The sequence below is a fragment of the Leptospira alstonii serovar Sichuan str. 79601 genome (assembly GCF_000347175.1).
In the GTDB taxonomy this organism is placed as follows: Bacteria; Spirochaetota; Leptospiria; order Leptospirales; family Leptospiraceae; genus Leptospira; species Leptospira alstonii.
Window position 1 is genome coordinate 1 of the sequence record NZ_ANIK01000070.1, and the last position, 57,671, is coordinate 57,671.

Consider the following 57,671-nt stretch of genomic DNA (forward strand, 5'->3'; position numbering starts at 1 on the left):
TAGGAAAAAAGGAAAGGAGGCGAGGGAAGCAACAATCGAACTTCGATTTGAAAAGCTAACGATAAAACCTCCTCAATACAAGAAATTAGAAAATATTGATATGTATGCGTTAACCGCAACCGAGGTAGGCGGACCTCCGGAAGAATCTATCGATTGGAAATTTCTAACCACAATTCCTATTCACAATTCGGACGATGCAAAAAGTATGATCGCCTATTACAAAAGCCGCTGGGGTATTGAAGTTTTCTTCAAGGTTTTAAAGTCTGGATGTAATATTGAATCTACTCAATTTAAATTTGGGAATCGATTCAAAGCTTGTATTGCTGTCTGCGCTATTGTTGCTTGGAGAGTTATGATGTTAACATTCTTAGGTAGAAATATTCCAGGTTTAAAAGCATCCATCCTATTCGAGTCTTTTGAATGGAAAGGCATTTATTGTCGACTTTTTGAAACTCCGAAACCTCCTAAGGAAGAACCCGAGTTAGGAACCGTCTTACTGTGGATTGCTAAATTAGGCGGGCACTTGGCTCGCAATTCCGATGCTCCTCCGGGCCCCCTTACCATTTTTAAAGGCCTTATGAGAGCTATGGAAATCGGGTTTATGTTTAAATTACTCACGAAAACCTAACTTGTGGGTAAGGTTATGATAGAGAGCGAGATAGCCAAAAGCCGCGAAGCGAGAAACTCAATGTTTCTCCCTATGGGTCGAAACATAATGTTGGCTCTTAGCGAAGCTAAGATGAGCGATCCGTAATAAAAACGCTTCTTTTTTTGGAGACTATATCTTCTTTGGAATTCGATGCTTCACCTCCCTTTTTTACAAAACGAGAATATGGATTTTCATTCTCCCCAATCGATCTTATTTCATCTGGGGAGAATCGCAATTCGGAGCTCTTTACCCGCAGCAGCCGTACGTAAGTTTCTTCTGGAACAAAAACTTTCGGGGAGAATCCTTCTCCTTTCCATCGGAAAGGCCGCGGAAGAGATGGGAAGCGCTGCCTATGAAATCTTACAATCCCGGATTTTCGGAGGAATGATTCTCACCAAATACGGACACAGTTCCGGAAAAAAATTTCCACCCCTGGAAATCTTAGAAGCGGGTCATCCTATCCCCGACACAAACAGCATTTTAGGTGGAATGAAAATTTTCGAACTCTGCTCTCGTTTAGAATCCGAGGATACCGTTTTGGTTCTTCTTTCGGGAGGCGGTTCCGCATTGATGGAGGTCCCCGCCCCCGGTTTGGACCTGGAAGATTTGATCGTATGGAATTCCAAACTCCTCGCAAGCGGCGCCGATATTCAGGACGTCAACACGATCCGAATCCTTTTGTCGGAGATCAAAGGCGGCGGTTTACTTTCGAAAATTCTTCCTTCCAAATCGATCACTTTAATTCTCTCGGACGTAATCGGAGACGATCTTTCCAAAGTAGCCTCGGGACCTACGATTTCATCCACAATCGACAAGGATATAATTTTTAGAATATTCAAACAATATGATTTAGATCCGGATCCCAAGATCAAAACGATTTTACGGGAAAAAACGGAACTCGCTTCAAAATCCGTAAAACTTGAAACCAAGAACGTCCTACAAAATAAAACTCAGCTCGTCGAACCCTTAAACCAATCCTTACTACAAGGTAAAACTCAACCCGTCAAACCTCGGAAACACGAGGCGGACTCACAAGAAAAAATCGATCCTAAAAGAAACGCGGTTTATTGTATCGGAAACATAACATTAGCCCTGGAATCCGTGCAAGAAGAATGCAAAAATCTGAATATTCCGGTTTTGTTTTTGACTTCTTCCTTAAATTGCGAGGCGAGGGAAGCGGGTTTCTTTTTGGGATCGATCGCAAAGGAAAAAATAGGAACGACGAAGTCCCCTCTTCTCATTTTATGCGGCGGGGAAACGACGGTGACGCACGACGGTTCCGGAAAAGGCGGCAGAAACCAAGAACTCGCACTCGCCTTCGCCAAACAAATCTCGGGGTGTAAGGGGATTACGTTATTGTCCCTGGCAACGGATGGAAACGACGGACCGACCGACGCGGCCGGTGCGATCGTGGACGGAACCACTTGGGGAAAAATTTCAAAAACGACCGATGCGGAAACGGCCCTCAAAACCCATCATTCGTACGATGTTTTAAAACAAGTCGACTCCTTGATTTTTACCGGACCGACGGGAACGAACGTAAATGATATTCAGTTTTTATGGATTACTTCGAGTTGACTTTTCAGGGATTCGCGAATGATGGGATTGATATCAGGAGTTACAGATAGAAGTCCGATTTCAATTTTTAAAAGCTACGGAATGTTTCAGTCGCCTTGAGGATAAAATCGAAGACAATTTCTTCCTTCTTCCTTAGCCAAATAGAGGGCTTTGTCCGCCCTTTCGATCAATTCAGGGATGGAATTTTCCGGATTCGGGCTGAGAGTCGCCATACCGATACTGACCGTTACGATCGGGGCCGTCTTGGAAGCGGAGTGAGGAATCGCCAACCTTTCCAGATTCTCCAAAATATTCCGACTCACGACAACCGCAGTGGACTCGTTCGTATCGGGAAGAATCACCGCAAATTCTTCTCCACCGTATCTAGCGGCTACGTCACCCGCCCTTCTGGCACAATCCCGAATCGCCGTAGCCACTTGTTTTAGACACTGATCTCCGCCTTGATGACCGTAGGTATCGTTATAGAGTTTAAAATGATCGATGTCCAACATGATCAGAGCGATACCCGCCCCGGTTCTCCAACAACGTTTCCATTCCGTCGCCAAAATTTCGTCGAAGTATCGTCGATTATAAAGTCCCGTAAGAGAATCCGTTCTTGAAATCGCAACGAGATAGGCGTTCACTTCCTGAAGCTGATCGGTCAACTTTTCCAGCTCCTTCTCTCGTTCCTTTCTTCGAGTCATCTCTTCAAAAAGACGAAGAGCGGAACGAACCCTCGCCAAAAGTTCCGTCGCATCAAAGGGTTTTACGACGTAATCGATCGCACCCGAATCAAACGCTTTTTGTAAGACATTCGATTCTTTCAGCGCGGTGATCATGATGACCGGTATATCCTTTAAAGCTTCCTTTTCACGGATCAATTCGAGAATTTCAAGTCCCGTAATTCCGGGAAGAAGAATGTCCAAAAGAATCAAAGAACATTCTTTTTGAGGGGGATCTTGGCTTTTTAAACTCAGCCAACCGATGACTTCGTCCGGAGATTGGCTCGTATAAGTATTCTTGTATCCCGACTTTCTCAGGATACCTTGCATCAACATACAATTCTCCTGAGCGTCGTCTAAAATAAGAATGGAATTCATCACGGATTTTCTCCTCGGTTTTTCAAAAGCGGCGAGCCCGCGAGCCGACCTAGGAAGGAATACAAAACTTCCTTTAATTATCAATGAAATCAAACGATTTTTTAAAAACTTCTTGCCTGATCCCTTGATTTCCGAAGTCTAAGGGACAAGATGAGCCAAAAGACAAAACGTTGCGCGGCTTTTTTAGGGACGATCGGTTTGACCGTGGCTCTTCTTTGTTTTACCGTAATGCTTTCCGGAAATCATTGTCCGGCGTTTGAAGTATACGATCAAACGGCAAAAAAAGATTTTTCTCACTGTCATCAAACCGAAAAGACAAACGATACGCTTCCTACCTGCTCATCCTGCAACTTACTTTTTTCTCCCGAATCCGTTCATCCTAAAACCCCCGAATTGGATAGAAATTATTTTTCGATTCTTACCGTTTTTCACGATACTTTCCATTTCGCACCGGGAATTCTTTTCTTCCCAAGAAACGCCAAGGATCGCAATCCGAATTTCAACGTTCACAAATTCGTCGTTTTGTCCATCTCTTCCGTCAGACTGCTGATCTGATTCGATTTTCCTCCGCGTTTCACCTCCCATTAAGATTGTTTTAAACTTTAGAATTAAGGAATATTGTATGTTAACTAGAAAAGAATTAATCACTCAATCGGCGGCTCTGCTCGCATTCGCATCCACCGGCTCGCTTTTAGCGAAAGGACCCGAGCATAAATCTTCGAAAAAGCCCGAGAAAAACCCTTCTCAAAAAATGGATCGAAAAATCCTCGATGCTGCGTCCAAGTGCGCCTTAAACGCGGAGATTTGTGTCGCACACTGCGATGAAAATCTTTCCTCGGGGGACACGATGCTCGCGGACTGTCTAAAAACGTCAAAAGATACTCTGGCTCTCTGCAAAGCTTTTGTAAGTCTGGGATCTTCCAATTCCCCTTATGCCAAAGAAGTCGCAGCGACTTGTATCAAGGCATGTGAGGTCTGCGAAAAGGAATGTAGAATTCACGAATCCCACCATGAAATCTGCAAAAACTGCGCGGATAGTTGTAAAGATTGTATCGCCGAACTAAAAAAAGTCGTTTAAACGGAGAAATCAAATGAAACAGAAAATGATAATATTCACTTTTTTTGGTTTGGTTCTGGCCGGTTTTTTGGAGGCAAAGTCGATTCTTCCCACAAGACCTACGATTTTGTCCGAATTGAATCGGATCCACCAATCTTTTTTAAACGGAAAAGAAGCGGTTGTGGAGCCCTTGATCGCTTCCTTACAACAGGAAACGGCCCGCGACCCTTCCCTTGCACCCGCTCTAAAAGCGGCTGAGAAACTCAAAAACGCAGCCGATGAAAAAGCGAAACTGGAAGCTTACGCGGAACTTTCGGAAGCCTTAACGGAGTATATTCAAAAAGACAAATCTACCGGGCTTCACGTTTTTTACTGTCCGATGGTAAAAAAGAAATGGATCGCTTCCGGAGATAAGGTCCAAAATCCGTACGACCCTTCCATGAAAGGTTGTGGAAAAAAAATATAAGAACCTAAGTTCGTAGCAGATTTCACTTTTGTTCCGGGAACCGGACTTCGAACCTGGTTCCCGGATTTAAAGCCTCCAATTTCAACTTTCCTTGGATTTGTTTGGTCAGAATGGTAACAAGCTGCAATCCAAGAGTATCGTGACTCATATTCGCAAATTCTTTCGGGATTCCCTTTCCATTGTCTTCGATCGTTACGATCACGGTCTCCGATTCGCAGCGAGCAAGGATGCGTAACGTGCCTTTGTTCCCGTTCGGAAACGCGTGTTTGATCGCGTTTGTAACGAGTTCGCATACGATAAGACCAAGTGAGATTGCGGTATTCATACTTAAAATTAAACCTCGGGCTTCGACTGAATGTTTGATTCTTCGACCCACTCCGTATAAATTCCAGAGATTATCCAATAACATGTTGAGGTAACTATGGAAGTCCACATGCGAAAGGTCGCCGGACTTATAAAGTTCGTTATGAACCAAAGACATGGAAAACACTCTGCTCTCCGTATCCTTTAACAAACCGTAAAGTTCCTTTGGTGTGAGATTTCTGGACATCGCGTTGTCCGCTTGCAGATTCAAAAGAGAAACCATAATCTGCATGTTGTTTTTGACCCTATGATGAATTTCCTGAATCAAAGTGTCCTTTTCCGCCAACGTAGCGAGAATCGATTCCCGATTACGAACCATTTCGGTAACGTCGGTAACGACCGCCAAATCCAGAACTTGATTTCGATAACGGAACTTGTAGACGGTGGTGTCCGCGATCAATTCTTCCCCCTGCCTTTTTTTGTGGACAAAAGAGGAAGCCCGGTTAACGCCGAACGTAAAGGAAATAATTTCTTGTCTTACTTTTTCAAAATCGGCCGGCTCGAAAATCTGTAAAATCGTCTTTCCGATCAAATCTTCCTCATTGTATCCGTATTTTTCAAGAACGGCCCGGTTCACTTCCAAAATCTCTAAAGAATCGTGTTCGAATAAAAAAGCGGGGTGCGGATTGTATTGGAAAAACAAACGATATCTTTCCTCGTTTTCCTGTTCGAAAACGTTTTTCTTTTCGAGTTCCAAAGCGAGACGGTTTCTTTCGTAAGCGAAAACGAGAGAGCGACTCAAGGAATAAGAATCGAACTTGCCTTTATAAACGTAATCCTGCGCTCCGATTTGAAGGGCGTTCACCGTAATCTCTTTGTCTTCCGCGCCGCTACAGATGATCACAGGAATCTGCGGAAATTTTCTTTTGATTTCGGATAACGCGTCCAAACCGGCCCGATCGGGAAGTGAAAGATCCAACATCACTAAATCGGGTCTTTCGTTGGAGATGATATTTAATCCCGCCGAGAAATCTGCGCTACGACTGATCCGAAAGGAAGGGCTCTGAGATTCGCCCAGATACTCCTGAATCAATCGATAGTCCGCGTTCGAATCCTCAATCAGAAGGACTGAAAAAGTATCTTTAAACATAAGAAGGAAACTCTCTATTTATTTATAATTATTCTAATTTAAACTTACGAGGAAAACGGACGATCACTCCGAAACCGGAAGTTCGATCGGTTTCTATTTCCAGACTTCCTCCGTGAAGTTCCGCAATCCTTTTACAAAAAAACAAACCGGTTCCCGGGCCGGACGATAAATGATATTTTTTGAATAGATCTATAAAATAATTTTTTTCCGAATGGTCGACGCCGATCCCGTTGTCTTTAACGAGAATTAGGTGAAAATTGGATTCTTCAAAATAGGAAACGAAAAGTTTGCAGGCGACGTTTGTGTTTCTGAATTGGATCGAATTTGTAACGAGATTCGAAAAAAGTTCCTTTAAAAGAAAAGGATTTCCCATGATTTTCGGAAACTCCCCTTCGACCCTCACCGTTATCCCAGCCTTTACCAGTTTTTCTTCGAGAGATATAAGACTTTCTTCTAAAATTTCTTTGAGAGAAAGAATTTTAAAGACGTTCCTTTCCTTTTCGATCCTCAAAAATAAAAGTAAACCGTTGATTCGGTCCCAAAGACGCTCGGCGCCATCTAGACTGATCCGCAAAAATTCTTTTCCTTTTTCGTTTAGCCCGTTCGAATATTTATCGGATAACAATTTCAGGAACTTGGTCTGATTTCGAATCGGTTCTTGCAGTTCGTGATGGATTTTAGAAATAACCGCCGCGATTTCCTTTTCCTTTGTTTTTAAATTTAAATCCGAAGACGAATCTGAAATTTCTAAAAAAAGAAATTCCTTTTCTCCCGAATTTTGCCGGGTTAAAGATCCCTTGAGATCGACTTCTTCTCGCAAAGCATTCAGAAACCGTTCTCGGAACAGAATCGTTTTTTTTAAGGTACAATTTTTGAATTCCCTTAAAAGAGAAGAATTTTGAAACGGCAGTATCTCGCTCAGCTCTCGGTTCTTGAGCTCCTCCCAATGAGAACAAGAGCAGAGTTCTACAAAAGAAGAATTGCATATTATAATACGCAAATCCTTGTCCAAAACGCCGATGGGAGTCCTTAAATGAGACAAAAGCTGGAATTCGGATTCAGTCATTTCGGATAAAACCTAAAATCCTCGACGTACCCGTAATAAAAATTTATGCACGTTCAAAAATCAAATCCTTAATTTATGACAAAATTCATCCAGTGAAATTCCGTTTCCCTACTTTTTACCTATCGGCGTTAAAAAGTAGATATCTTTATAAAAATGTCAATTCTGGCTTTTACTTTTTCTCCTTTTTTACGAATTTCAGAATATTCTTTTTTTCGAATTTATGTTCCTCTAATTCTTTCTATTCGGGTTTAGGCGCCAGTAGGTTCTAAGGATCAAGGATTAGGAGCCAGTGAAATAGGGTTTAGGACTTTACATTACAATAAAACGTAAGTGTTCCGACAAGAATGAAGCTTTTTACTTGCAAAAAGTATGATTTTCTGGTAAAGAAAATCCTCCCGAGTCTTTCCGCCCCACCACCCAAACACGGGGAAACTCAGTGAAACGCTCACTGAACTCAATCTCACTCCCTGAATGCCGCCCCCATAGGAAGGCATTCACTGAGTTTCCACGGGTCGTTCGATAGATGGGGTTTTAGGGTTAACTTGGGTTCGGCGTAAAGAAATTGGAAAAAATTTTAACCCTGACATCTGATTTCTAACCACTGACCCCTAGTACGCTCCCACGTTTTATTTGTTTCCGAAGAGATATACTTTCCGGAAACAAAAGTTTCTTCACGAATTCACGTTAAATACGTGTTAGCGAAAGAACGGCGCAAAACCGATCGAACGTTCGATCGATTTGCGGTAAAACGACGAAATCTACCGGAAAATGTAAAAACTTTCCGATAAAAGAAAAAATCCGCCGACCCATTCGTTCGCTCGTGCGGATATACTTTTAATGTTTTTTATAAGATTCGTTCATTCGGAAACGGAGATCGTTTCGATAATAACGGTCTTTGTGGGCTTATCTTGAAAACCGGTCTCGGTTTCTGAAATCGTCTCTACAATGTCCATTCCATCCGTGACTTTTCCAAAAACCGCGTGTCGATTGTCCAAGTAAAAATTATCCCGCACGTTGATAAAAAACTGAGATCCGCCCGTATTCGGTCCCGCATTTGCCATCGAAAGTGTGTATTTTTCGTTCTTCAGATCCTTATGAAACTCATCTTGGATTTTATAACCGGGCCCACCCGTTCCGTTTCCGGTGGGACAACCACCCTGAATCATAAAGTTTTTGATTATCCGGTGAAACGTAAGACCGTTGTAAAATCCCTCTTTAGCCAGTTTGATAAAATTTCCGGCCGTGATCGGGGCCTTTTCCGCATCCAAATAGACCGAAAAATTTCCAAAATTTGTCTTAAATACCGCAGTCGGCATGAACATTCACCTCTATTTTAAGAATTTATTTCCATATTCCGATACTATTGAATGACAGAAAGCGATTTCTAGCGAAAAACAAACAAAAACGCTGAATTAAGCAATTATACTATATAAGCGAAAAAACCCAGAAGCAAAATAGAATATTCCTTCTGGCGAAATTATTTTTTCTGGATAAGAGAGCCATGTTAGAAATTCATCGTCGTTATCTCCCATTCGGAACTTCCGGAGTTCTCATTTTTATTTCGGGTTCGCAATCGAACTCGCGGACCGATATGTCCGTTCTCTCGGAGGAAATTACCAAAAAAGAAATCGGAACGGTTTGCTTTATCTCAAGCAATCTTTCGATCGACACCGATACTGTTGATTCCATCGATCCGTCCGTTACCGTTCTTTCAATTCTCATCCCCCCGGATCCGGAAGCGAACGATTCCGTATACGACGCTTTTTTGAAAATTCAAAAATTCTTAAAAAGAGGAAATCTTCTTTTTTTAATCGCATCCGATTGCGAAGCCAGATTTCCTTTTTTTCTTTCCAAACTTTTGCTCGCCGCTTCCCCATCTCTGAGCGACTCCGAACTGCAGGATCAAATTTCTCACTTCGGTTATTCCACTTCGGAGCAAACGGCATTTCGAAAATATCTTGTTAGACGAAAAGAACACGCATCTTTTCAGGAAGTCCCTCCGGGAGAATCCTCCGTATCGGTTCATCTCGTTCGAGAAAGCAAACGTAACTCCACTTTGAAATACAAAATCGAGTACGAACCCGGCGTGGAAAATCTTACCCAAATCAAAGCAATTCCTTATTCGGAAGAAGAACGGAAAAATTTGATTTCTTCCTTTCGATCTTCCCCGATTCAAGCAATCGAAATCGATCATTTTGACGAGACTCAAAAGTTGAAAGAGATTCCCGTTTTGGCTTCTGCGGAGCGGTCACAAATCGGCAAAGAAGAAACGCAAGCGCCGTCCGTTCCAACTCAAAATTCTCCAGAACCGTTACAAGTTGAAGAAAGCCCGGTTACTTCCATTCAACCCGCTCAAACAACCGTCCTCGGCGAACCTGACATATCCGCAAAATCGACCTCGTCGGAGATCGACAAAAAGAACTTAGACGCGGCTCAAGAATCTTCGAAACAAGTCGTCGCTGCGGAAGTGGAAAAAAACAAAAACGTTTCCACCGTAAAGTCCAAATTTCCGCTTCAAATCAAATTGATGGCGGTGATTTCCATTTTGATGACATTCACAGTCTCCACGATCATTTTCTTTGCTTCTTCCGCATTCAGAGACGATTCCGAAGTCCGAGTTCTGCAAAACAATTTAAATTTAGTGAATATTCTCGGATTAAAAATCAAAACCGACATCAAGGAAATCCTTTCCAACGGAAAACAAATCGTAGGAGCTTTGGTTCAAGGAAAGGAAGGAATTTCGTTCGCGGATATTTTCTTTCAGAACGATCCGGATTTTATCTACGCCGGTCTTTATGAAATCGAGGGAAACGTTCCTTCCGCAGTCAACGAGTTCTACAACGATCCTTACTTAAGCGAGCTCAAAGTTTCTCCGAAAGAAATTTCCGATCTTGTGCAAAGCAGGCCGGGGCTCATTCAAAAATCCGTTCTCACCGGCGGTAGAATGGAAAATCTAAGCGCGGAGTTTAAGGAACCTATCTTTGCAATCGCAATTCCGTCCTCCGGCTCCAATTCGAAAGTTTTGGTTTTAATCCTTCGTCTGGAAAAATTTCTAAACGCATTCCAAAAACAGGATATTTCCGAAATATTCCTGGTCAACGGAGAAGGAGATCTGATCGCTCATTCGGATCCGAAACTTCTTCAATCGAATACGAATTTTATGAATCTTCCGATCGTGGAATCCATGGTTAAAAGTTCGGAGAATACGAAACAAATCGAATATAAGAACAAAGAAGGACAGGTTTGGTTCGGTTCGTATCAAAAACTGGGTTTCGGCGGAGCCGCCGTGGTCTCGATCGTTCCGGAAGATAAGGCGTTCGAAACGGTTTATAAGATTCAAAGAACGAATCTTCTGATCATGGGAATCGCACTTTGTTTGGCTCTGATCATCGTCTTCTTTTTCGCAAAAACGATCACCAAACCGGTGTTACATTTATTGCAGGCTACGACGGAAATCGCGCAAGGTAATTTTAAGATCAAGATCCGTTCCACCACAAAAGACGAAGTCGGCCTCCTTACCGACTACTTTGTGGACATGGGTAAGGGTCTCGAAGAAAGAGAAAAGGTCAAGGACGCTCTCGGCAGATTCGTGAACAAAGAAATCGCCGAGATGGTCTTAAAACACGAACTCACTCTCGGAGGGGAAAGAAAGATGTGCGCGATTTTCTTTTCCGATATCCGCAGTTTTACTTCGATCTCCGAAAAACTGCAACCGGAAGAAGTCGTGGAATTCCTAAACGAGTACATGACCGAGATGATTCATTGTGTTAATGAAACACACGGGATCGTGGACAAGTTCATCGGAGACGCGATCATGGCCACCTGGGGAGCCGCTAAAACATCCGATAAAGACGCCGAGAACTCGGTCAACGGAGCCTTGATGATGAGAGCGGCGCTCTTGAAATTCAATCAAGGCAGAGGCGGAGACAAAAAGCCCATCATTAAAATCGGTTGCGGCTTGAATTACGGTCCCGTGATTGCGGGACAAATCGGTTCCGAACAAAGATTGGAATATACCGTAATCGGCGACGCCGTAAACCTCGCGTCCAGGGTCGAAGCCCTGAACAAACCTTTCGGAACCGACATCCTGATCACACAGGACCTTTTGGATCACGTTCCGGGTATCTTTAACGTGGAAAAAATGCAATCGATCAAAGTAAAGGGAAAGGAAGAACCGCAGGTGATCTACGCGGTTTTGGGAAGAATCGACGATCCTACCTGCCCCAAAAATATCGAAGAACTACGGGCGAAGATCGGAATCGTTTGGGAACCGCCTAAGAAAGATAAGACGAAAGATTCCGAACCCGGAGAAGAAGTTAAGTATGAAATACTTGACTGAAGGAAAATACGTAGTCACTTTTCTTACGGGGCTCATTCTCCTTTTCAGTATATTACTGTACCTTCATGTAACTTCGGGTCATAAAAAAGGAAACAACCCGGAAATCGGAAAGATCATTTTTAAAAATAAAAAGGCGCAGAGAAAATTCGATTCCGAAGTTGTCTGGGAAGAAATCGAAACCGAAATGAAAGTCAGGAACAAGGATACGGTCCGCACTGCGGAAGAAGCCGAAGCCGTTTTGGTTCTAAACGACGGAACCGAAATCAAACTCGATCAGAACAGTATGATTTTTCTGGACTTTTCGGATAAGAACCTTTCCATCGACTTCGCATACGGTTCGGTTTCCGCCAATAAAGACAGCGGCACGGAGTTGATGATCAAAAGCGGCGAGACCACCGTCGAAGTTGGAAAGGGAGATCTGAAACTTTCCAAGTCAGAGGATCAGGCCCTCAATCTTGAAGTTTCGAAAGGAAACGCAAAGGTAAAATCCGGAAATCAGGAATCCAACATAACCAACAACCAAGCGATCGAATTGAAAAACGGGAAATCCGAAATTCGCTCGTTGTCGATTTCCCTCAATTCTCCCGCAGAAAGAAAATTCTTTCAAACTTCTACGAATTCTTTTCCGATATCGTTTAGCTGGAACAAATCCGAAGCCGCAAAAGAATATACATTAGAAATTTCGAATCATCCCGGCTTTTCGAAGAACGTGATCCGAACCAAATCAAACGGGGCTTTTCTGAACAAATCCTTGGAAAAAGGATCGTATTTCTGGAGAGTCACCGCTATCAACCCCGGAACGGGCGCGCCCGAGTACAGCGAAACTCGATCCCTGACCGTATTAGGAGATTTGAAATCGTCTCTTTTTACTCCGGGAAAATCGGAAGAATTCAAATTCACATCCAATCCTCCGAGTATAGTCTTTCAGTGGACTTCGGTAGATTTTACGAATATTTATGCGTTCGAACTGGCGCAGGATAAGGATTTTAAGGAGATACTTATCAAACAGGACATCCAAGGTACTCTTTTTCGTTGGGATAAAACCAAGGAAGGAAAATATTTCGCAAGAGTCACTCCGAAGCCGTCCTTGTCCGATTTAAAAACCTCTTCCTCGGAACCGGTTTCGTTTACCGTGAAAAAGTTGGAAAAACCGGAACCTCCCGTTTTGAAAAAACCTTCCGATCAGGAAGAAATTTCCCTTCGTAAATTTTCCAAGGACGGAAATCTATTCGTATGGTCCGGTTCCGTTGACTTCGCGGAATACACTCTTGAAATCGCAAACGATTCGGAATTTAAGAATGTCGTATTCAGCAAAAAAACCGCCTCTTCCTCCATAACCTCCTCTCCGATCGCAAACGCGGGCGTCTATTTTTGGAGAGTCAAAGCCTCCCCCAAAGAAGGCGATTCGATTTTTTCAGTCAGCAGGCAATTTAAGGTTCAATCCTTGGAAAATCTGGAACTTTTATTTCCGGCAAACGAGCAGGAATTAGGGCATCCGAGCAACCATAAATTGACTTTTCGCTGGCAGAGACCCGAACCTTCCGGAGTATATAAATTGGAAGTTTCGAAAAACTCGGGATTTGGAGGGGACGTGATTCGGGAAAACTTTCGTTCCTCTTCCGGAACCGTAAATATTCCTTCCGTCGGAGAATACTTTTGGAAGGTTTCTCTTCTCGGTTCGAACGGAGAAAATTTATTAACGAGTAAAACTCAAAGTTTCAAAACGTCCGACAGCGCGCCGTTTTTGAGTCAGAGTAGTCCCGCAACCGAAGAGAAAGTCGATATCTCCAATCGGGAAAGTATCGACTTCCGTTGGGAAACCGAAGGAAACACGGAGTCGGTAACCTTGGAAATTTTAGAGATAAAATCCGGAAAGAACAAATCGATTTTAAAAAAAGAACTCCGGGGAGATTCTTATTCGTTTAAGGATTTTGGAATATTAGAAGAAGGTAAATTTCAATGGAGAATTTCCGCCAAATACAGGGACAAAACCGGCGCGCAAAAATTTACGATTCCGGTTTCCAGAAATTTCGAAATTAAACTGAGTAAAACGATTCGGCCTCCGGAAATTCTTTCACCGAAGGAAATTTATGTGGAATAAAATTCTTTTATCTTTCGTTCTCGTTTCGATTTCTTTTTCCGTTTTCGGAGAAGAGGAAGGTCGATATTTGGAATGGAAACCGATTCCCGAAGCCGGCGGCTACATGGTGGAAATCAAGGACCCCGGCGGAAGAATCACCAGGGAAAAAACGAAGTCTACCCGTTTTGAAGTCAATCTACCTCCGGGCGTCTACGAACATCGTATCGGAGTAATCAATAAATTCGGAAGGGTTTCCGTGTTCTCCGATTGGATTTCCTTCGAGGTAATTCTTTCCCGAGCTCCTGTCATAAATCCCGATTCCAACGTGAAACTTTTAAAGGAAAAGTTGGGCCCCGTTTTAACCGTTAAGGGAGAGAACTTTACGGAAGCAATGAACGTTACTCTCCTTCTCCCATCGGGTGAAACGATTAAACCCGAATTCGAATTCATCAATTCGAAAGAGGTCAAAATCAAGGTCGAAAATCTGAATCTTAAAAACGGAAGTTATACCCTCTCCCTCGAAAATCCGAGAAACAAAAAAACGGCCAAAAGAGGATTTTTGATCGTCGCCGATTCGGAAGAGGAACTCGCGGAAATCGTTAAACGAAGCGATCGGGACAATCGGAACCTATCGCCCGGAATCCAATGGGGTCCCGCACTTCAATCCGCGGTTTTACCGGGTTGGGGACAATCCAATCAGGACAAAAAATATAGACGTTGGATTTTTCCGATTTTAATCGTGGGAGCGATCGCTTATTCGGCCGACCGGTTTTCGGCATATAACTCCAGTTTGGCGGCTCTGGATCAGAGTAAAAATCTGAATCTTAACCTCTTTTTGCTGAACGACCCGGCTCTGCTTCCCTTTGCAACCTACAATTATTTGCAGGGGCAATCCGATTATTCCAACGCCTCCTCCCATTATAATCAGTTTAATGTTTCACTGGAAATTATCGCCGTTCTCTATTTGTTAAACGTGCTCGATGCCGCATGGACGGGTTCCAGCGCTTCTTCGGATACCGCCGCTTACGAATCGGGCCGGAAGATTGTTCCCATCTTCAAAACCAGAAGAATCGAAACGACCCATGGCGATCGCGCCTCCGGCAATTTTTTTCCAAATTCATTCGAGATAGGGATGAAAATTTTTCTGTAGTTTTTAAAGTAGATTCTGAAGTTCCTCCCAGCGCTCCAACTTCAAAGGTAAAACGGAATGAATCTCCGTAAGCCTGTTTCCGACGGAGGCCAATTCTTCCGGTTTTCCGTTTCCCGATTGAAGAACTTCGGTGAGTTTGCGCTCTTCTTCTTCCAGGGCGGAGATCTCCGTTTCCAGAACTTCCAATTCCTTTTTCTGATTGAAGTTTAAGCCCTTTTTATTTTTAGAAAGGTCGGCTTCCTTAGGTTTAATTTCGGGTTCCCTTTTTTCCTTCTGTTTATTTAGATAATTCTTATATTCCAAATATTCGGAATAGTTTCCCGGAAATTTTTCAACGATCCCTTCTCCCTGGAAAATAAAAAGGTAATCCACGGTTCGATCCATAAAGTATCGATCGTGGGAAACGACAAGAACACATCCTCCGAACTCCGTCAAAAACTCCTCCAAAACCGAAAGGGTTCTGATGTCCAAATCGTTCGTAGGTTCGTCCAAAATCAAAAAGTTCGGATTGGTCATCAGAATGGAAACGAGATAAAGTCTTCTTTTTTCCCCACCGGACAGATTTTTGATATAACCAGCCTGAAGTCTCGTATCGAAAAGAAAAAGTTCGAGCATGTCGGCCGCGCTCAAAATACGATCGTCGCTCATTTTGACCGAAACGCCGCATTCTTTTTTGATATACTCGATCACTCTCATATCACCCGAAAGTTCCTTGGAAACCTGATCGAAATAACCGAAACTCGTGTTCATTCCGACGCTTACGTCTCCGGAATCCGGTTTTTCCCGGCCCACGATCATATCGAGAAGTGTGGACTTTCCGATTCCGTTGGGACCCACGATCCCGATCCGTTCCCCGTTCTTAAACGTATAAGAAAAATCGGATATAATGGATTTATGATACGCTTTACGCAGATTTTTCAGTTCGAGGATTTTTTTCCCGAGTTTTTTGCCGGAAACGGAAAAATCCAAAACGATTTCCTTTCCGGACTTCTTTCGATTTAGAACTTCAAGGGCGCGATCGGTTCTTCCCTTTTGTTTGGTTCCCCTCGCCTTCGGCTGTCTACGAAGCCATTCCAATTCTTTTTTAAGAAATTGTTTTTCTTTCTGTTCCGTTTTTTCACGGATCACTTCTGCTTCCGCTTTTTTCTCGAGGTAAAATCCGAAATTTCCCGGAAAGGAAAGCAGATTTCCGTTTTCCAATTCGAGAATTCGATCCGTAACCTCCTCCAAAAAGTAACGATCGTGAGTTACGAGCAGAACGGCTTTTTTGGTTTCGATCAGATAATCCTGAAGCCAGAGAATCGTATCCACGTCCAGATGATTGGTCGGTTCGTCGAGGACGAGAAGATTGGATTCTTCGATTAAGATTTGAACCAAGGCTACTTTTTTGAGCATTCCACCGGACAAAGAACCCATTCGAATCGAAAGATCCGGAAGATCCAATTCTTTCAAAAGGGACCGAAACCAAGACTCAAGCTCCCAAGCTCCAAGCCGATCCATCTCCATTAGCAAACGGTTATATTCCTCCTCAACGCCTGCGTCGCCCGAGTCCAAACGTTCACAAGCCGTTTCGTAAGACCGAACCGTTTCCAGGATCGGACTGGAACCGGAAAAGATATGTTCCAAGATGGTATGATTTGAATCAAAAGAAGGAGACTGGGACAAAACGGCAATTTGAAGGATTTTATTGCGCATGATTTGTCCGTTATCTGGAACTTCCAAATCCGCGAGCATTTTCAAAAGAGTCGTTTTACCGGAACCGTTAATTCCAAGAATTCCGATTTTCTCCCCTTCGTTGATTCCGAAACTGATTTGATCGAATAAAACTTTGGAACCGATCTCTTTGGAGATCTTATCTACGGATATTAAGTTCATAGGATGAATACTTGCAGAGTCCCGAGCACAACGACTGAGGACAAGTGTTTTTAGGCTTTAAACCGAACTTGAAATTTCGTTCCCCTTTCCTCTTCGGGAGGAAGCAGAAGAAACTTGCCCCGGAGTTGTTTGGAAAGAATTCCCACGAGCCTCAGGCCCAAGGATTCCGATTTGTCAAGATCGAATGTTTCAGGCATACCGACTCCGTTGTCGCAGACTTCCAAAACGGATTCCAATACGTCCAACCTGAGTTTCACGGAAATTTTCCCTCCGCCCTCGTCCGAAAACGCGTACTTCAAAGAATTGGTTACGAGTTCGTTGACGATAAGCCCCAATGGAATCGCGGTTTCTATCGAAACAAAATTCGGTTTGGACGAAATCCTGAATTCCACCTTTTTTTCCTTACCGAAAGAATGAAGAAGACTGACCAAAAGAGTGTCGAGATAATCATAAAAATCGATTTTTGTAATATTCTCGGATTGATATAGTTCCTTATGAATCAATGCCATGGATTGAATTCTACGTTCGCATTCTTTGAGAATCCGGGAGATTTTTTCGTTTTCGGAATGTTCCGCCTGTAATCCCAAAAGACTTGCGACGACCTGGAGATTGTTCTTAACCCGATGATGTATCTCTTTCAACATCACTTCCTTTTCTTCCAGGGTTTTTTTCAGTCTTTCCTCGCCGTGTTTTCTTTCGGTAATATCCCGAATGATCTGAGTCGCACCGATCAGGTTATGGGAGGAATCCCGAATCGAACTGTAGCTGATTTCAAACACCACGACATCCTGCACTAAACCGTGCATCGTTCTTTCGGTCGTATATACTTCGCCCCGAAGTGCACGACTCCAGTTTTCGATCACCACACTTCGTTCGATAGGATCGGAAATGAGTTCCGGAAGAAGATTTCCTTCCTCGATTTTTTTACCGTAGAGTTTCCAAAAGCTGAGTTCAAAAGAGGAATTAAAAGCGATCACTCGAAAATTGATATCCACGGCGCAAATGGCGTCCCTCGTTCCTTCGATCACTCCGAGAAGTCTCTCCTGTGTGATTTTGAGTTTGGAACGAAGCCTTTCCAATTCAAGCTCGGCGCGTTTTCTAGAATGGATATTTCTTACGATTACCTGGAAATACTGACGATCGTTTTCATAAAAAACGGTCGCGACCACTTCCACGAATAAGGTAGAGCCGTCCTTTCGGATGAATTCCTCTTCAATCGCTTCGACCCCGGCGCCTTCTTGGCTCATTTTTTGAATTCTTTGTTTAACGGCAGCTTGAGATCGTTGATGAACGAATTCGAGAACGGGTTTTCCGATCACTTCCTCAATCGAGTCGTAACCGAGCATTCGGATCAATGCCTCGTTCGCTTTTACAATCTTACCTTCGGAGTGAATCGCCAAACCGTCCTGGGAAAGATCAAAAAGGAGCTGGCAACGCTTTTCTGTGATTGAGATCGGTTCCATTCTATTTACAGTTTATTCTGAAACTCAAATTTTCCACACAGAACTAAAGCCGTCACGACATCTTAAGGAGCCGGAATGGTAGAGTCAATCAAACCCGATTTATATCCTCACCCGATTTATCAAAAGAAAAGGATTTAAGTTTCTCTTTGATTCCTAAAAAAACGACGTGTATAAAAAAAGTCCGATCAAGATCGAAATTTTTTATTTTGGTTAGCATTCTACCAAAAAGAGGGAATTTTTTGACCAGCATTCCATCCCTTGAGAATACTCTTGAATCATTTTTATTTTGCTTGTTTGAGATTTTAATTTTGTTTTGGTTATGAAAAGAAATGACATCCTTGCGATCTGACTCCAATTTTTTAATTCTAAACCCCGCAGGAGAAGTGGTAACCTGGAGTTTTTACCGGCCGCTTCAGGAATTGGGAAGGAATTTAGAAAATCAAATCCACCCTTCGCTTTGGAGTTGGGTCGAACCGGGCTCCTGGACGTCAATCTTGCAAGAAACCCGGTCCTCGTCCTCAAAGAAAAAAAAACCTTTCCTCAAAATCGGCTATCAAACTCAAAAAAAAGAATTCTTTGAGTTGGAAATTCGGATATCACCTTTGGGACAGGATCATATTCTGCTTTTATTTTTTACGGATTCTGAATCTTCTTTCTCCGAAATTCCGAGTATCTTTCTACAAGACGCGGAACTTCGTTCTACGATCTTTCAGAAATCGGCCAACGCAAAATTACTGCTCGATCCGGAAAAGGATCTGATCCTCGAAATCAACCAAACCGCAAGCCGGTATTTTGAAACCCAAAATACATTCGATATTCTGAATATTCCGTTTTCAAACTTACTCGCCGAAGGTTTTTCCCCTTCCGAATACAACTCCAGAAAGAAAAAAATTTTATCCGGAGAAACACCGTCCTGGGACGTGGAATTCAAAACGTTTCGAGGTCGAAAATTTTGGGGTAATATTTCCTTTCGAATGATTTCCACCCGCTTAAACCAAATCGTTCTGGTTCAGATCAAAGATATCACGGAAAAAATCAAAACCCAAAAATCGCTATTGGAACAAGCGAGAACCATCGCCGAACACGAGGCCAACCTGAATGCGATCATTGAAAACTCGGAGGCGATGATATGGTCCGTCGATAAAAATTATAAATTACTCATATTCAACTCTCAATTTAAAAAAGTGATGCAGGACTTTTATCACTCGAAAATTTCCGCCGGTTTTAACGTATTCCAAAAAGAACTTCCTCCCGAGGTCGCAAAATATTGGAAAGAATTTTACGATAAGGCGTTGTCGGGAGAAAAAATCAGCGTCGCCAGAAAAAGGCCGAATCAAAACGGAACCTTCGTTTTCAGCGAACTTTCTTTTCATCCGATCAGAAACGCGGACTATGAAATCACCGGAGTCAGCGCCATTTCAGTGGACATTACGGATAAACAATTGGCCGAGGAAAAATTCAAACTACTGTTTGAACGTTCGAGCGAACCTCACGTTTTATACGACGACTCCGGAATTTTCGAATGTAATCCCGCAACCCTAAAGATGCTCCGATGTCCGGATAAAAAACTCGTCTTAGGAAAACATCCGGCTCATTTCTCAGCCGAAATTCAAACCGACGGAATAACGGAAAAAGAGAAAAAGATCGAACTCGAATCGATCGCTTTGAAAAAAGGTTCTTATACCTTCGAATGGATTTACAAACGTTTTAACGGAGAGAAATTTTCGGCGGAAATCACGCTGATTCCGATCGTCATCAACCAGAAACGCGTTTTTCTTTCCGTCTGGCACGAAATTACGGAACGAAAAGTATATGAGGATTCTCTAAAGCGTGCCAAGGAAAGCGCGGAGGCGGCGTCCAAGGCAAAGACCGATTTTTTAGCGATGATGAGCCACGAAATCAGGACTCCTCTCAACGGTGTAATCGGAACCGTAAGTCTTTTGGAAGGAACTCCTCTCGGAGCGGAACAAAGGGAATATTTGGATATTATCAAATCGAGCGGACAGAATTTGCTTATTTTGTTAAACGACATTCTTGATCTTTCCAGAATCGAATCCGGACAACTCAAACTGGAAATGCAACCGGTATCGCCGGAAAAACTTACGAGCGAAGTGATCAGCTTATTTCGGTCTATGGCCGAAGAAAAAGGTCTTATGATCGAATCCGAATTATCCCCCCAGGTGCCACACTGGATTATCTCCGATCCGTACAGACTGAGACAGATTTTGACCAACCTTCTTGGAAACTCCATTAAGTTCACTGAAAAAGGAAAAATCATTTTGAACGTGGAAGCCGAAAGATTTCCGAACGAAAAACTTAGGCTCATCTTTCAAGTAAAGGATACGGGAATCGGCATCGCCGAAGAAAAGTTAGAACTTCTTTTTAAAGCTTTCAGTCAGGTGGATTCTTCCACAACTCGAAAATACGGAGGCTCGGGACTCGGTCTTACGATCAGCAAAAGATTAGCCGAGTTGATGAAAGGTGAAATCATCGTAAAAAGTCAAATAGATCAGGGCTCCGAATTCTCTCTTTCCATTCTGACGGAAAAATTGGAATACGAAATCCCTGTCGGAGTTCAGGAACTGCATTCCAAAAACTTGGCGACCACGGCAATCCTCTCGCTCCAAGAATTCGGCTTCCGGGAAGAAATCAAAAAGTTCTGCGAACGAAACGGATTTTCCGTTAAGACGGCGAGAACCGCAAAAGAAACGATCCGAATGATCGTCGAAGAGGAAAGAATCGGAGTTTTTCTCACGGATCTGAACTTTCCGGATATGAATTTATCCGAGGTGTTGGACGAACTCAAAAGTCGGAACCCTTCCTTAAAACTTACCATCATTCTTTTTATGGAAAACGAACTGAAAGATTCGTATTATCGAATTACGGACGGGCTTTTCAACCGTCCCGGATTCAGGATCTTTATGATGTTCAAGCCGATACTTTTGGAAGAACTCAGTAAAAATTTCGAAAAGGCATTTCCTACCAAAAAAGAAAAACAAGGTGAGAATAAAAAACCCCTCTCGGAAAGGATTCCTCTCAAAATTCTTTTGGTCGAAGACAACGTGATCAATCAAAAGATCGCGTTACGTCTTCTTGCGAAACTAGGTTACGCGGCGGAAACCGCGTTAAACGGCATTGAAGCAATCGACATCCTAAAAGAACGGAATTACGACCTGGTCTTCATGGACATTCAAATGCCCGAGATGGACGGATACGAAACTACGTTTCATATCCGAAAGGATTTCGGTAAATCAAAACCTGTGATCGTAGCGATGACGGCTAACGCGATGGAAGGAGACAAGGAAAAATGTCTGGAAGCGGGTATGAACGCTTACATCGCAAAACCGATCCAAATTCAGGATATCGAGTCCACGATTATCCTTCTTTTTCAGTCTGAGTGAACGTAAGCGCGTATCATAAAACTCAAAGTGCGAAAGTTACTCGGAAAGGACGAGCGGGAGTTTGAACTTCATTCTTCAAACTCCTTTTTCGTAAGGGAAAAAACAGAATCGGTTTTATGAAATCAGGTTTTTAGAAATCAAATCGTGTATCTCTTTCTGAGTTCTCTCGCGTAAGCCAAATCGTGCGTCAACATTCTCAAACGTTTCGCTAAAAAATGGGAAATTTCCTGATAGAATTTCAAAGATGCCTTGGAATCCCTTTCAAAAACCGCCTTTAAATGATCGTAAGGAATTCTTAAAAGTTCGGATCTTTCCATAGCCTCGACCGAAGCGGAACGTTTGCCCGGATCTAAAAACGGCAATTCGCCGAAATGATCGCCGGTGGCGATCGTAGTTACGTTCACATCGTCCCCTTTTTCGGTGGAAGTAAGCACTTTCAAAGTTCCGTAAATAACCACGAAAAACGCTTTCGCCTCGTTACCCTCGTGAAAGATCGTATCGCCTTGTTCGTAAACTTTATATTCCGTCTTTTCCGCAATGGCGCTTAATTCGTCTTCCGTAAAATTGGAGAAAAGATATATCTCTTTTAAAATTTCTTCTTTCGTATGTTGCATAATATTTCCCGAAATGCGAATGTAAATCCCAGTTTAAATAATGCAAGCAGGTTCCGTGACACGATGTAAAGATACTCAAAAATGTCTCTGCAAGGGAAACGGATCCTCCTATAAAATTCGTTTTTAGTTTTGAGAGATTGTTTCGAAACAAAGACGGTCCGAGCGGATGTTCTTTCGGATCGTTAAAGTAAAAAAATTTATCTTCCCGCGGTCCTTAAATTTCTATTTTAAAAAACGTGAATTCGTGGGGAAAGTTTGGGCGAATAAGAAACTCGAGTGCCACGAATCCCTGCCGAATGATTCACAACCGAGCGACCGCAGGAGCAAGGTTTGAGTTTCCGTATAACCGATTGAATTTTAAAATTATAGCGGTCGATACAAGAAACTTGATGAAAAGATTCGAAACTGAAATAACGGACGTATGAAGAATTCCGCTTCTCTTTCGAATCGAAAATCGATTTCAAAATCAATTCAAATTCCAATCGAAAATTCTCAGAACATTGCGGCCGAAGTTTACGGAGAGTTTCCGCTTTCCAAACAATCCGCTCCGCCCCTGGTCTGTATTCACGGTCTTACCGGTAATCTTAAAAACTTTGCTCCTCTCGCGAGAGATTTGGTCAAACAAAATCTTACGGTGATCGCCTACGATCTGCGGGGAAGAGGACGATCTTCCAAGCCGAAGATTTCCTATTCCCACGATCTGCATGCAAAAGATCTAAAGTCTATTTTGGATTTTTTAAAAATCGAAAAAGCGAATCTTCTCGCACATTCTCTGGGTTGTTGGATTTCGCTCGCCTTTGCGAAAAATTATCCGGAAAAAATCGCCAAACTCTGCCTGATCGACGGAGGCGGACAACTTTCCCTGAAGAGAAAACTTTCCAATTTGCTCATGATCCAAAATTCCTTACAACGTTTAAGTAGATCGTTTTCGTCCCGAGAAACGTATCTCGAACTTGCAAAAAAATCCCCGATCTTTAGTTCCTGGAACAAGGACGTCGAAGATTTTCTAAAATACGAATTGGAAGAAATTCATACAAACGGTTCCGGGTCAATCGAATACGGATGTAACATTCCGATTCCTGTGATCGATTCCGAACTGAAAAGTATGGGCGGAGCGTTCAAACCTTGGCGAATTCCCTTACGATTTTTACGAAATCCAATTGCAAGTTTTAGAATATTAAAGAAAAATAAAATTCTTCCCTATTCCGATATTCTTTCTCCGGTTTTAGTGATTCGCGCGGGAAAACCGAATTTTCAAAAAGGAGACGAGTTACTTCCGGATTCTGCGATCGATATTTTCCGGAAAAAACTCAAACGATCCGTTTTTCTCACCTTGCCGGATAAAAATCACTACGAAACCATCCTTCTTCCGGATTTAAAAAGGGATGAAACCATCGCTTGGTTCTTTTCGAAATTTCACTGAGTTTTCCCGAACGACCTTACGTTCCGTTTCATAACAAAATCGAATCCTCTTCTTTTATATCGGAAAGTGAAATCCAAGGAGATAATATCCAAACGAGCGCGGATAATAAAATGAAAAAAACTCCCGCGAGCCAACGATTGTATTTTGTGGTAAAGATAAGATCCGACGTTCCCGGTTCGGAAATACTTCCGGATGTGTATCTCATTTTCGATTCGTTCGCAATCGTTTCAATTCCGCTTACGTGAAGCACCGGAATTTTCAACTCAAGATACGTTTTTAAAATCGAATCCGGCAGATCCGCATATTCCCCTTCGGATAAAACAATCCCCTTTGGAATTCTTTTTTTTCCAAGGCTGGTTCCGGAAGAAACCGTTCCTCCTCCGATATTGACATATAAAGAAATCGGTTCTCTCCTATAAACGTTCATCCTTTTTTCCAGAGAATCCTCGAAGGAATCCGAAGACAAATATTCGTAACCGTTCTTGCGAATGGACCTTAGAATCAAATCTCGCCCTTCCTTTCCGATTCCGATCCCAAGATCCGAAACTCCGCCGGTCGACATAAAAACAGATTTTTGGAATATTATTTTTTCTTGATATATAAAATTCTCCAGATCCGGCCATAAAAAATCGGGTTCGTTGGCTCCGTATTGCGAGGACGCCACACTCGCAATCGAAATCACCCGTAGTCGAGCCGTATCCGCTGCGATCCAAAAGGCGATATTCAAAGCGGGAAAGGAACCTGAAATTCCCGCCGCAATCGTATCTCCTTCCTTCAAACCTGCTTTTTGAAACTGATCCACAAACCAGGCCGCAAAGTCCGGATGAATCGACTTCTGTTTGGCGGAAAGTTTTCCCGCGGAACTTGTGACCGGTGAAATCTCCGATCCGATCAGGCCCGATTGATAAGGATCTAATTTCGGTTCGACGGAAACGTTTTCGGATAGTTTGAACTCTTTGATTTTTTGAAATGCTTTGTAAGTCTTTTCGCTGGCTTCGTATTTTTTCTCGAAGTTTGGAAGAGGGTTTGTGAGCGGAAAAAACTCGAGAACCGATAAAAATCCGACACTCGCCAAACCCAAAAAAAGAATCGAAATCGAAGAAGTATTTTTGAAAAACTTCTTCATAAAACCAAAACTTCCCCAAGCGCAAAGATCAAAAAAAATCGAACTAGAATCGAACAAACGAGAATTGCCGAAAAGGTTTTAACCATTCCTTGTCTTTCGGCGGAAAGAACTACGAGCCCTGGTACGATATGTCCGATCGTTTTATATTCAAAATCACTCATATTTCCGAAAGATATTTCCGCAAGACGATTGATCATCAGGGAAATTAATATGGAAAGAATAAAAACGAAAGCTGTCTTTCTTTGACCGAAGCTCAAAAACCGGGATTCGGAAACCCGATAGATCAGAAGAGTAAGAACGGAACTGAGAACCAAAGCGGCAAGGAGCCAGGGCTTCCGCAAAAAAAGAGCCGCATAACCGGGAACGACCCAACCGCCCGGTTGTAATCCCGTTTTTTCCCAAAGAAAAAAACCCAATAGAATTCCGACCCCGATCGACAATGTCAGTGTTTCCATTCTTTCTCCTCGTTCGCCGCAAAGAAAGCCGCTAAATTCTCCAACCAGATTCTTCCCGGACCTTGATAGTTCCCCGCCCCGATCCAAAGATTGGATTTCGAAAAGATCAGCTTCCGGTCGGGCGTAAAATTCTCCTTACAAAAGATCAATTCCGCATTTCCCGCATACGCGGATCGAAAAAGTTTTCGCCAAGGACCGAAGAAATAAATTTTTGAAAGTTCGGAAACGTTCGTCAAAAATTTCGCAAACTCTAAGGTTCGAATCGGTCTTTCCCGTTTGGAATTAAAAACGACGATCTCGAACTCCTTCTTTTCTTTCACTTCTTCCCGATTGGATTTTAGAATTTGATCCCAAGAAACGACGTCGTTGGCCGCAAACGCAAACACAAATCTCTGAAGTTTTCCGTCCTTTTCTTTTTCAAAAATCGTAAGCGCACCCGGATCGGGAACCGCATTTGTAATTCCGTGCAGAATGGACTTAGGTGTAACGCCTAACGTTTCACAGACTCGGATCGCAATTTCAACGTTCTCATAGTGTTCCGCGTAACGTATGGATTGAAACGCGGTTTTGATTCGATCCCGTGAAAGTTTCGGTTCCGCCACAAACGTTTCGGTTTTGTTTTTAAGGGCGATTTCTTGAAAAAACGGACCTGAATTCGTTTTAGAGTTTTGTTCCAGAGTTTTTTCCGGACTCTCGTTACAAAGCGATGTTCCGTAAACAAGAACTCCGTTTTTGGGAATCGTTTTTGCAAAACCTTCCCGGATTTTTTCCAACGTTGCAGCCCATTCCCCGTGATCGGGACGAACGTTTGTAATTACGGCGTGTGTGGCGCCGATCAATAATTCTTCGGAATCTTTCTGATAATGAGTTTGGACCGCCATACATTCCAAAACGATCGCCTGAGCGTTTCTCTTTGCCGCAAAACGAAAAAAGGATTTTTGTTCTCCGATAGAAATCTTATTCCGAAAGATTCTTTTTTCACTCCGATCCGGAAATAACAATCTAGGCATCGACCCGGTCGTCTTACCGAAAACGTTCCAACCCTCTTCCGCCAAAATGGAATGGATCAGCCGAGTAACGGAGGACTTTCCCCTGGTTCCGTTGACGTGAATTCGAATCGGAATTTTTTTTTGCATTTGAACGTGATTCTTTTTTTCAAAAAAAAGAAACGCGCAAAAAATCAAAAATAAAAAACTCAAAATAAAAATTGAATATAACATTTCAAAGATCGGAAGAATCCAAGGCTATCAAAATCGCGGTAATGTCGTCTTGTATTTTTTGCGGTCCTAAATGATCTATCAGACTTTGCAGAATTGCCGGAATCGTTTCTTCCATAGGCTCCGAAAATTTTTTTGCGAGAATATCCTGAACCGCAAGTTCGCCAAACTGCTGTTTGTCGGAATTAAACTCCTCGTAAATCCCGTCCGTAAGTAGGAATAAACGGTCTCCGTTTCGATAACTCAGTTTAAAAATTCCGTATTGATTATTCAAATCGAGACCGAGCAAGGACCCGGTCCGGTCCAACCCCAACACCAGGTCTTCGGAAAGAAAAAATTGAGGGGGATGTCCTCCGGAGGAATATACGATCTTTTTGGAAACCGTGTCTATGTCCGCGAGAAAACAAGAGAAGAACATTCCTATGTTTCCGAAATTTTTGCAGTATTCGTGATTGAATTCCGTGAGAATACTTCCCGGATCCGTATCTTTTTTTTTGATAGATTCCAAAATTCCTTTGAGGGTCATCGTAAGAAGAGCCGCTTGTATTCCGTGACCGGTCGCGTCCGCAAGAAATACTCGCAGAACTCCCGGACGGATTTCGAATAAATCGTAAAGATCCCCGCCCACTTCCATCATCGGAAGATACGCGGAATGGATTTGAATCCCCGGAATCGAAGGAATGTCCGGGAGAATTTCGGTCTGGAGTTTTTTAGCGAGACTCAACTCTTCCTTGATTCCTTTGTAATAACCCGCGAGTAATCTGGACCTCTGACGAACCTTCTCTTCTAGTTTTTCCAACAGTTCCTCTTTTTCACGATCCATTTTTTTCAGAGTCTCGTTGGCCCGTTTCAACTCCATTAGAATTCTATGTTGTTCTGATATATTTCGGACGATAACGTGGTACTGATAATCCTCTTCCGGCCCGGTAACCGAAACGGAAATCTCCGAGATTAACGTCTTCCCGTCCTTTCGAATCAAACGGATCGGCCCGAAAGGTTTTTGTCTTTTTTTATCCGGAAGTTGGGCGACGTTTTTTAGAATTCTAAAAAATCGATTTCGAATCGAAAACGGAAACAAATGTTCGAAGGAATTTCCGATCAACTCGGAAACGGGATATCCGAACGTCTTTTCCGCCGCGGGATTGGCTAAAATCACTTTGAAATTTTTATCTAAGGAAACGATCGCGTCGATCAACAAGATGGAATAACGTTCCTCAGGGTCGTAATTTTTAGATCGCTCGGAACCGGTCATGGTGGGTTTAAAAGAGAGTTTATTAGGATGCGATCCTCTCCCTTACAAGTCAAGGATCTTTCAAATCGATTCGGGAAGATCCAAGTAAAAGCGGGTGACTCCGTTTCCGCTTTCAAAAGAAAGATCGCCCCCCATTTCACGAACCACGTTGTACGAAACCGTAAGTCCCAACCCCTTACCTTTTCCGACGTCCTTTGTGGTATAAAAAGGATCGAAAAGTTTATGTCTATTTTCTTCCGGAATACCGATCCCTGTATCTTCTATGATCGTGCGAACGAAGTTTCGATTTTCCTTCTTAAATTTTCGCCAAACAACGGTTAAGATTTTCTTCTTATCGACGGGATTACTTTCCATCGCGTCCTTTGCGTTCGTAAGAAGATTGAGATACGCCTCTTTGAGTTTTCCAACGGAACAAACCGCATAAATTGGAATTTCGAGATCCGGCAGGATCGTTTTGATTTCGGCCAAACGGAAACAACCTTTTAAAAGACCGAACGTGGAACTAAAAACGGAGGTAAGATCGTGAACTTTCATTTCTTCCTCTTCGATTCGAGTGAAAGTGAGCATGTCCTTGACGATCTCGGAGATTCGATTGCCTTCCTGCAAAATGATGCCCGCATATTTACGAAGGGGATCTCCGTTGCCGATTCCGTTAAAGACCATCTCAGCGTAATTGATCACGCCCATCAGAGGGTTATTGATTTCATGCGCGACTCCCGCAGAAAGAGTTCCTATCGCTTCGAGTTTTTGTTTTCGAACCACGTTCGGGTTTACCAAATCGTTTTCGTCCGCAATTATCTTTGTGAGATCGAATTCTACAATGGGTCTCTCAAAAATCCGAGGAGTTTCCAGATAGGCAAAAATACGCAATTCTTCCGGATCGAATGCAAAAGAAACCGAACATTTTTTTTGAATGCCGTCCTTTGTAAGAACAAAAACGGAATACGAAAGATGAACGTCGGCGCAAGGCCAAAGAGAAGAATCGGAAAGATTCGGTTTTGCACCTTGAAATTCGCAGATATGATTCCAATTTTGAATTCCTTCCAGTTCGGCCCTTGAATAACCGAAGGCTTTGCAAAAGGCGGAATTCACTTTTTGGAGTTGAAGGGACGGCTCTAAGATACAGGCCGGTATGGGGGAATGTTCAAAAAAATCATAAGGCATCCGATTCTAAGCTACCAAAGTGGGAAAGGCCCCTCCTTTTTATGATAGATTAGAATCGGAAAAGGAACGGAATCCGATGTCGGAATCCGGTAAATTTTGTTTCAAAAGAAAAAATCTCAGTACACTTTGAGTAATTCCACCTCAAAGATGAGAGTTGAGTTCGGAGGAATGGCAGCGCCCGCGCCCCGCGAGCCGTAACCGAGTTCGGGAGGAATGGTAAGTTTGCGAATCCCGCCCTCTCTCATTCCGCGAACCCCTCGATCCCAACCTTTGATCACTTCTCCGGCGCCCAGATTGAAAGTAAAAGGAGTTCTTCTGTCCCTGGAACTGTCGAACTTCTTACCGTTGGTCAATGTTCCGACGTAGTGAACAGTGACATTTGAACCGGAAAAGGCCTCTTTACCGGTTCCGACTCGAATGTCCTTGATCGCTAAATCATCCGCAAATGTGGGAACTACCACAGCACAAACGATAGCAAAGATGAATGTTAAACGTGCCAATTTCATTTTCCTCTTCCTCCGGTTCTTCTCACTCCCGCACCGGAAAAACCTCCGGTCTTCGACTGAGTTCCGTGAATCTTACCGGATGATCCTCCCCCTTTTAAGGATTGTTTTTTCTCGAATTCTTTTTTTAATTCTTCCGAATCCACTACCGCGATCTGTTTGCCTTGGATTTCTTTTTTATTCAATGCGGCAACGGCTTTCGCTCCCGCAGAATCTTCCATTTCGAGGGACCCATAGGATAAAGAACGCCCTGTGGTTTTATCTTTTTTAATTTGCACTTCCTGAACGGTACCGAATTCCGAAAAAATCTTTTTTAGTTCGTCTTCGGTCAGCTCCTGAGGCAGATTTCCTACTGATATCTTCATGATTTTTCCTTCTCGGGAATCAATTTGCAAAATCCAATTCTATTGAAAACCAAATTCCAACTCTAACGAAACAAAACGACCCGGTTCCACCCCGTTCTTCATAAAAAAATTTCCAAAGAAACCGGAAACGCAAATCCTGGAACCGATGGCCGATTTTTTTCAACTCAATCCGGGAGAAATTCTTACCCTAGTCGAAAACGCGGGTTACGAACCTTCCGGTCATTGTATGGCTCTGAACAGTTTGGAAAACCGAGTTTTCGATCTACGGTTGGAAGACGGTTCTCATATCATTTCTAAATTCTACCGTCCGGGAAGATGGAATCGGAAACAAATCCTGGAAGAACATCAATTCTTACAAGATCTGAAAAACGAAGAAATTCCGGTCTGCGCCCCTCTTTTGTTTCCGGACGGAAGTAGCCTCGCTTTGTTTCAGGAGGAAATGTATTATTCTTTCTGGCCCCGCGTAGGAGGAAGATCCCCCGACGAACTGAGTCCGCCAAATCTAAGAATTTTAGGAAGGCTTCTCGCGAGAATTCACAATGTCGGTCAGGCGAAAAATTTCGAACATAGAATCACACTGAACTCCAAAACCTACGGAACCGGTCCTTTGGAAACATTACTCCAAGGAGAATGGATTCCTTCGAGTTGTAGAAAGGATTATCTCGAAACCGCAAATCGGATTTTGGATCTCTTTCGGGAAAAGATGGAATCGGTTCCGCTCCATAGAATTCACGGAGATTGTCATAAGGGAAATCTACTCTTGGGAAAAGAAGGTTGGTTTTTTGTGGACTTCGACGATTGCCTCCAAGGTCCGGCGGTTCAGGATTTCTGGATGCTTCTTTCCAGGGGAAAAGAAGGACTCGAAGAAAGAGAACACATCGTTTCCGGTTATAGGGAATTTAGGGATTTCGAGGATCGTTGGTTTGACCTCGTGGAAATTTTGCGCGCTATGAGATTCGTTCACTATTCCGCCTGGATTTCCAGTCGGTTCGCGACCGATCCTTCGTTTCCTACCGCCTTTCCGCATTTTGCGGGAAACGAATACTGGGAAAAGGAAACCCTGGAATTGAAGGAACAATACAAACTGATTTGTCAGGAAGGGAAAAATTTCTTTTCCGTTACAGAAACCGCTTCCCCCGAAGAAGAACTTACCAATAAGGATTTTTTTTGGGATTTGGAAGATTAACCGGTTGATTTTGTAACGCAAAAGTAATAATCACAGATGGGTTTGCGACAAAATTTCAGTTGTCCGGCTCCGCGGATTTAACAGACTCAACTCTCGACAAACGTCGTTATGTTGTTGACTGCAATATAATGTTGAATTTGCGACCGAGTCATTGGGCCGGATTTACGTTTAACAAGAGTCAAAGCGAAAACTTTAGATACTAACAAAACAATAAACGGAAGCGTTTCATGGACTTTTTTTTAATCATCGTCGTTCTCATGGCGATCCTCGGAGTCGGCGACCTCCTAGTCGGAGTTTCGAACGACGCGGTAAACTTTACCAATTCCGCCGTGGGTTCCAAAGCATCCTCTAAAAGAATCATTTTAGTTGTCGCCGGAATCGGGATCATCCTCGGCGCCCTTTCTTCCAGCGGTATGATGGAAGTTGCAAGAAAAGGAATCTTTCATCCCAGCGGATTTGCGCTTCAGGATCTGATGTTCTTATTCTTGGCCGTCATGCTCACGGATATCGTACTTCTGGATCTTTACAACACTCTCGGACTTCCGACTTCTACGACGGTATCCTTGGTGTTTGAACTTTTAGGAGCGGCTCTCGCGATCGCACTTTTAAAAACCGGAACTCTGAACGGCGCTTTTCAAATCATCAACTCGGAAAGCGCACTCAAGATCATCTTCGGAATCGTAACGAGCGTGATCGTTGCTTTTTTCTCGGGAATGATTCTACAGTTCGTATTCCGATTCATTTTTTCGTTCAACTTAAAGAATTCGATGAAATACTTCGGAGGACTTTTCGGAGGACTTTCGATTACAACCGTAATCTTTTTCACTCTGTTGACCGCAATGAAAGGTTCCGCTTTTATCCCCGCGGAAATGAGCAAATTTTTAAATGAGAATTTCGCGAACATTCTTCTCGCCAGCTTTGCCGGATTTTCAGTATTCTTTCAGATTTTAGTATTACTAGAATGGAATATTCTAAAATTCTTAGTATTGGTCGGAACGGGTTCCCTCGCGATGGCTTTTGCGAGTAACGACTTGGTGAATTTTATCGGGGTTCCTCTCGCGAGTTTTGCGACCTGGACTCTGATCCAAGCCGGAGGAGGAGATGCGAGCGCCTTAGCGACCGGTTTGGCCGGAAACGTTCAAACTCCGAACCTGATCCTCTTGGGCGCGGCCTGTATTATGCTCTTCCCTCTTTGGTTTTCCAAAAAGGCGGAAACCGTTACCCAAACCGAAGTCACCTTAGGTTCCCAGGGGGAAACATTAGAAAATTTTAATACGAGTTTGGTCGCTCGGGTTTTCGTTCAAATCGCCCTCGGAATTTACACGCCGATCAAGGCGATCCTCCCCGCAAGGGTTCGTAATTTTATCGGAAGACGTTTCGAACAGAAAAACTCCTTCGAAATCGTACGAATGCACGAAACCGAAGCGTTCGACTTACTCAGGGCTTCCGTAAATATCCAGATTTCGAGCGCGCTCATTCTGATCGGAACTCTTTACAAACTTCCGCTTTCCACAACCTTTGTGACCTTTATGGTGGCGATGGGAACTTCTCTTACCGACGGAGCGTGGACTAAGGAAAATTCCTTAAACAGAGTCAGCGGAGTTCTTACCGTAGTCGGCGGTTGGTTCTTTACGGCAATCATCGCCTCGGTTACCGCCGGTGTCATCGGATCGATCCTGTATTTTTTCGGATTCTCTTCGGTCATCGTCCTCGTTTTAATCGCGGGACTTTTAATCTTTCTTTTCGGAAGGATTCACAAAAAACGCCAGGAAACATACGATGAGAATCTTGAAAAACTCATCACTCTCAAAAAACATCCGGAACGCGCGCTTTCCAGAACGATTTCTTCCATGCTCGCGAGCCTCAGCGTTGCCAGAAAGGCTTTGAACAACGTTTGCGCCGGTTACATAAACGGCAAAAAAAAGAATTTCAGACAAACACAAAAACTTCTGAAAGATCTGAAGAAGATGAGAGAAAATTCACTCTCGAGTTTTCTATCGATCGCAAACAAACATCTGGAGGAAGACGATCTTTCCTCCATACATCCGATCACGGAATCGATCAATCATCTGGATCGAATTACGGAAAGTATTTGGAACATCTTGAGAACCGCTTCGAACGGAATCAGTTCCTTTTACGAGGTTTCCAAGGACGAAAAGGAGGAAGTGAAGGAACTCAGAAAATCCGCTACGAATCTGATGGAACTCATTGCGGATTCCGATAAATTTCCGGATCTTTTGGAAAAAGCAAGATCGGAAAAGAAAACCAAAAACCTGGAAAAAATCAAACAGAACATCTATAAGAGTCAGATGAAACGAATCAAAAAAGGGGACAGTAAACTGAAATCCAGCGTTTCCTACTTCGTGATCATCGACGAACTGATCGACATCAACGAAAACCTTCTTTCTCTCGCGGAAGAATTGAGCGTTGCCATTCCTTGGGCGGAAAAGAAAAAAATCGAGCTACAAGGGAAATCGATCCTCGCACTCAAAGCGGAAGAAAAGAAAAAGAAGAAGTAAAAGGCAACGGTAAATAAAATTATTTTTTAAGAATAACGGCGTCGCAAACGTAAAAGCGATGCGTTTTACTTACAAAGAGGAATCGCTTCCAGCCTTTGTAGAGATTTCGAGATAGAAGATAGAAGCCGGATTGCTTGGATTTCGGAAAGCGGTTCTTTCCACTGGGTCCACGATGAATTCATTTCCGAAAAAGCTCACCGGAATCACATTCAAAGAAGTGAATTCTTAATTCGACCAAGCGGCTTTTCTCTGAGTTACATTGAAGAAGATGCGCATCAAAATCAAAGGACATAAAAAAACCTTTCATCGAATGGGATAACACAATCCGACGAAAGGTTCTTAATTGAAGAAACGCCGCTAACGTTAAGCGATCTTGGATTCTTTTTTGAGGATCAAAGTAGGAATCACCCTGTCAGTGATCACTTCCGCAGTGATGATAACCTCTTCGATGTCCTTGCGAGAAGGGATGTCGAACATCAGATCCAACATGATATTTTCAACGATGGCCCTAAGTCCTCTGGCTCCCGATTCTCTCTTGATCGCAAGTTCTGCGATTTTATCGATTGCGTCTTCACGGAAAGTCAACTTCACATTCTCAAGCTCGAGCAAACGAGTGTATTGTTTGAGAACGGAGTTCTTAGGCTCGCGGAAGATTTGTTTCAGCATATCCACATCCAACTCTTGAAGAGTTGCAACGATCGGAAGTCTTCCGATAAATTCCGGAATCAACCCGAACTTAATCAGATCCTCGGGAATCACCTGCTCCATCAATGCGTCTTTGTTGTCGGATTGAATCCTCATTTCCTCGGAACCGAAACCGATCGTTTTAACTCCGGTTCTGGACTTGATGATATTCGGGAGATCCACAAAGGCTCCACCGAGAATAAAAAGGATGTTTTTCGTATCAACTTGTAAGTATTCCTGATGCGGGTGTTTTCTTCCGCCTTGTGGAGGAACGTTAGCCACCGTTCCCTCGATGATTTTCAGAAGCGCCTGCTGCACCCCCTCTCCGCTCACGTCCCTTGTAATAGAGGCGCTGTCGGATTTACGGGCGATTTTATCCACTTCGTCGATGTAGATAATTCCGATTTCGGCTTTTTTAATATCGTTATCCGCGTTTTGGATCAACTTGAGAATGATGTTTTCCACGTCTTCTCCAACGTAACCCGCCTCGGTCAGAGCGGTCGCATCCACGATCGCAAAGGGAACCTTAATGATTCTTGCGAGTGTTTGAGCCAGAAGCGTTTTACCGCTTCCGGTCGGTCCGATCAAAAGAATATTCGATTTTTCGATTTCTATGTCGGACTTCTTTTCCTTAAGGTTTACTCTTTTGTAATGATTGTAAACCGCTACCGAAAGCGCTTTTTTTGCGTGGTCTTGCCCGATGACATACTGATCCAAAATGGTTTTGATGTCTGCCGGACTTGGAACCTCGCTAAATACTTCCGATGATTTTTCGTGAGAGTGTTCGTGATCTTCGGCGATAATTTCGTTACAAAGAGAAATGCACTCGTCACAGATATAAACACCCGGCCCGGCGACTAAACGTTTTACCGCATCCTGTTCCTTTCCGCAAAAAGAGCAGAATAGTTTTTGTTTACCGTTAGTTCCCGGTGTTTTCTTCGCCAAGGGAATTTCTCCTTTATTTAAGCTTGGGCAGCCTGAGCTTGTTTACGGTCGATCTGAATCACGGTATCCAAGATTCCGTAATTCTTCGCTTCTTCCGCGGTCATATAAAAATTTCTCTCTGTATCCTTCTGAATCTGCTCCACACTCTTTCCGGTATGTTTGTGGTAGATTTCGTTCAGAATTTCTTTCAACTTAAGAACTTCTCTCGCTTGAATTTCGATGTCGCTTGCTTGTCCCGTTGCTCCACCCATCGGCTGATGCATCATAATTCTTGAATTCGGAAGCGCGGAACGTTTTCCCGGAGCTCCTCCCGCCAAAAGCAGGGCCGCCATGGAAGAAGCCTGTCCCAAACAAAGAGTTCTTACATCCGGTTTAATATACTGCATCGTATCATAAATTGCAAGACCGGAAGAAACATATCCGCCGGGGGAATTGAGATAAAGATAAATGTCTCTTTCCGGATTTTCGGCTTCGAGGAATAACAACTGAGCCGTAATGACGTTTGCGTAATCGTCGTTGATTGCATTCCCGAGAAAGATGATTCTATCTTTTAAAAGGCGGGAAAAAATATCGTAAGACCTTTCTCCTCTGCTCGTCTGCTCGATCACATACGGAATTACACTCATGCTTTCTGCTCTTCCTTTTGATTCAGGTAATCTTTTACCTGCCCAATACTCAATTTGTCGGTATATTTCTTTTCTACAAGATCAAAGAGGATATCATCCACCTTTTTTGCGAAAAAATTCTCTCTGTATTGATCCATGAGTTTTCCTTTTTCCAGTTCTTTTTTAAGATCGGACAGGGAAATTTGATAACTTGACGCAAGTTTTTCCAAATCCGTATTAAAATCGGCATCGGAAAAGGTAATATTTTCGGTCTCGGCGATTTTTTGCCGCGTAAAGAAGTGTTTGAGACGAGTTTCGGCCAGATTTTTAAAAGACTCCTGAACGTCTTTCAGATCTTTTTTGATCATCTCCGCGTATTTTTCCATCGTAATATGGGGAAGTCTGAACTCGTGGATCATATTGTGAAATACGTGTTCGGATTCCTCTCTCACGTAAGAATCCGGGAAGATATACTTGGAATCCTCAATGATTTCCTTATAGATCTCTTCCACCTTCTTATTTCGAACTCCTTCCTCAAAACGTTCCTTCAGATTTTTGCGAATCTTGTCTTTCAAAGCGTTTAACGATTCGGAACCGTCGAACTCGGAAGCGAGGTCGTCGTCCACGGCGGGAAGAATGTTCGCATAAAGCGCCTGAATCGTTACTGCGTATTCGAACGTCTTTCCGGCTACTTCGTCCTGAGAATAATCCTGCGGAAACGTATGCGAGAATTCCTTCTTGTCTCCGGATTTAAGTCCGTAGAGATTCTCGTCAAAACCTTTCAGATTGTTTTCGTGACCGAGATGATAGTCGTTTGACGTATTACTTGCGTTTTTCGGTTCCTCGCCTTTTTCGTGAACCGTATATTCCATATCGATAATATCTCCGGAAGCGGCCGTTTGACCTTCTTCCTTAAGCTGCTTACGGGCGAGTTGTTTACGGATCGTTTCGATCTCTTCGGAAACGTCGGCATCGGAGACGACAACTTCCGGAAGTTTAATCTTTACTTTTTTGTATTTTCCGAGATTCACTTCCGGAACGGTTTCGTAAACCGCAGTCGCGACCAGATTTTTACCGGGTTGATAGTCTTGGATTTCGAATTTTGGAAATCGGACGATCGGGTGTTCCAATTTCGTGAGAATGGAACTCACCGCGTCCGTGATCAAAGTGTTGATCGCGTCACTCGCGATCGTATCGCCTAAATGACGCTTCACCATGTTAAGCGGAGCCTTTCCCGGACGAAAGCCCGGAATTTTTACGTCTTTTTGTTTTTCCGCATACGTTTTATCGAATGCTTTTTCAATGTCGGAAGCTTCAAACGTAAGTTTGATATCCACTGTAGCGTTGGAATTTTTTTTTGTTTTATAATCCATGATGCAAATCGGCCTGGGGAAGAGGTGATATAAAAGAAAAAGCGGGAAACGGGATTCGAACCCGCGACCCCCTCCTTGGCAAGGAGGTGCTCTACCACTGAGCTATTCCCGCGATCATTCAGGTTGATCCATAGTTTTCGGTAAAAGTCCGGTGTAAACTCACTTTTTGGAGAATCATCCTTTCCTCAAAATTTTTTGGATAAAGGGAAAAAGATTTTGAGCGAGAATACGATGTCCTTGCGAAGTCGGATGAATTCCGTCTTTCTGATTTAGCTTTTGGATTCCCGCGACTCCATCCAAAAAAAAAGGAACCAAGGGAATGTTTTCGTCCTTTGCAATTTTCGGAAAAATGGATTCGAATTTTTTTCTATAATCTTTTCCGAGATTGGGAAACGTTTTCATACCGAGAAGAAGAATCTTCACCTTCGGATTTTTCTTTCTCACTCTAGTAATGATCTCTTTCAAATTTTTTTCGGTCTGATCGGGCGAAATCCCTCTCATCGAATCGTTCGCTCCCAGTTCTAAAACGAACAGATCAAAACCGGAAGATAAGGCCCAATCCAAACGAGCCAAACCTCCCGAAGTTGTATCCCCGCTCATACCGGCGTTGATCGCTTTCACTTGAATTCCGTTCTTGGAGAATCGGTTTTCTAGAACGGAAGGAAACGCCTCGTCGGGAGAAGCAAGTCCCAGTCCGGCCGTAAGACTGTCTCCGAAAAATAAGATTCGGATCGTGTTCGAATCCGCGGGAATCGAAGTGAAAAAGAAAAAACTGAAAAGAAGAATCAAGATCTTGAAAAGAATCATAAGGATCTCCCGTCCCTCAGAATTTGTTTTTACAGAATTCAAGGTTTTCCTATTCTGTCAAACTATGATCCGACGTTTTCTCTTTGTGTTCCTACTTCTTTTGAGTTTCCTCACCGTGCTTTACTACATCAGTTCCTATCAACAAGAACTGCAAGCCGACGGTTTGGATCGATACTTGGAATCCCAAGCGAAAGAGATCGTGGATAAGATGAGTCCCGAAGAGTTAACGGGCCAAGTCATCCATGTGGCGATCCCCGGCAAAACCTTGGACGAAACGACGGAAAAAGAAATCGAAGAAATTCTTCCCGGAGGAATCATTCTTTTCGGAATGAACCTCGGCACCAAACAGGAAATCTCAAAACTCAATCTCGAATTACAAAACAAGAGCATGGAATTTTCCAAACTGCCTCTTTTGATTTCGGTGGACCAGGAAGGCGGACGGGTGCTCCGAGTCAGGGACGGAGTCACTCAGTTTCCGGGAGCGATGGCTCTCGGTCAGACCAAAAACGCGGACTACGCGTATAAAGTCGGTTTTATAACTTCTTATCAACTCCGTAAACTCGGACTCAATTTCGTTTTTGCTCCCGACTTGGACATCAACAACAATCCCGATAATCCGGTCATCAACACTCGTTCCATGGGAAGTACACCCGAGATGGTTTCCGTCGCCGGAATCGGATACGAAAAAGGCGCGAGGGTCGGAGGAGCGATTCCTACGATCAAACATTTTCCGGGACACGGAGACACGAACGTGGACAGTCACCTCGGCCTTCCAAAGATCGATAAGACCTTGGAAGAGTTGGAAAGAATGGAACTCATTCCCTTTCAAGAATCCATCCGACAAGGAGCCGAAGTCGTGATGAGCGCGCATATCGTGTATCCGAAATTGGATCCTAATTTTCCCGCGACTCTTTCCTCAAAAATTCTCACGGGTATTTTAAGGGAAAGAATGGGATTTAAAGGTGTGATCATCACCGACGCGATGGAAATGGACGCGATCGACGAACATTACAAAGATCAAAATCCGGGAGTACTTGCGATTTTAGCGGGAGCGGATATACTTCTCATGACGAGCTGGGGGAAAACGACCCGCGAAATGAAAAACCAAATTTTGACCGCATACGTAAAAGGAACTTTTCAAAAAGGAGAAAGAGATCTTTTAAAGGAAGCGGCATACAGACAAATTCTTTTAAAACTCAAACACGGAATCATCTACGAATTCTCCCCTAAAAAATCGGAAGCGAAAGAAAAACTTTCCGATCTCGAACAAAAAGAAATCGCCTTCTTTCAGGATCAACTGGCCCAAAGAGAAAAAACTTTTTTAGAAATCTTTTCTCCGACTCTAAACGCCGAAATTTCCAGGGCTACGATCGTGTCCTTTCCCTCTTCTTTCCATCCGAGTTCCGTAAAAACGGACGAAACGATCTTTGCGGTGCGCGGAATTGAATTTGAAACCGTATTAGCGGAAAAGAATATTCCAAACGTTAACTCCGGAAAAATTCCGGCCTTGGTTAAAACGAACAAATTCAAACGGATCGTCGTGAGCACGTTCAGTCAATTGGAATTGGATCTCGCGGCGGGACTGGCAAAACGTTATTCCGACTTGGAAGTTATAGCACTTCACTACGGAACGCCATTCTTAAAATTGAATACGATTTCGAACCTGAAAATCCTATTCTCGTTCTCTCCGACTCTGGAATCCAAAAAGGCCCTCTTGTATTCCGTGTTGGAAAGGACTTCCCCCGTTCCGGTCGTGGATCTGATCCTAAAAGGTTCCAACGATAAAACCGCCTCCAAACAACCATGAAAATCGATCTCGGAAATCCGGTCGTGAAGACGGGAGTTCCGGGAATCTACGTCCATTACCCATACTGCATTCAAAAATGCGAATATTGTGATTTTTATTCCGTGGGAAACGGAAAAAATCCAATCCCCGACGAAACAAAACTCTTTCAAAGATACAAAGAAGAAATCGAACGAAGGATTTCCGGCAATCCGCAGATCCAAAATTTAGAATTCGATACGATCTTTTTCGGAGGTGGGACCCCTTCCCGAGCCGACGTTTCTCAAATCGCGGATCTCGTTCAATTTTTGAAAAAGAACATCAAAATTAGCGAATATTCTGAAATTACGATGGAGTGTAATCCTGAGGATATCACTTCCGATTTTTTAAAATCGATTACGCAGGCCGGAATCAACCGAATTTCGGTGGGAATCCAGAGTTTCCAACCGGAAAGACTGAATTTTTTAGGAAGGTATTACGATCCGAGCCGTTACGAAAACGTTTTGGAAACCGTAAAGAATTCCGGAATTTCCAACTTTTCCGCGGACCTCATCTACGGAATTCCGGGACAAACGATAGACGAAATCTTAAACGACATCTTGCGCGTTTTATCGGCTGGAGGAAAACACATCAGCCTCTACGCTCTTACCTTGGAAAAGGGAACGGAATATTCCAGAAAGGTAATGGATAAAATCGTCCTCGGTCCCGAGGAAGAAATCCAAGAGGAAATCCTGAAACTTTTACCGGATTTACTTTCTCCGTTCGAACTTTTTCAATACGAGGTAAGTAATTTCTCAAAACCCGGTTTTTTCTCCAGACATAACCTCAAATACTGGACGATGGAATACTATTTGGGAATCGGGCCCGGAGCTCACGGCTTTCTTCCCGAGGGAAGATATTCCAATCCGAGAAACGTGGAAACATACAAGAGAAAAGATTTTTCCGGAGAATACGTAAAACCGGATCTTTATGAGGAATTGATTCTGTCCTTGTTTCGTTTGTTTCGACCGATTTCCATAGAAAGCTTTTACGAACTGATACCCGACAAGAAAAAAGTTTTAGACCGATATCTAAAACGAATTCAGGAATCGGGGCTCTGCGAATTTTCAAACGGAATTTTTCAGTGGAAACCGGAATCGGTCTTATTCTTAGATTCCAAAATTTTAGAACTCGCCTCTTTGTGAGCCCGCAAAAGTTATTTCATTAAAACGAGATTTCGCGTTCTCCATGTAGATCAAGTGCAGAGCCGGTCCCGCAAAAAGCGAAATTGGATCGATCGAAAACGATTTCTTTTCGAATGCCATCCTTAAAAAACGATACTTTTCCGGTAATTTCAGTCCTCAAATCGCCCCAAAATGCAGTTTCACGCAATTTTTCAGTCAAATTTACCTTCAGAGCAATTTAAAAAAATCCAATCCAGCGAAACGAGTGGGAATCACAAAATCAGTTTTTTTTCGATAAAAACCCTGAAAAAATACATAAAAAGTCATTTCACCTAATATTTTTGATCTTCAAACAGATCCAGGCAATATTCAAAAATAATTGTATACAATTTTCAATATATATCAGATCCATAATTAATACCGTATAACAGGCAAAAATGAAAGATACTGTTTTGTACCCAAACCATTAACATTCGACAAAAAACTTCTCAAAAAAATAAATTGAACGATTTTAGAAGCAAATTTAAGGCACTATACTTTTTATTCCAAGCAGTTAGACGAAAGGGAAAATGCAAATGATAACGAACACGAAAATTCACCTCTTTGAAGTTTCCATTGCAAATCATCATTGTGACGGAAGCGGAAGTTTAAATATCGAAAACGCTCAATCCTTTCTGGACGAAGCGAGAACAAAGGCGTTGAGAGAAATCGAACTGAGTTCTCCCAGTTCCGATCTGGCTCATATCGAACCGATTGTCCTTTGGTCGGAATGCGATTACAGAGGTCGGATCCAATTTCCGGATTCGATTTTGGTTCAGACCGAATTCAGAACGATTACAAATGCGCGTTACAGAATCATTCAGAGATTGATCCGTAAATCGGATCGCAAGGTTATTTGTAATTCGAATTCGTTTTGTATTCTTTTTGATTCCAATCGAAAAAGACCTTGGAAACAATCGGTTTCTTTGAGGGCGGTTTAAAACTCTTCGGAAAGAATGAAGAAAAAGTTCTTAATTCTTCAGAACGGATTTTGAAATCGTAAGTTCGCTTTTGCGAATTCAAAACTTTCGACCCGAACGAAACCCGTTTTAGGATTACGATCCGATACTTCTGTATCGAATTGCGATTTGCCCGGTGCGGACAATTTCTTCGATTCCGTACTTGGACATGATTTCTACGATCGCATTGACTTTACGGGAGTTTCCGGAATATTCTATCGTTAAAGAAGAATGTGTTAAATCGGCGATCTTCGCATCAAACACTTCGCACACGGAAAGTATTTCCGTTCTCGTAACCTCCGTAAGTTTTACGACGAGAAGGACCAATTCCCTACTCACACAATCGTGATAGGCAAGGTCTTCCACTTCCAAAACGTCCGGAAGTTTCAAAAGTTGCCTCTTGACCTGATCTACCGTAGATTCGTCCCCTCTTACTACGATCACCATACTTGAAATTTCTGGATCTACGGTAACACCGACCGCAATCGAATCTATATTATAACTTCTGCGAGTAAATAAGCCGGAAACATGACTCATGACTCCCGGATGATTGTTTACCAGAATTTTTAGGATGTGTTTCATACTTTTTTCAATCCGGCTAAATCCTTAAATTCGATCATTTCTTTTTGAGATTTTCCCGCGGGAATCATTGGAAATACTTTTTCTTCCGCCGGTATCATCACTTCTAAAAATACGGCCCCGTCGTCCTTCGTGAAAAATTCAATCGCTTTGTCGATTTCCGACTTATCCGAAATTTTCATCGCTGGAATCGAATACGCCTCCGCGAGTTTGACAAAGTCCGGATTGAAATTCCATTCGGATTGGGAAAATCTTTCTTCGTAAAATAGTTCCTGCCATTGGCGTACCATTCCGAGAAAGTTATTGTTGAACAAAAGAATTTTCACTCCCAGTTTGTTGGCGGCAATTGTTGCAAGTTCTTGAATATTCATTTGAATGGATCCGTCGCCCGAAATACAGATCGTCATCTTATCCGGTCTTCCGAATTTCGCGCCTATCGCCGCAGGAAGTCCGTAACCCATGGTCCCCAAACCTCCGGATGTAAGCCAATTATTCGGTTCGTCGAAAAGATAATACTGAGCGGCCCACATTTGATGTTGCCCAACGTCCGTGGAAACGATCGCCTTACCTTGGGTTTTTTTATAAAGACGTTCCAAAAAGTCCTGAGGTTTGATCGAATTTCCCGAGTTATCGAAATCCAGAGGATGATCTTTTTTTAAACCTTGGAGATGGGAAATCCAGGAAGTTCGTTCCTGCTTTTTTACGAACGGAAGGATGGCACTTAACGCGTCCTTCAAATCCCCGTGCAACAGATAATCCACTTGAATTCGTTTGTTGAATTCGGCCGTATCGATATCGATATGGGCGCGGACCGCTTTTTCCGCAAACTCTCCGATTTTTGCCACACGGTCGTCGAATCTTGCGCCCAGGTTGAGTATATAATCGCATTCTAATACGGCTTTGTTAGCGGTTGCGGTCCCGTGCATCCCGAGCATCCCCACGCTTAAGGGATGTGTTCCCGGAAAAGAACCGAGTCCCATCAGAGTCATAGTAACCGGAATTCCGGCCTTGGTAGCGAGTTCGAAAATTTCCTTGGAAGCGCCCGCATTGATCGCACCTCCTCCGACATACAAAAGAGGTTTTTGGGCCCGGTTGATCGCTTCCGCGAATTCTTCTAGATTTCCGCGAACTTCCGGTTTTTTATAATGTCGAGGGGCGATTTTCAATCGATTCGCCTTTCTTACGTTAGTCGGCGCAGTCTGAACGTCCTTCGGAAAATCCAGTAGAACCGGCCCCGGACGACCGCCTAACGCGATTAAGGTGGCTTCTTCGAAATGTCTTGCGATATCGTCCGCAGACTTTATCAATGCGCTGTACTTCGTGATAGGAATGGTGATTCCGAAAATATCGGCCTCTTGAAAAGCGTCCGTACCGATCGCATTTGTCGCAACCTGCCCGGTGATCGCGAGTATGGGAACCGAATCCATCTTGGCGTCGGTAAGTCCCGTTACTAAGTTTGTCGCTCCCGGTCCCGATGTTGCAATACAAACGCCGAGTTTTCCGGTGGCTCTCGCGTATCCTTCGGCCATGTGAACGGCGCCCTGTTCATGTCTTACGAGGATATGTTTGATTTTTTTGCTTTTGTAAATCTCGTCGTAAAAGGGAAGAATGGCTCCGCCGGGGTATCCGAAAACGACATCCACTCCGTATTCTTCCAGAAGTTCCACCATCAGTCTGGCGCCCGTTATTCTCCCTGATTCTGTGGACATGATTCCTCCCTTTAACGTCCATAAAGATACCGGAAAGCCTACTGTCAAGAGGAACCGATTTTCAATTCCGAAGTTCTCTTGCTGGAAAAGACGTTTTAGAACGTTTCAGAAACTCGGGAAGACGACCGAGCCGGGACGATGCTGCCTACGATTTTTTATTGGAAACCGGTCTACTTCTTTCGACTTGAATATATCGAATACGATCCACTCTCATTATTCGATTGAACATTTTTATTAAAAACGAAAACGGAAATTTTTTTCCAAAATCTAATAGATATAAGGGGCTAATTTTCGACCCAATTACTTTTTATTTTGAGAATGTAGTCGCACGTTCTTATTTTCTTTACAGAATATTTGTACTTCAAAAGAATATTCAATGAATTCCGTGCGTCCAAAATAATAATGCGAATTCTAAATTTGGAAGAAAGCAAACTTTAAAAAGAGAGAAGCAAATGGAAAATCCTAACGTTGAAAAAGAAGAAGAGGATAAACAATTCGCAATTATCAAAGGACTCGCGAAGGAAGCCTACAAACTTTTAGACTCTCACCAGTTCCCGAAAGCGGAAGCGAAGTTGAAAGAACTTCTGGAAAAAGATCCGCACAATACTTACGGAATGGTAGGTATGGGAGATCTGCATTTCAAGAAAAAAGATTATAAAAACGCGATCGAATATTATCATAAATGTATACAGGAAGATCCTTCCAATAAGTTCTCCTTGATGGGATTGATGAACTGTTATCGAGAGATGAATATTCTCTCCAAAGTGATCGAGATCGCGGAAGAATACAGACATATTACCATCACGGACGCCTCAATCCTCAGCCGAGTTGCCGACGCGCACCGAAAGCTGAAAAATTTTAAAGAATCAGAAATCTATTATATGCAGGCTCTCCAGATCAACCCCAAAGATCAGTATGTGATCGTGGGACTCGGACATCTCTACTTTGCATGTCAAAAATATAAGGATGCAATTCATTGGTGGGAAAAACTGCTTTTGATTCAGCCGGACAACATCAAAATTCTTACGGAAATCGGCAACTCTTACCGCAAAATCAAGGATTACGACGAGGCGATCCAATATTATCACAGAGCCGCAGAACTAGATAGAAAAAACTTTTTTGCGTTATACGGTCTTGCGGAGAGTTACCGAGGTAAAAAGGACTTTCACAAGGCCAATCAGTATTGGGAAAGAATTCTCGAATTCGACCCGGATAATAAACTCATCATCAACCGTTACGCGGACAGTTTAAGAGGTATGGGTGAATTCGACAAGGCGTTGGAATGTTTTAATCGAATTCTGGCCGAAGGAGAAGATTACTTCGCGCTCTTAGGAAAGGCGTCGTCTCTCAAACTCATCGGCAAAAGGGATAAGGCCGAAGAAATTTACCTCGATCTACACAAGAAATTTCCCATGGACCCTAGACCTCTCCTCGAACTTTCGGACCTCTACGTTGAAATCAACAAACCCACCGAAGCGGTTCGATTACTTGAGGAGTTTCAAAAAAAGCAACCTCTTAACGAAGAGGTCAAACATAAACTGGAAAGCATTCGAGGCGAATAACGTTCCCGGGAGGAAAGATCTTTCCTCCCTTTGCCTCTTCACCGCGTTTCCCGTTCTGCCGAACAAAACCGTAACGTTACCCGCAAAACTTCGATCTCAAAATAAATCTGTCGGAATTACGACAATCCTCCGTGAAACTTACGCCCCACCTTGATTTTGGGCGGGCAACTCAAAACTCGGAAACAGTGAAGATAATTTCACGTTGGCATTTCTTTTAATAATAAAAAATCGAATTTTAATTTTTGAGAATATATTATATTTTTTGAATTTATTTTGTCTTTCTATCTCCAGAGTGATAAAACATTGAATGAAGACTAATGTTATATTTTGAGTAAGCATTTTACTTTATCCTTGTGTTAATAAACGTAAAAAACTAAATTCTACACGGGAAACAGATCAAGCTCGCATAACGTATTATCAAGGTATCGGAATAAACAACATGAATGATAACATTACAAATTCGATTCGTAAATTCACCCTTCATTTCATTTTGATTACCGAAGTCGTAGGTTTCACTCTTACTGTCGGTGTGGCGATTTTATTTTACAAAACGTTTCTGGAAATGGATCCCGATCAACTTCAAATCGCGATCCGCATCACTTTGGCAACCGCGGTTTTCACTCTTGCGTTCGCCGCTTTTTCCGATATGCGGAGACTGGCGCCCATTCAAAAGTATCTCTTTATCGTCGAAAAAGGAATTATCGATAAGGAAATCGTGTTAAACGCGCAGAAATCCGTATTTCGCCTTCCGCTTTTTCATTCGATCGAAATCGCCCTTCGAATTTTAATCACCGCTTCCGTCGTCGTAGCCATTCTGAGTCGATTTGCGGTTTTAGACGTCGCGGATTATTACAACCTGGGTGCGATTACGCTTATCATGTCTATTTTAGTAAGTGTGTATACGTTCTTAGTCTCCGAAAAATTGACTTCCGATCTGATCGGATCCGGCGTGTTCGAAGACATAGAAGTTTCATTTTTAGCGAAGAGCCGCCTAACGCGTTCCCTCACGTTAACCTTTATCTTTATCGTTTTCGTCCTTGCAATCGCGGTTTCCAGTCTCGTATTCAAACTCAACTATTCGGCGATTCGAAAGTCGTATTTCAATCAGATGATGAACATGAATCAAACTTTGAACATTTTCACGGAATCGATATTCGAAGAGGTTCGATCGGATGCGGAAAAACTGAAGAACAATCCTTTACTCCTTTCTTTAATCCAAAACGGCAAAACCGAAGAAACGCAAAAATTTTTAGAAACGCTTTTGGATCGTTCTCCAAAGTACGAGTCCATTTCGCTTATCAAATCGGAGAATCAGTTCTGGGAAGTTTCCGTAGGAACCGGAACTCTTTCCAGCAATCGAGATCTCAAAAATTTTCAACTTCCCTCCGAAGATATCGTCTTAGAAACGATTTCAAAAAAAAAGATGTTCTTAAGCGAATCGATCCTTTCTCCCGTTTCGGGCGTTCCCGTAATTTTGGTTTTGGAAACGATCTCGGAAAACACAAACGTCTACATCGCCTATTCCCTCAAAATCGCGGATCTTACAAACAAAGTAATCGGTTCGATTCAGATCGGAAAATCGGGTTACGCGGGCATTTTGGACAGAAACGAAGTGATAATCAATCACGTTAACCCTTCTTTCAATCTGAAAAATTTGAAGAGCTTTTCCTTTTATCATCAAGTAAAAGATCATCAGAACAATGTTCCGGTTCGTTATCTTTTTAACGAAAAATATAAATATATGATTCTCAATAAGAATCGAAAATACGATTTTCTCACGTTCACTTCGATCGAAAACGAGGAAATCGCAGGAGAGGCGATCGTCTGCGTTTACGCGATGGTCGGAATTTCCTTTCTCGGTCTTTTTTTTATAGGATTTTTGATCTATCTCATTCTTAGAAAAAGAATTCTACCTTTGGAAGAAAGTAAGAACGTCTTGGAAGCTATGGCCGAAGGAGACCTTACCCAAGGACTCAAAGTTCTTTCGATGGATGAAATCGGAGAAATGGCCGTTTCCATCAATTCGTTTAACAAAAAGGTGAAAAAGATTTTGAATAAGATCGTAAACGCGTCCGAAAATCTTGCGGACTCCTCCGATGAAATGTCCAAGGCAACGGGCTTCATATCCGAAAACGCACAAAACCAAGTTTCTTCTTCGGAAGAAATTTCCGCTTCGATCGAAGAGATTTCCTCCGGTATGGACGGAATGGAAAATCAAACGAAGGAACAGGTCGTCCTATTGAATCAACTCGATCTGGATATGAATCAATTTTCGAGTTCCATTCATGCGACTTCTCATAATTTGGAAAAGACGATGGCCAATGTGGAAAAGATCACCCAAGACGCTAAAAAAGGCGGGAATTCTTTGGAACTGACCAATCATTCGATCACCAAGATCAGTCATAGTTCGGAGGATATCTCGGGAGTTATCGAAATCATCAACACGATCTCGGAACAGATTCATCTTCTGGCGCTAAACACGGCGATCGAAGCCGCGCGGGCGGGAAGCGCCGGAAAGGGTTTTGCGGTCGTCGCCGATGAAATTTCAAAACTCGCGGATAAAACTTCGAACAGCGTCAGAGACATCGAACATATCATTCAGAGTAACGAAACCGAAATCGGCGCCGGAATTAAAAACATCACCGATACCGTAAAACTCATCTCGGAAATCATCCAAGAAATTTCCGAAATCAATCAACAGATGAAGGTGGTGAATGGGTTTATGGAAAATCAACTTTCCAAAAACGAACAGATGAATCTTACCGCAAAAAAAGTCAAAGAGAGAGCCGACGTGATTCAAGTCGCGGTCGGCGAACAAAAGACGGCGATCGAAGAAATTTCGAATACGATCACTACGATCAATGAACTCAACCAATCTTCCGCGGCCTCGTCGGAGGAACTGAGTTCCAGATCGATCGGCTTGGCGAAATTGGCGGATGAATTAAAACACGAAGTGGAATTTTTTAAACTTTAGGAAATCCTACTACGCGTTATCTCTCACCCGATCGTTTGCAAAAACCCTTGATTTTTCCCCCCTTCCTTTTAGTTTGCTCTTATGGAATGGGAAAAGATACTCAGAGACTCCGTTAAAGACAACAAGATCAAGGAGTTACATCTTAGAAAAGTCCCCACTCTCAAAACTTGCGACGATTGGAATAAGGTTCGGGAGATAGGCCTCATTGATCATAAAACCAAATATGCACATTACAAGGGCGGATTGGTTAAATACGGAGATGCCCTATTTTTCGTAACGGACGAGAGACTTCAAGCGATCGCACCCTATCGCAAATGGGAATTCAAAACCAAAATCAAAGTGGAAGAATAATTCTCTCAAATCCCGAGTCCATTTTTAAACTCTCACCCGAATATAGGATTGATGCTTTCAAAACGAAAGTTTTGCGTATAACAACGAAAAGACCCGACGTCAGCGAATCAGATTGACGATCAGATTTAATTTTTCGGAAACGGTAATTACGTCTTGTACTCTGTTTTTATCCACAAGAACGGCTGTCGGACCGATTTCATCCAAAACGATTTTTTTTCCTTTAATCTGCCCGAGCAGCAATTCCATCGTATTTTGATCTTTCGTACGAACCAAAACACAATCTTCCGTGACGTCGACTACGGGTAAATTTCCACCCCAATCTTCCAATAAAAAGAGAAGGTTTTGCGCGAGATCGGCCTTGCTGGAACTTTTTAAAAAGTCGATGAACTCGACGGGTCTATACCCGAGAAGAATCCCCAATTGGAAAGCTTCCTTGGTCAGAACGAACGTATAAACACGATCGTAATCCTTAAGTTCAGTAAACGCCTTGAGGAGATGAAGACCGTAAATCGAAACCCGATCCGGAAACGCGATGATCGTAAAGTCCGGGTTGATCGTAATCCCGCCCTTCTCCGTCTTGTGAGAAAGTTCTCCGGTTTGAAAAAAGTATTCTCCCAATTTGGAAAGCGTAAGAAAACGATTGGGATATTCCACTTCCAAAAGTCCGAACAGATGCAGATAAAAAATGACGCTCATAATTTCCTTGCGCAGTTCGGCAAGGTCGGACTGGAAATTTTTCGTCCTAAATCCGGGAGAAAGAATCATATGTTCCCGAATGATATTGGAAAAAATCACCGATAAATGAATGCGTTTCGCTTTGATGATGAGGCTCACACATTTATCCAGGATCGGTTTGTCGTAAAAAGGCATTTCAGTCGCGATAAAAACTTCCGCGGGAACGACACGTTTCGTACGAGCCTCGTTGACCTCGTGTACGACGAGTTTCATGATTTCGAAAATATCCCTTCCGTTGAACTCGCTCACTTCCTCTTTGAGGACTATGTTTTCGCCTTTGATGTCCACGAGATTCAAAAGTTTCAACACCGGAAGTATGAGTTCCATCTGATAGATCTGGCTTTTTTCCGGAAAAATCCCTATGTCCGGATTGAGAAGCTCCTGCTCCGTCCTTTTGTGATCGGCTTGTTTTACCTTTCCGGATTTCGCAAGAACCAATCCTTTGCGACTGATGTAAGAAATTAATTTTTTCGTATTGAGAAAAAAATCGAGATCGTTCGTCGCGAGTTTTTCAGTCCTTTGTTTGGTTCCTTTTTTGACGGAAGGTAGGATCGGATGTGTCTGAACGTATTTTAAGATTTCATCGGGAATCACAAACACACGAACGAATTTTTCGTCCACAAAACAAACGTCTACGACAAGTCCCTTCGAGATCAGCGCGGGGACGATCTGCTCGTATTTTCCTCGACTGGTTACGATATAACTGCGGATGTCCTCCGCTTCGGAAACGCCGCCGCTTAAATAAATTCTTACGAGTGTGTCCCTTTCCAAATCGGCGAGAGACTGAAGATTCAGATCGATTCCTTCTTCGGAGGACGCGATCGAATAAAACTTCTTCATTCCGTCGAGTTGTTTCGGAGCCTTAACGGCCGCTTTCCACTCTTCGGAAATTTCGGTCGTTTTTTTACGATCGAGATATTTTTCCAAGGAGATCTTATATTTGTCCCCTTTGAGATTTTGTTCGAGAGGAACTAAACCGGCGATTTCCTCAAACGCATGATATTTATCTAAATTATTGGTGAGACGTTCCCGGTTTTTTCTCTGATATACGAGTTGGTATTTTCGAAGTAGGTTAAGTTCCATCTCCACGTTGATCGGAGGGATGTTTACCTTTCTCGAAATTTCCCCGAGAGTGAGTACATTCTTATTTTTAAGAATACTCGTATAGATCGTAACCTGAAGTTGAGTGAGTTTTTCAAGAACTCCTTTGAGATAAAAATCGTCCTGAAAAATTTCGTAAAGATACGCGACGTTCTTATTTTTTTCTTTATAAGGAAGTTTTGTAAGGTTCCAAAGAGCCGCGACTTTCTTCAGGTCGTTCTGTTCCAGCTTGTCGAGTTCCTGAAGTAATACTGAATCGCTACTCATAAGAGAAGATACCCCGAGGAGGAGTATTTTATGTAGCCATATTCAGAATTTGCGCTCGTTCGTAAACAAAAAAGCGATTTTGCCTCATAGACAATTTAGGGAATTCCTTCGTTTTTTACCGAGCCTTTCTGTTCTTGTCTTTTGAATCGAAGTTCAAAATCTTTGTGATTATGACCGGTTTTTTTGATTCCCTGAAAATGGGTTTTGACGGCGCCACTCGAATCCTAAACAGCGGTTTTGTATTCTCCACAAAAACGATTCTCCTCTTAAAGGATCTGGCGTTGGGAGGGGATTCGATGGAAACCTTTCCGATTCGTCTTCGGGAAGCCTTCGAAGAGTTAGGCGCCACATACATCAAGTTAGGTCAATTTATCGCCTCCGCTCCCTCTCTTTTTCCGGATGAGTTCGTGACCGAAATGCAAAAGTGTTTGGATGGAATCCGACCCGTTCCCTACTCCACGATCGTAAAGATCGTTCAAAAGGAGTTAGGCGGAAAAATCGCGGATCATTTTTACAGCGTGGAACCGATTCCGCTTGCGTCCGCTTCCATCGCACAAGTTCATTCGGCGGTCACCAAAGACGGATTAGACGTAGTCATCAAAGTCCAAAGGCCGGATATAGAATCCACGTTATCCGCCGATTTAAACCTCATTTACTTCGCTTCGGTTCTTTTCGAAAGATTTGCGCCGGGCCTGAGTAAGTCCGGTATCTCCGACATGGTCGAACAGTTCCAAACGTCCATATTAGAAGAAATTGATTTTTATAAGGAAGCGAACAACATAGAAGAGTTCGAAAAAGAACTTCTTTCGATGGGGGAAACGAGAGCGAGGGTTCCGAAAGTTTACAGAGAATTGTCCACAAAGAAAGTTCTCACCATGGAGCGTTTTTACGGGGCGCCGATCACGGATGAAAATTCGATCCGAAAGTATTCTTCCGATCCTCAAAAGACACTCACGCAGGCCCTCGAAATTTGGTTTTCCACTCTTTCCAGAAACGGCTTTTTTCACGCGGACGTACATGCAGGAAATCTAATGATCCTTAGGGACGGAACCGTGGGGTTTATCGATTTCGGCATCGTGGGCAGAATTTCTCCCCGAGTCTGGGACGGTTTGATGATTTTCCTGGAGGGTCTAAGCCTCAATAGAACGGAAAAGATCGCAAAAGGTCTGATTCAGATGGATTCCACCGCCGAAGGTGTGGACGAGAAAAAACTCGCACGGGACTTGGAAGCCGTTTTTTCCAGAATGACCGAGATGGTCTTGAAGGTTCAAATGGGCGATTTGGAATCTTTGGACGACAAAAAGTTAAACGCGATCCTTTTCGAGTTCCGCGAAATTTCACTTCGAAACGGTTTGAAAATTCCGAAAGAATTCGGACTTCTGATCAAACAGATCCTATACTTCGATCGATACGTCAAGACGATGGCTCCGGACATCGACCTCATCCGTGACCGTGATAAATTTCTAATATGATGTTAAACGAATTGGAAAAGGGCCAGGAAGCTTCCATCATTTCCTTGATCTCCGAACCGGGAAAGGAAGATCTGTTTCGAAACATCCTGGACATCGGGCTTTTGCCCGGAACGAAGATTCTCGTTCTTGAAAAATATTCTTCCCAAAAAAAGATCGTGATCCGCGCGGGAGAAGTGGAGATAGCGATCTCCGAAGGGGAAGCGGAGCTGATTCAAGTCGGAGACATTCTTGGGTCACTCTGATACACAAACGAAAACCTCCCGGATTCTTATGGCCGGAAATCCGAATTGCGGAAAATCCACCTTATTCAATCGCCTAACAGGGCTTAGACAAAAAACCGGAAACTATCACGGAGTGACCGTTGAAAAGGCGGAAGGAATTTTAAATCACCCGGAACGTGCCGTGAAAATTTTGGATCTTCCGGGCGCGTTCAGCCTCGGCGGAAACTCGGAAGACAAACAAGTTACGAGCAGAGTTTTGATCGGCCACAAGGAAGGGGATCTTATCCTTTTCGTGATGGACGCTTCTCTTGCGGAAAGAAGTCTTCAGTTTTTATTGCAGATCCTGGAATTAAACGTTCCGGTTTTGGTCGCGGTCACCATGAAGGACGTCCTCGAAAAAAAAAGGATCGGCCTGGAATTGGATTCTCTTTCGAAAGAATTCGGAATTTTGTTTCGGTACGTAAATCCCAAAAACGGAGAGGGAGTTTCGGAACTCAAGGATTTGATCGTTTCTCCCGACGCGTTTCGAATTCCGATCCGATCTTTTCCATGGGACCCGGTGCGGGAAAAATTCATCGACGATCTTTTACGATCCCTCTCCGCCAAACATTCAAATTCTTTAAAGTTCGTTTTGATCAATTCCCTGAAGGAACTTTCCGGAGAGGTTTTACAAAAAGGGCTTCCCGGCCTTTCCCTCTTTCCCGAAAATTCGGCGAAACTCATTCGGGAAAAATTCGACCGTTTCGAAAAACGTTTCACCTATCTCGAAGAACTGACTCAAAAGTCCGTCTATATTAAAAAAGTCTTAAACAACTCTATCGTCGGAGATCCGATCCCGAGCGAGAAGTTTCTTTCCAAGGCGGACAAAATTCTTCTGCATCCTTTTTGGGGAATGGTTTCCTTTTTAGGAATCATGGCCTTGGTTTTTCAGACGCTTTTTACTTGGTCGGAAACTCCGATGGATTGGATCGAATCGGGAGTCGGAAACGTCGGAAGTTTTGTCGGAGGATTTTTAGAGGCAGGTCCTCTTCGTTCTTTGATTCAGGAAGGAATCATAGGCGGGGTCGGAGCGGTTCTCGTATTCATTCCTCAGATCGCTCTTTTGTTTTTGTTTATCGGCATTTTGGAAGAAACCGGTTATATCGCAAGGGCATCCTTTGTGATGGACCGGTTTATGGGAAAGTTCGGCCTTTCCGGAAAATCGTTCATTCCCTTGTTGTCTTCCGCGGCGTGTGCGGTTCCTGCGATTATGGGAACGAGAACGATAGAAAACAAATCGGATCGACTCACCACCATTCTCGTCGCTCCTCTGATCACTTGTTCGGCGCGTTATCCGGTATACGTACTCGTAATCGGCGCGGTCTTTCCAGCGGGTACTCTCTGGGGAATTTTCAACATCCAAGCTCTTACGATGTTCGGACTTTTTCTTTTGGGAATGATCGCATCCATGTTGGCCGCTCTCGTTTTTAAAAAGACTTTTTTCAAATCGGATTCCTCCTACTTTTTGATGGAACTTCCGGCTTACAACACTCCTTCCGTCAAAAGTCTGGCCTTGACAGTATTCAAAAAATTGAAAGCGTTTTTAGCGACGGCGGGACAGATCATTCTGTTCATTTCGATCCTACTTTGGTTTTTGGCGAATTACCCGAGAATCGACTCTTCCCTTTATCCGAACGTTACCGACTCGGAACTCAAAAAAATTCAGATCCGTGAATCCTACGCGGGTTCCTCGGGAAAATTTATGGAACCGGTTCTAAAACCGATCGGCTTTGATTGGAAGATGGGAATCGGAATTATAACTTCCTTTGCCGCAAGAGAAATTATGGTTTCCACCCTTTCCATCGTCTACGGTGTCGGAGGGGAAGAATCGACGGACGGTCTCAAAGAGGCGATCCGCAAAGACAAGGATGAAAACGGAAAAGCGGTCTGGGGACTTAGAAATTCGGTCAGTTTACTTTTGTTTTTTGCATTTGCCTGTCAGTGTATGTCCACTCTCGCGGTCGTCAAAAAGGAGACCAATTCCGTTTTCTGGCCGACATTCCTTTTCACGTATATGACAATTTTAGCATATTCTACTTCCTTTATCGTCTTTCAGTTTTGGAGTTTATTTTCCTAAAAAGAATTCGGATGTTAAAAAGAATTCCTTCCAACCTCAAAATCCTTTCGGGCTTTACGATCGGATTTTTGATTCTATTCTTCGTCTATCGAATCTGTTGGTGTTTCGTATTTTTTTCCAAATTTTCGTCCGCACCCGTTCTTGAAATCCTTCTCGCGTTTTTGGTCGGAGTTCGTTTCGACGTTTCGGTCTGTGCGATTCTTATCGGGCCTTCCTGGATTCTTTCGGCGATCCATCCTCTCAATCGTTTTCAAATTTATTCGTTCTTTTGGGGAATCCCTCCCGTCCTTCTGTTCTTTTGGGCCTCGGCGCATCTGATCGGAGATATTCTCTATTTCTCCGAAACCAACAAACACGTCGGTTATGAAGGTTTCGTTTTTTTAGGGCCTGAATTCCGGATCATTCTGAAATCCTTCTTTGTAGGACATACGGTTTTGGCGGTTTTTTCCTGCGCGGCGATCGGAATCCTATTGCCGCTTTCGGTTTTTAAATACATTCAAAAAAAATTATATATTTTCGACCCGGCCCGGAAAAGAGCCGAACTGATTCAACTTTTGATTCTTCCTCCGATTTTATTTTTATCGGTTCGGGGCGGAATTCAATCCAGACCTCTGAGGCCCAGCGACGCGATGATTTCGCAAACCTCTATCGTAAATCAACTCGTTTTGAACGGAATTTTTACGTCCATAATGGATATCAAGAATCAATCCATTCCCCGCAACTTGCAGGTTTCGTTTCCGAATGCGATCGTCGGCGTCCGAAAGGAAATCGAATATCCGGGAGCGAAATTTATCTCGGAAGAATATCCTTTACTTCGGGAAACCTACGAGACCAATCCCGGAAAGCCGCCTAACATCGTTTTGGTGCTTTTGGAAAGCTGGACCGGAAAATACGCTTATACGAACGGGCAAATTCTTACCCAAGGAAAACGGATCGCTCCTCATTTCGAGGATTTGATCCGAGAAGGAACCTATTTTCCTTCCTTTTTTGCAAGCGGAGGAAGAACGACCAACGGGCTTTTATCCACGTTAACCGGAATTCCGGACGGTCCCGGTTTGACGGTGGTACGGACCCCTCAGGTTTTGAGTCGTTTCGGCGGCTTGGGAACGATTTTAAAATCGATCGGATACGATACGCTATTCGTTCACGGCGGGGACGTAAACTTCGACAACATGGGTTTTTTGTTTTCTCACTGGGGTTTCGATACGATCCTCGGTCGGGAATATTTCGATTCCCTGCAAAAATACAAACCGGGTGCCTGGGGTTATTACGATGGGGATTTGTTAAACGAATTACACGAAATTCTAATGAAGCAAAAATCTCCGTTTCTCGCGGTCACTTTGACGTTAACCACTCATTACCCCTATCAAGTTCCCTCTTCGGAAGACGAAGTATTTTCCTCCGAACTCGAGGAAGCGGATTACTTCAACGTATATCGTTATTCGGACAAATCGATCCACTCCTTTCTGGAAAAAGCAAAAAAGGCGCCCTACTTTCGGAATACGGTTTTTATCTTTGTGGGAGATCATTCGCATCATAGGAACCTGGATTATTTCGAAGATAGAAACGTTCCTTTTTTGATCTATTCTCCGGGAAAGATCCCGTCCAAGATCGATCCTCGAATCTCTTCTCAACTCGACATCATTCCGACCGTTCTTGGGATCGTCGGTAAGAAGGTTCGATTCTCGGCGATGGGAAGGGATCTTTTGGACAAACGTATTTCCGGAGGAGTCGCCTACTTCGCTTTCGGAAATCTTTTCGGTTGGATCGAAAACAACTGGATCTTTTACGGTTTTACGGACAAGGTTCGAAATTCTTCCTTTTCGATCGTTCCCAGAATCGGAGAAACGGAGGAATGTAAAAACGATCGCGTGAAATGCGAGACCTATCATCTCAAAGCGAAATCATTTTGGAACTTAAGTTACGAGCTGATGAACCGAAATCTTATATATCCTCCTAAAAAATAGAAACACGAAGTAAACCATGACCTTTCAAAAAGAATTTTCAATCGCATCCGGACTTAACGTTAGCCCCGAACATCCTCCGATCGTAGTCGCAGAAATCGGACTCAATCATAACAACGACGAGGAGATCGGCAAAAAGACCATCGCCGCCGCAAAAAAGGCCGGGGCGCGAGCCGTAAAGTTTCAATCCTACATTACGGAAGAGTTCATAGACGTTCACAACCCGGATGCAAAGATCCTCGTAGATATATTCAAAAAATATGAACTATCCGAAACGATGCATAAAAAATTCCAAAAAACGGCGGAAGAGGAAGGTTTGATCTTTTTTTCCACGCCTCTTTGTATCCGCTCTTTGAATTTTCTCGTAAGTTTGAAAGTTCCCACGATCAAAATCGCAAGCGGGGATATAACCAATAAAACCCTTCTTTTAGAAACCGCAAAGTCAAAACTTCCCGTCATTCTTTCCTCCGGCGCCGCGGACTTTTTCGAAGTAAATCGCGCGATCTCATTCTTGGAAAAGGAAGGAACGGACAAACTCTGTCTTTTACACTGCGTTTCCCTTTACCCCACTCCTCCCGAAAAAGCGAATCTTAAGGTCGTAGAAACATTCAAAAATCTTTATCCGTTTCCGGTGGGTTTTTCCGATCATACCTCCGGAAACGTAGCAACTTCGGTCGCGGTTTCTTTGGGAGCTTGTATGATCGAAAAACATTTCACTTTGGATCAAACTCTGGACGGACCGGATCATATTATTTCCGCAAACCCCGAGGAACTGAAAGCGG

43 protein-coding genes, 1 tRNA gene and 2 pseudogenes (1 of these 46 running past the window's edge) are annotated in these 57,671 nt (G+C 43.1%); 24 read left to right on the forward strand and 22 right to left on the reverse strand.

Annotated features, from left to right (window positions below; translation table 11 throughout):
- On the forward strand, positions 1-628 hold a 628-nt coding region (locus LEP1GSC194_RS14105), incomplete at its 5' end, for an IS4 family transposase (RefSeq protein ID WP_020772098.1).
- Positions 629-799: 171 nt separating this feature from the next.
- Positions 800-2,227 (forward strand): glycerate kinase type-2 family protein, encoded by a 1,428-nt coding sequence (locus LEP1GSC194_RS14110; RefSeq protein WP_020774221.1) that lies wholly within the window; start codon positions 800-802, stop codon positions 2,225-2,227.
- Positions 2,228-2,313: 86 nt separating this feature from the next.
- Here LEP1GSC194_RS14110 and LEP1GSC194_RS14115 read toward each other — a convergent pair whose 3' ends face one another.
- The gene (locus LEP1GSC194_RS14115; protein ID WP_020774249.1) at positions 2,314-3,306 is read right to left on the reverse strand and encodes a GGDEF domain-containing response regulator; all 993 of its coding nucleotides are present in this window, start codon (positions 3,304-3,306) and stop codon (positions 2,314-2,316) included.
- Between the two features lie 150 nt (positions 3,307-3,456).
- Between LEP1GSC194_RS14115 and LEP1GSC194_RS14120 the strand changes: the two genes are divergently transcribed.
- The 3 genes from LEP1GSC194_RS14120 to LEP1GSC194_RS14130 all read left to right on the forward strand — a co-directional run bounded on the left by LEP1GSC194_RS14120 (position 3,457) and on the right by LEP1GSC194_RS14130 (position 4,829).
- Complete coding sequence (locus LEP1GSC194_RS14120; RefSeq protein WP_020774217.1) at positions 3,457-3,861, forward strand: hypothetical protein; 405 nt, start codon at positions 3,457-3,459, stop codon at positions 3,859-3,861.
- A gap of 67 nt (positions 3,862-3,928) precedes the next feature.
- Entirely contained in the window at positions 3,929-4,384 is a 456-nt protein-coding gene (locus LEP1GSC194_RS14125) for a four-helix bundle copper-binding protein (RefSeq protein WP_020774230.1), read from the forward strand.
- Positions 4,385-4,397: 13 nt separating this feature from the next.
- Positions 4,398-4,829: an LIC13259 family plasminogen/vitronectin/complement-binding protein gene (locus LEP1GSC194_RS14130; RefSeq protein ID WP_017808264.1), complete on the forward strand. Its 432-nt coding sequence runs from the start codon at positions 4,398-4,400 to the stop codon at positions 4,827-4,829.
- A 22-nt stretch (positions 4,830-4,851) separates the two neighbouring features.
- Here the strand turns inward: LEP1GSC194_RS14130 and LEP1GSC194_RS14135 are convergent, their stop codons facing one another.
- The 3 genes from LEP1GSC194_RS14135 to LEP1GSC194_RS14145 form a co-directional block, all read right to left on the reverse strand.
- Positions 4,852-6,282, reverse strand: coding sequence for a sensor histidine kinase (locus tag LEP1GSC194_RS14135; protein WP_020774245.1), 1,431 nt, complete (start codon positions 6,280-6,282; stop codon positions 4,852-4,854).
- A 28-nt stretch (positions 6,283-6,310) separates the two neighbouring features.
- Entirely contained in the window at positions 6,311-7,348 is a 1,038-nt protein-coding gene (locus LEP1GSC194_RS14140) for a sensor histidine kinase (RefSeq protein WP_020774252.1), read from the reverse strand.
- Between the two features lie 857 nt (positions 7,349-8,205).
- Complete coding sequence (locus LEP1GSC194_RS14145; protein WP_020774213.1) at positions 8,206-8,664, reverse strand: peptidylprolyl isomerase; 459 nt, start codon at positions 8,662-8,664, stop codon at positions 8,206-8,208.
- A 185-nt stretch (positions 8,665-8,849) separates the two neighbouring features.
- Between LEP1GSC194_RS14145 and LEP1GSC194_RS23645 the strand changes: the two are divergent.
- From LEP1GSC194_RS23645 to LEP1GSC194_RS14160, 4 genes and pseudogenes are all read left to right on the forward strand, one after another.
- Positions 8,850-9,572: pseudogene (locus tag LEP1GSC194_RS23645) on the forward strand (adenylate/guanylate cyclase domain-containing protein); the annotation flags it as partial.
- 168 nt (positions 9,573-9,740) lie between these two features.
- Positions 9,741-11,687, forward strand: a pseudogene (locus LEP1GSC194_RS14150) (adenylate/guanylate cyclase domain-containing protein); the annotation flags it as partial.
- Complete coding sequence (locus tag LEP1GSC194_RS14155; protein ID WP_020774224.1) at positions 11,671-13,788, forward strand: FecR family protein; 2,118 nt, start codon at positions 11,671-11,673, stop codon at positions 13,786-13,788. The pseudogene LEP1GSC194_RS14150 and the gene LEP1GSC194_RS14155, both read left to right, overlap by 17 nt.
- Positions 13,778-14,917, forward strand: coding sequence for an LIC11435 family protein (locus tag LEP1GSC194_RS14160; protein WP_020774211.1), 1,140 nt, complete (start codon positions 13,778-13,780; stop codon positions 14,915-14,917). The genes LEP1GSC194_RS14155 and LEP1GSC194_RS14160 overlap by 11 nt, the downstream gene beginning before the upstream one ends.
- 3 nt (positions 14,918-14,920) lie before the next feature.
- On the opposite strand, the gene LEP1GSC194_RS14165 is transcribed toward LEP1GSC194_RS14160, so the two are convergent.
- Complete coding sequence (locus LEP1GSC194_RS14165; protein ID WP_020774244.1) at positions 14,921-16,792, reverse strand: ABC-F family ATP-binding cassette domain-containing protein; 1,872 nt, start codon at positions 16,790-16,792, stop codon at positions 14,921-14,923.
- A gap of 50 nt (positions 16,793-16,842) precedes the next feature.
- Positions 16,843-18,255: a sensor histidine kinase gene (locus LEP1GSC194_RS14170; protein WP_017809967.1), complete on the reverse strand. Its 1,413-nt coding sequence runs from the start codon at positions 18,253-18,255 to the stop codon at positions 16,843-16,845.
- A 329-nt stretch (positions 18,256-18,584) separates the two neighbouring features.
- Here LEP1GSC194_RS14170 and LEP1GSC194_RS14175 point away from each other — a divergent pair, with 329 nt between their 5' ends.
- On the forward strand, positions 18,585-21,656 hold the full coding sequence (locus LEP1GSC194_RS14175; protein ID WP_036043070.1) for a response regulator: 3,072 nt from the start codon (positions 18,585-18,587) through the stop codon (positions 21,654-21,656).
- Between the two features lie 137 nt (positions 21,657-21,793).
- On the opposite strand, the gene LEP1GSC194_RS14180 is transcribed toward LEP1GSC194_RS14175, so the two are convergent.
- The gene (locus LEP1GSC194_RS14180; protein WP_020774234.1) at positions 21,794-22,270 is read right to left on the reverse strand and encodes a cyclic nucleotide-binding domain-containing protein; all 477 of its coding nucleotides are present in this window, start codon (positions 22,268-22,270) and stop codon (positions 21,794-21,796) included.
- Positions 22,271-22,691: 421 nt separating this feature from the next.
- Between LEP1GSC194_RS14180 and LEP1GSC194_RS14185 the strand changes: the two genes are divergently transcribed.
- On the forward strand, positions 22,692-23,693 hold the full coding sequence (locus LEP1GSC194_RS14185; RefSeq protein ID WP_020774250.1) for an alpha/beta hydrolase: 1,002 nt from the start codon (positions 22,692-22,694) through the stop codon (positions 23,691-23,693).
- A 28-nt stretch (positions 23,694-23,721) separates the two neighbouring features.
- On the opposite strand, the gene pgsW is transcribed toward LEP1GSC194_RS14185, so the two are convergent.
- The 7 genes from pgsW to LEP1GSC194_RS14220 all read right to left on the reverse strand — a co-directional run bounded on the left by pgsW (position 23,722) and on the right by LEP1GSC194_RS14220 (position 29,805).
- Entirely contained in the window at positions 23,722-24,819 is a 1,098-nt protein-coding gene (pgsW, locus tag LEP1GSC194_RS14190) for a poly-gamma-glutamate system protein (RefSeq protein ID WP_020774219.1), read from the reverse strand.
- Positions 24,816-25,274, reverse strand: coding sequence for a poly-gamma-glutamate biosynthesis protein PgsC (gene pgsC, locus LEP1GSC194_RS14195; protein WP_017808797.1), 459 nt, complete (start codon positions 25,272-25,274; stop codon positions 24,816-24,818). The genes pgsW and pgsC overlap by 4 nt, the downstream gene beginning before the upstream one ends.
- Positions 25,262-26,494: a poly-gamma-glutamate synthase PgsB gene (pgsB, locus tag LEP1GSC194_RS14200; RefSeq protein ID WP_020774235.1), complete on the reverse strand. Its 1,233-nt coding sequence runs from the start codon at positions 26,492-26,494 to the stop codon at positions 25,262-25,264. Before pgsB ends, pgsC begins: the two co-directional genes overlap by 13 nt.
- Position 26,495: 1 nt before the next feature.
- Entirely contained in the window at positions 26,496-27,743 is a 1,248-nt protein-coding gene (locus tag LEP1GSC194_RS14205; RefSeq protein ID WP_020774247.1) for a SpoIIE family protein phosphatase, read from the reverse strand.
- A gap of 60 nt (positions 27,744-27,803) precedes the next feature.
- A complete protein-coding gene (locus LEP1GSC194_RS14210) occupies positions 27,804-28,907 on the reverse strand; it encodes a sensor histidine kinase (protein ID WP_017809665.1) in 1,104 nt (367 codons plus the stop codon).
- A 116-nt stretch (positions 28,908-29,023) separates the two neighbouring features.
- Entirely contained in the window at positions 29,024-29,413 is a 390-nt protein-coding gene (locus tag LEP1GSC194_RS14215; protein WP_036043071.1) for an FKBP-type peptidyl-prolyl cis-trans isomerase, read from the reverse strand.
- Positions 29,410-29,805: an RNA recognition motif domain-containing protein gene (locus LEP1GSC194_RS14220; protein WP_086005185.1), complete on the reverse strand. Its 396-nt coding sequence runs from the start codon at positions 29,803-29,805 to the stop codon at positions 29,410-29,412. The genes LEP1GSC194_RS14215 and LEP1GSC194_RS14220 overlap by 4 nt, the downstream gene beginning before the upstream one ends.
- Positions 29,806-29,920: 115 nt before the next feature.
- Here LEP1GSC194_RS14220 and LEP1GSC194_RS14225 point away from each other — a divergent pair, with 115 nt between their 5' ends.
- Both LEP1GSC194_RS14225 and LEP1GSC194_RS14230 read left to right on the forward strand, forming a co-directional pair.
- Complete coding sequence (locus tag LEP1GSC194_RS14225; RefSeq protein WP_020774229.1) at positions 29,921-30,961, forward strand: serine/threonine protein kinase; 1,041 nt, start codon at positions 29,921-29,923, stop codon at positions 30,959-30,961.
- Positions 30,962-31,188: 227 nt separating this feature from the next.
- Positions 31,189-33,480 carry an inorganic phosphate transporter gene (locus LEP1GSC194_RS14230; protein ID WP_020774254.1) on the forward strand — a complete coding sequence of 764 codons (2,292 nt, stop codon included), beginning with the start codon at positions 31,189-31,191 and terminating at the stop codon, positions 33,478-33,480.
- Between the two features lie 363 nt (positions 33,481-33,843).
- On the opposite strand, the gene clpX is transcribed toward LEP1GSC194_RS14230, so the two are convergent.
- From clpX to LEP1GSC194_RS14255, 5 genes are all read right to left on the reverse strand, one after another.
- Entirely contained in the window at positions 33,844-35,109 is a 1,266-nt protein-coding gene (clpX, locus tag LEP1GSC194_RS14235; RefSeq protein WP_020774236.1) for an ATP-dependent Clp protease ATP-binding subunit ClpX, read from the reverse strand.
- A 17-nt stretch (positions 35,110-35,126) separates the two neighbouring features.
- The gene (clpP, locus tag LEP1GSC194_RS14240; RefSeq protein ID WP_020774216.1) at positions 35,127-35,735 is read right to left on the reverse strand and encodes an ATP-dependent Clp endopeptidase proteolytic subunit ClpP; all 609 of its coding nucleotides are present in this window, start codon (positions 35,733-35,735) and stop codon (positions 35,127-35,129) included.
- On the reverse strand, positions 35,732-37,087 hold the full coding sequence (tig, locus tag LEP1GSC194_RS14245) for a trigger factor (RefSeq protein ID WP_020774227.1): 1,356 nt from the start codon (positions 37,085-37,087) through the stop codon (positions 35,732-35,734). Before tig ends, clpP begins: the two co-directional genes overlap by 4 nt.
- Before the next feature lie 40 nt (positions 37,088-37,127).
- A tRNA-Gly gene (locus LEP1GSC194_RS14250) sits at positions 37,128-37,199 on the reverse strand.
- A 62-nt stretch (positions 37,200-37,261) separates the two neighbouring features.
- Positions 37,262-37,894, reverse strand: coding sequence for an arylesterase (locus tag LEP1GSC194_RS14255; RefSeq protein ID WP_020774228.1), 633 nt, complete (start codon positions 37,892-37,894; stop codon positions 37,262-37,264).
- On the opposite strand from LEP1GSC194_RS14255, the gene LEP1GSC194_RS14260 reads away from it, so the two are divergent.
- From LEP1GSC194_RS14260 to LEP1GSC194_RS14270, 3 genes are all read left to right on the forward strand, one after another.
- Positions 37,839-39,701 (forward strand): glycoside hydrolase family 3 protein, encoded by a 1,863-nt coding sequence (locus LEP1GSC194_RS14260; RefSeq protein WP_081605105.1) that lies wholly within the window; start codon positions 37,839-37,841, stop codon positions 39,699-39,701. The two genes, LEP1GSC194_RS14255 and LEP1GSC194_RS14260, sit on opposite strands and share 56 nt — an antisense overlap.
- Complete coding sequence (gene hemW / locus LEP1GSC194_RS14265; protein WP_020774233.1) at positions 39,698-40,861, forward strand: radical SAM family heme chaperone HemW; 1,164 nt, start codon at positions 39,698-39,700, stop codon at positions 40,859-40,861. Before LEP1GSC194_RS14260 ends, hemW begins: the two co-directional genes overlap by 4 nt.
- A gap of 554 nt (positions 40,862-41,415) precedes the next feature.
- Positions 41,416-41,820, forward strand: coding sequence for an acyl-CoA thioesterase (locus tag LEP1GSC194_RS14270; RefSeq protein WP_020774215.1), 405 nt, complete (start codon positions 41,416-41,418; stop codon positions 41,818-41,820).
- Between the two features lie 114 nt (positions 41,821-41,934).
- Here LEP1GSC194_RS14270 and ilvN read toward each other — a convergent pair whose 3' ends face one another.
- Positions 41,935-42,420 carry an acetolactate synthase small subunit gene (gene ilvN / locus LEP1GSC194_RS14275; RefSeq protein ID WP_020774240.1) on the reverse strand — a complete coding sequence of 162 codons (486 nt, stop codon included), beginning with the start codon at positions 42,418-42,420 and terminating at the stop codon, positions 41,935-41,937.
- Entirely contained in the window at positions 42,417-44,126 is a 1,710-nt protein-coding gene (gene ilvB / locus LEP1GSC194_RS14280) for a biosynthetic-type acetolactate synthase large subunit (RefSeq protein WP_036043072.1), read from the reverse strand. Before ilvB ends, ilvN begins: the two co-directional genes overlap by 4 nt.
- Before the next feature lie 452 nt (positions 44,127-44,578).
- Between ilvB and LEP1GSC194_RS14285 the strand changes: the two genes are divergently transcribed.
- The 3 genes from LEP1GSC194_RS14285 to LEP1GSC194_RS14300 all read left to right on the forward strand — a co-directional run bounded on the left by LEP1GSC194_RS14285 (position 44,579) and on the right by LEP1GSC194_RS14300 (position 49,013).
- Positions 44,579-45,688 carry a tetratricopeptide repeat protein gene (locus LEP1GSC194_RS14285; protein WP_020774255.1) on the forward strand — a complete coding sequence of 370 codons (1,110 nt, stop codon included), beginning with the start codon at positions 44,579-44,581 and terminating at the stop codon, positions 45,686-45,688.
- Positions 45,689-46,127: 439 nt separating this feature from the next.
- Complete coding sequence (locus tag LEP1GSC194_RS14295) at positions 46,128-48,662, forward strand: methyl-accepting chemotaxis protein (protein WP_020774239.1); 2,535 nt, start codon at positions 46,128-46,130, stop codon at positions 48,660-48,662.
- A gap of 81 nt (positions 48,663-48,743) precedes the next feature.
- Positions 48,744-49,013, forward strand: coding sequence for a hypothetical protein (locus LEP1GSC194_RS14300; protein ID WP_020774251.1), 270 nt, complete (start codon positions 48,744-48,746; stop codon positions 49,011-49,013).
- A 99-nt stretch (positions 49,014-49,112) separates the two neighbouring features.
- On the opposite strand, the gene LEP1GSC194_RS14305 is transcribed toward LEP1GSC194_RS14300, so the two are convergent.
- Positions 49,113-51,116 (reverse strand): helicase, encoded by a 2,004-nt coding sequence (locus LEP1GSC194_RS14305; protein ID WP_020774212.1) that lies wholly within the window; start codon positions 51,114-51,116, stop codon positions 49,113-49,115.
- A 170-nt stretch (positions 51,117-51,286) separates the two neighbouring features.
- Here LEP1GSC194_RS14305 and LEP1GSC194_RS14310 point away from each other — a divergent pair, with 170 nt between their 5' ends.
- The 5 genes in view from LEP1GSC194_RS14310 to LEP1GSC194_RS14330 are tightly spaced (at most 16 nt apart) and all read left to right on the forward strand, a layout consistent with a single transcriptional unit that may run on beyond the window.
- Positions 51,287-52,588, forward strand: coding sequence for an ABC1 kinase family protein (locus LEP1GSC194_RS14310; protein ID WP_036043074.1), 1,302 nt, complete (start codon positions 51,287-51,289; stop codon positions 52,586-52,588).
- Positions 52,585-52,830, forward strand: coding sequence for a FeoA family protein (locus LEP1GSC194_RS14315; RefSeq protein ID WP_020774220.1), 246 nt, complete (start codon positions 52,585-52,587; stop codon positions 52,828-52,830). Before LEP1GSC194_RS14310 ends, LEP1GSC194_RS14315 begins: the two co-directional genes overlap by 4 nt.
- Positions 52,817-54,925: a ferrous iron transport protein B gene (feoB, locus tag LEP1GSC194_RS14320; protein WP_036043073.1), complete on the forward strand. Its 2,109-nt coding sequence runs from the start codon at positions 52,817-52,819 to the stop codon at positions 54,923-54,925. Before LEP1GSC194_RS14315 ends, feoB begins: the two co-directional genes overlap by 14 nt.
- Before the next feature lie 11 nt (positions 54,926-54,936).
- Positions 54,937-56,892 (forward strand): LTA synthase family protein, encoded by a 1,956-nt coding sequence (locus tag LEP1GSC194_RS14325; protein ID WP_020774226.1) that lies wholly within the window; start codon positions 54,937-54,939, stop codon positions 56,890-56,892.
- Positions 56,893-56,908: 16 nt separating this feature from the next.
- A protein-coding gene (locus LEP1GSC194_RS14330) for an N-acetylneuraminate synthase family protein (protein ID WP_020774248.1) crosses the window boundary here: on the forward strand, positions 56,909-57,671 show its 5' portion. 236 nt of this gene lie beyond the right edge of the window; 763 of the gene's 999 nt are visible here — the first part of the coding sequence; it begins with the start codon at positions 56,909-56,911; its stop codon lies off the right edge, out of view.

Bases quoted from the DNA above. Each gene is read 5' to 3' on its own strand.
- LEP1GSC194_RS14110 (WP_020774221.1), top strand. From the start codon at position 800: ATGCTTCACCTCCCTTTTTTACAAAACGAGAATATGGATTTTCATTCT.
- LEP1GSC194_RS14115 (WP_020774249.1), bottom strand. From the start codon at position 3,306: ATGAATTCCATTCTTATTTTAGACGACGCTCAGGAGAATTGTATGTTG.
- LEP1GSC194_RS14120 (WP_020774217.1), top strand. From the start codon at position 3,457: ATGAGCCAAAAGACAAAACGTTGCGCGGCTTTTTTAGGGACGATCGGT.
- LEP1GSC194_RS14125 (WP_020774230.1), top strand. From the start codon at position 3,929: ATGTTAACTAGAAAAGAATTAATCACTCAATCGGCGGCTCTGCTCGCA.
- LEP1GSC194_RS14130 (WP_017808264.1), top strand. From the start codon at position 4,398: ATGAAACAGAAAATGATAATATTCACTTTTTTTGGTTTGGTTCTGGCC.
- LEP1GSC194_RS14135 (WP_020774245.1), bottom strand. From the start codon at position 6,282: ATGTTTAAAGATACTTTTTCAGTCCTTCTGATTGAGGATTCGAACGCG.
- LEP1GSC194_RS14140 (WP_020774252.1), bottom strand. From the start codon at position 7,348: ATGACTGAATCCGAATTCCAGCTTTTGTCTCATTTAAGGACTCCCATC.
- LEP1GSC194_RS14145 (WP_020774213.1), bottom strand. From the start codon at position 8,664: ATGCCGACTGCGGTATTTAAGACAAATTTTGGAAATTTTTCGGTCTAT.
- LEP1GSC194_RS14155 (WP_020774224.1), top strand. From the start codon at position 11,671: ATGAAATACTTGACTGAAGGAAAATACGTAGTCACTTTTCTTACGGGG.
- LEP1GSC194_RS14160 (WP_020774211.1), top strand. From the start codon at position 13,778: ATGTGGAATAAAATTCTTTTATCTTTCGTTCTCGTTTCGATTTCTTTT.
- LEP1GSC194_RS14165 (WP_020774244.1), bottom strand. From the start codon at position 16,792: ATGAACTTAATATCCGTAGATAAGATCTCCAAAGAGATCGGTTCCAAA.
- LEP1GSC194_RS14170 (WP_017809967.1), bottom strand. From the start codon at position 18,255: ATGGAACCGATCTCAATCACAGAAAAGCGTTGCCAGCTCCTTTTTGAT.
- LEP1GSC194_RS14175 (WP_036043070.1), top strand. From the start codon at position 18,585: ATGACATCCTTGCGATCTGACTCCAATTTTTTAATTCTAAACCCCGCA.
- LEP1GSC194_RS14180 (WP_020774234.1), bottom strand. From the start codon at position 22,270: ATGCAACATACGAAAGAAGAAATTTTAAAAGAGATATATCTTTTCTCC.
- LEP1GSC194_RS14185 (WP_020774250.1), top strand. From the start codon at position 22,692: ATGAAGAATTCCGCTTCTCTTTCGAATCGAAAATCGATTTCAAAATCA.
- pgsW (WP_020774219.1), bottom strand. From the start codon at position 24,819: ATGAAGAAGTTTTTCAAAAATACTTCTTCGATTTCGATTCTTTTTTTG.
- pgsC (WP_017808797.1), bottom strand. From the start codon at position 25,274: ATGGAAACACTGACATTGTCGATCGGGGTCGGAATTCTATTGGGTTTT.
- pgsB (WP_020774235.1), bottom strand. From the start codon at position 26,494: ATGTTATATTCAATTTTTATTTTGAGTTTTTTATTTTTGATTTTTTGC.
- LEP1GSC194_RS14205 (WP_020774247.1), bottom strand. From the start codon at position 27,743: ATGACCGGTTCCGAGCGATCTAAAAATTACGACCCTGAGGAACGTTAT.
- LEP1GSC194_RS14210 (WP_017809665.1), bottom strand. From the start codon at position 28,907: ATGCCTTATGATTTTTTTGAACATTCCCCCATACCGGCCTGTATCTTA.
- LEP1GSC194_RS14215 (WP_036043071.1), bottom strand. From the start codon at position 29,413: ATGAAATTGGCACGTTTAACATTCATCTTTGCTATCGTTTGTGCTGTG.
- LEP1GSC194_RS14225 (WP_020774229.1), top strand. From the start codon at position 29,921: ATGGCCGATTTTTTTCAACTCAATCCGGGAGAAATTCTTACCCTAGTC.
- LEP1GSC194_RS14230 (WP_020774254.1), top strand. From the start codon at position 31,189: ATGGACTTTTTTTTAATCATCGTCGTTCTCATGGCGATCCTCGGAGTC.
- clpP (WP_020774216.1), bottom strand. From the start codon at position 35,735: ATGAGTGTAATTCCGTATGTGATCGAGCAGACGAGCAGAGGAGAAAGG.
- tig (WP_020774227.1), bottom strand. From the start codon at position 37,087: ATGGATTATAAAACAAAAAAAAATTCCAACGCTACAGTGGATATCAAA.
- LEP1GSC194_RS14255 (WP_020774228.1), bottom strand. From the start codon at position 37,894: ATGATTCTTTTCAAGATCTTGATTCTTCTTTTCAGTTTTTTCTTTTTC.
- hemW (WP_020774233.1), top strand. From the start codon at position 39,698: ATGAAAATCGATCTCGGAAATCCGGTCGTGAAGACGGGAGTTCCGGGA.
- LEP1GSC194_RS14270 (WP_020774215.1), top strand. From the start codon at position 41,416: ATGATAACGAACACGAAAATTCACCTCTTTGAAGTTTCCATTGCAAAT.
- ilvN (WP_020774240.1), bottom strand. From the start codon at position 42,420: ATGAAACACATCCTAAAAATTCTGGTAAACAATCATCCGGGAGTCATG.
- ilvB (WP_036043072.1), bottom strand. From the start codon at position 44,126: ATGTCCACAGAATCAGGGAGAATAACGGGCGCCAGACTGATGGTGGAA.
- LEP1GSC194_RS14285 (WP_020774255.1), top strand. From the start codon at position 44,579: ATGGAAAATCCTAACGTTGAAAAAGAAGAAGAGGATAAACAATTCGCA.
- LEP1GSC194_RS14295 (WP_020774239.1), top strand. From the start codon at position 46,128: ATGAATGATAACATTACAAATTCGATTCGTAAATTCACCCTTCATTTC.
- LEP1GSC194_RS14300 (WP_020774251.1), top strand. From the start codon at position 48,744: ATGGAATGGGAAAAGATACTCAGAGACTCCGTTAAAGACAACAAGATC.
- LEP1GSC194_RS14305 (WP_020774212.1), bottom strand. From the start codon at position 51,116: ATGAGTAGCGATTCAGTATTACTTCAGGAACTCGACAAGCTGGAACAG.
- LEP1GSC194_RS14310 (WP_036043074.1), top strand. From the start codon at position 51,287: ATGACCGGTTTTTTTGATTCCCTGAAAATGGGTTTTGACGGCGCCACT.
- LEP1GSC194_RS14315 (WP_020774220.1), top strand. From the start codon at position 52,585: ATGATGTTAAACGAATTGGAAAAGGGCCAGGAAGCTTCCATCATTTCC.
- LEP1GSC194_RS14325 (WP_020774226.1), top strand. From the start codon at position 54,937: ATGTTAAAAAGAATTCCTTCCAACCTCAAAATCCTTTCGGGCTTTACG.